Here is a 57671-nt window from a genome sequence, read left to right as displayed (position 1 = left end):
AGCCGGATTGTGAGGCTTGTCAGTAAGTTTTTTGATCTACAAAAAGCCGCGCTTTTGTGCGGCTTTTTTGTGGGCGAAGGGTTTGTCGTTTAAATCTACATTGCTGTTTTTGGGGTCAGGTGGCACCGAGGTCCATGGCGGAACGCCGCTCAAATGGCCATCCTTGGCCATTTGCCCTGCTTAATTTGGCTTCCGTTCACCGCTGCGCAAGGGGGTTGGGTGCTATGACTGAGCGATTGGTGGAAAGCAGGCTTAAAAATAATTTAAAAGGTCAGTGCTGATATATGCCTCGGGGGCGTGAAACTTTACGCCCACCGGAATAGCACTGCTGTAACTTATTGACTTTATTGGGAAACCTGCAAGTATAAGTTTTTCGCTTTCTGGGATATATGCCTCGTGGGCGCAATATATTACGCCTCCGAGGCATTGAATAAGGCTGTTATGAGGTAATTGAATCCTATGATCGGTGAAACTTTAGCGTTATTAGCTTTAGCTAGTTTCGTCATTATGGTGATTCTCCTTTTTGTTTGGGGCCGGAAGTTATCGAGCCTGTTTGAGTATTTAAAGGCTCACTGTCCAAGTGACTTTAAAGCTTTGGGAAACCCTCATTTGGTTGGAAATAACACACCAACTCATACTGTTAAATTTATAAAGTATATCCATCGTGGTCAGCATAGTGACTCCACTGTAGAGCAATATCGAGTCTTTTTATTGAAACTGTTTTGGTTATATTTTACTCTGTTCGTGTATTTAATCAGCTACACACTTGTGTCAGCTTTCCACTCATAACAAGGCGCTCAAATCCGACGCCGAAAGAGCCGGCGCGGTTTAGCGCGGCGTTAGGCAGGCTATGAGTTTCTGGAAACATTTCATAATTGGACATTCTTTATGGATATTTTTGCCTAGCATTTGGTTCATAGTAGTCTTATTTATATTTTACCAAATGCCTCTAAATATTCTGCAAGAGTACTCAGATCTTAAATTCTGGTCGATGGTGACTTTGCTTAACCCCCCGAGTTTAATAATTTTCTTGTCAAGTTTTTGGTTTGATAAAAAAGTCCCAATAAAGTGTGAAAAATGTAGAAGGATGACGTTTTTCTGTGTACTTAGAAGCACGGCTAGAACTAAGTATGAGTGCAGTTGGTGTCAGCATGAGCGGTCAGTTCCGCGATAATTAATTAGTTGCCTAACAATCGCTTGCAGCCGACAAGCGGCTGAAGCGGGCGTTACACGTACTAGGGAGAGCTAGGTGCTACTTTATAAGTATCGAGGGATTCAGGGTTTTAGATTTTTCACTGACATAATCCTGAAGAATAGACTTTATGCAGCTCCATATTTTGATCTCAATGATCCAATGGAAGGTCGATATTTGTATAGTCAAAGCGATGGAAAAATTGACGAAGATATGGCTCGTGTATTGAAAGGTGAGAAAGACAAAATACGAGTTTGTTCATTATCCAGAGATCCAAATAATGAATTAATGTGGTCGCATTATGCAGAGGGTCACAAAGGTGTAGCTATCGGAGTTGAAATCAACTCTCCAAAATATACGGTCCGCCCCATTATATATGATGGATTACATCGTATAGGCCGAAACAATTTTAATGCCGGTTCTGCCATTGATATTCTTAGTCACAAACTCGACGTTTGGGAGTATGAAGCGGAAGAACGGATTTTTACGCCAAATAAGCAGTATGTTGATGTTGAGATTAAACAAATTATCTGTGGTAGTAGAATGAGTACTCAAGATAAAGGGTTTATTACCGAGCTTGTAGAGAAAATTAACCCTTCTATAGAAATAATTAATGCACGTACAAACTCAGCGTACGTGTAACAAGGCCAGTCAGCAGGACGCAGCAAAGCTGCGCCTCTGCTGGCGGCGTTGAGGCTGTAGAAAAACTCCCAAAAAACGACGTTTTTTGATAAAATTCGGCATCGCTAAAGGGAATTCAGCCATGCCAAACTTCAAGAAGTATTCCTACGATCAAACCGCGATGGTTGTGGTCAACTTCAAAGATCAACTTCGGCCAAACACCTTCGAATTTACCCTGCATCATTTGATAGAAGATCATATCGATCTATCTGCGTTTTACGACAAATACAAAAATGAAGCTGGTGGGCGTACCGCCTATGATCCAGCCATTCTATTGAAAGTGATTCTTTTTGCTTACTACAAAGGTGTGCGATCGAGTCGCGATATTCAGTGGGAATGTGAAAACAACATCATCTTTAAGGCGCTGTCTTGTGACACGGTGCCGTACTTTACCAGTATCGCCGGTTTTGTCAGTAGCTACCCAGACGCGATCGAGTCGGTCTTTGAGCAAATCCTCTTGGTGTGCGATGAGCAGGGATTGCTGGGCCATGAACTGATTGCCATTGATGGTTGTAAGATGTCATCCAATGCCGCCAAAGAACATTCCGGAACCCTAGACGAGCTAGCGCTCAAGCTCGACAAAATTCAGCGTCAAATTAAGCAGTGTATGAAGGAACACAAACGCTTGGATAAGCGAAAACCGAAAGAGCGTGAGCGAAAGGAGCAGCTTGAACAAAGCATAGACACCTTGGCAAAACACGCTGAGCGGATACAAAACTTCCTAAAGACAGCAGCTCCAAGGATGGGGCAAGCTAAGCGGCCAAAAGAGATCAAGAGCAATATCACTGATAATGAATCGGGGAAAATGCTCACCAGCAAGGGCACTATCCAGGGCTACAACGGTGTGGCAGCAGTGGATAAAAAGCACCAGATTATCATTGAGGCTCAAGCTTTTGGCGAAGGGCAGGAACACCATACGCTAAAGCCTATTCTTGATGAAATTAAGCTGCGCTATAAAAGAACAGGCATCAGTGATGACATTCTCGCAGACCAGATTATTGTCACCGCCGATACGGGCTTTGCTAATGAGGCTAATTATGAGTACCTAAAAGCAGACGGCATCAATGCCTACATACCTGACAATCAGTTCCGCTCTCGTGAATAAAAAGGACAGCCACCATAGTAAAGCAGCCTGCGATTTTTCTAAGCTCGACTGCTCGATAGAAATCTAAGTGGGATAGGATCTTTCAATACGGTTTTAAATGCCAAATATCGATACAAAACAAAAAGGACAGCCACGATAGTAAAATAGCCTGCGATTTTTCTAAGCTCAACATTCTCGATAGAAATCTAAGTGGGACAATATCTTTCAATACAATTTTAAATGCCAAATATCGATACTAGAGGCACTAGCACGCCCTGCCGAGAGCAGCTAAGGAAATTAGCAGCAGATATGAGCGGTTTAATTTAAAAGTCGACAGCTACCCAGCCCGGGGGTGCGTTGATAGCCTAATTTTTTACAGGCTTGCTTGAGTTTATAAACGCCGCCCACCAAACCCTTGAACCGGCTTTCAAATTGCGTGGCGCTGTAGAGCCAGTGCTTTGGATCTATAGCTAGCCGCTCCAAAATGGGTGGCAATTCTGCTGAGATGGCACCGCGCTTATTGGCGCGTACTTGTTTACCGGTCCAGTCCAGCAGCTCTAGATAGTCCGTCAACCGAAACGGCAGCCCCGCGGGCATATCTTGCCTTGGGTTGCCGACAAAGGGTCTAAGTGACCGGGCTTGTTGCTGCGAATGATTGGGGTTGTGAGCGCGTTTAGCTTTGTGAATGCGGCGTTGTGCACTGGTGTAGTGGGATTGCTCCGGGGTTTTCGCCATTTTGGCGCGAATGGGATTGAGGTCAACATAGGCCATACAGGCGGTCAAGGCTTTTTCATCCAACAGGGCCTGGGATTTAAAGCGGCCTTCCCAGAAGCGTCCGGTACAGTTGTCCTCCGCATTGGCCTCGCGGGCGATAGGCTCGTTAATTTGCCGCATAAACCAGCTGATATCCGCCAGTCGACTGCGCCAAACAGAAACGCAATTGTCTAGCACACCTCGCTCAGCACATGATAGCGGCTCACCCCGCATAAATCGTTGGCTGAACAGGTTGCCTTTAAATAGCCGATGCCAGCGTTCAATCACTTCTTCTGTGGTCCAAACCTCGGATTGCGCCTTGTCTATCTCCAATACCAAATGGTAGTGGTTTGACATGACGGCATAGGCACACACGTGAATGGCGAAAATGTGAGGCAACGCCAGAATTTTTTCTTCAATCCATTGCCGCCGGTGTTCGAAGTTATTACCCTGCTTATCAATCCCGCACAGAAAACTTCGGCGAACGCAGCGCGATACGATATGGTAGTAAGGGGTTGTGGCAGCGTCGATGAGATGTTTGCGCGGTTTTGTCATCCTTGATCACCGGTTGGTCTTTAGTTTCTTTATACACGGAAGTCCGCGTGTCGCCCACGGTAATTAAGTATGGATTGTATGTTTTTTATTGGTTACATTTTATTAGTGTGGCTGTCCCCGCACTTTCTTGCAGCGTTGATGAGATGTTTGCGCGGTTTTGTCATCCTTGATCACCGGTTGGGCTTTAGTTTCTTTATACACGGAAGTCCGCATGTCGCCCACGGTAATTAAGTATGGATTGTATGTTTTTTATTGGTTACATTTTATTAGTGTGGCTGTCCCCGCACTTTCTTAGTGTGGCTGTCCCCGCACTTTCTTAGTGTGGCTGTCCCCGCACTTTCTTAGTGTGGCTGTCCCCGCACTTTTACTTATCATATGAAGAAAGTCTTATTGAGTATAACTATGCGTTCCAATCATTTTTTGCGAATATTATTAGGATATTTTTCTATAACCCTGCTTGCATTGGGGTGCCAAGGTCGAGAAACGAGCACAATAACTATTGACGGTTGCGCTATAGCGGTGCCATATGACTTAGAGAAGTCCGAGAAGCTTGAAAGTCTTTCCTACTATAGATTTTCCAACTCAGAAGAGATATTAGATTTGGCGGCGGGTAAAGTCGAGTCAATTTTAGAAAGCACTGGAGCCGATAAGTTGGTAGATATAACAGCTAAGGATATTGAGTTTAAAGATGGATTGGAGATTTCAATATTTCCAGCTAAGAAACTGTACGATGTTGATTTACTCTATTTGACATTCAAGTTGGGCGGCTATGATTTTCTAGTAAATGCTTCAAACAAAGCTTTGGGGATGTCCTTAATTGAAAATTTGCTCAAGTCATGGGAGAAAAATTGCGAAATTCGGTAGGTAATCCGGGGACACTTTATTTATAGGTTTGGGGGTCGAGGTTTGGTGGTCAGTATAATAATTATCAAAATAATTGGTGCCAGATAAGAATCTAGGCACGTAAAATTGTGTAAATTCCTATCTGATCCAAATTTCTAATGAATACAAGCTAAATATTCCCTTCAATCACTTGTCGTTTCTGCTTCAGAGCAGATACCAAAGCCTGAATCAGCCGCTTGATTCTGGGCAGACCGATGAAGTCTGGATGGGTTAACACCCACACGTCCTGAAACGGCGTGTCGGAGGCTTTGTGTAGGGGAACCAGGTCGGGAAAATGACTTGCAATGTAGTTTGCACCGCGAATCATACCGTGGCCACTGGCGGCCGCTTGGTGCCGGGCGGTTATGTCATCAATAGATAAATGGCATGGCGCTTCGGGATAAGGTGAGTCGGCAATCCAAGCATTATGTTCGGGCCCTACCTGAGCGGTGATCCATTGCAGGTCCCGACGCGCTGTGTTGTTGAGGTAATCTTGATTTGCATAGTAGTTCACACCAATAGGAAACAGCCGATGGCCCACCAAGTGCTCCGCCGGATGATTCGACACTCTGATAACGACATGGGCCTCAGATAAATTAAGATCAGCAAGCTTGAACGACGATTGCACCGTCAGCTTGATGCCGGGGTGTTCTCGACGGAAACCGTTAATGTCATCAAGCAGCAAAAATTGAAGGAACGGCGGCGGCAGAGATAATTTAATCTCGCCAGCCAGCTCAATCTGGCTGGCCGCATACAAACGCTCATCTTCAAGAATAAGGCTTTCTAATTTCTCTGCCGTTTCAGACAGGGCGAGTCCGAGCTCGGATAACCGATAGCTGGCACCGGTTTGCTCTATCAACTTGCTGGCGTATTTTTGATTGATGGTTGTGCATCGACGCTGAACCGTAGAATGGTTCACGCCGAGGCTTTTTGCTGCGGCGCGCAATGAAGTGCTGCGTTGTATTGCCAATAGAACCCGGTAATCATCCCAATTGATCATCTAGCAACCGTACTGTGAAAAAATCAGCGATAGTCTGGGTTGTGAACCGCAAAGGCCGTGATGCGCCATTGGTCTTTTATTTTGTTTAGAAAGTAGGTGGCACCCACCCGGCTGACGGTTTCACCGTTGTCGTTGTAACGCACTGCGACATTACTTGCCAGCGCTAGATTGCCATCCAACAAGGTAATGTCGATGCTTTCCCAGGTAACCGATTTTACCCCTTGAGACTTCAGTGAGTCTAAAAAAACGGTCACTTGTCGGTTCATTTCATCTGATGTAACACTCGTTGCGTCCCTCGCAGACGACATCACTATTAAATTGTCGGCGTAGAGGTCGGGCTTATTCGGTAGCGCGCCCCGGGTAATGTAATGATTGTATTTACTCATGTAGCCACGAAAAAGCTGCGTGATCTCGGTTTCCGCTTTTGCGGTGGGTTCATCGGTGCTGGCAGTGGCAGCCAGGGGAAGTAGCGCGATGATCCAAAGTAAATAGCCCAGCCGTTGTCCCGTGTTCATGGTTGATTCCTAATTATTTGTGTTTGAACGGTAATGGTTGCGCCAAGTCTACCAATATAGATTTGGTTGCGGTTGGATTGTTTTCTATGGTGTATGGTGCGTATATGCACCACCGCAGGCGGGATCGATGGATCAAATCGATGGATCATATCGATGGAAGGGATCAAAGAGACGGGTCAAAGGGTCAACCTGCCCCCCTGCTCCAACCCCATGAACCCTAGTTACTCATTTGGCCACACTTGCAAGGGCGCCCGCTGTAATTGAAATGCGGCTCCGCCCTTCGTTAATGAAACTCTGAATCTCAGCCAGTGGCAGGTGATCACTGGTATTGCTGCCATACCATGCGTGCTCTAACACACCGGCCTCATTAAATAGAAAATCTGCTGGCACCAGCGTCACGTGCGGATTGTTGCTGGGTTTCGCGCCCAACCAAAAGCCTTTCACAATGCGGGGTAGCTTTAACAGCAGCGCTTTTAAGAGCGCGGCGCCCGAGGTTTCTACACCGAAGTGGTTGTACAGTTGTAAATTGGGGTCTGCGAGAATGGTAAACGGCCGAGGATGCTGGGCCACAAAGCGGCGCACCTGGCTACTGGTATCACTGAATACCGCCACGACCTCCAGATTTTGCTCTTTCCAGCGTTGGTAGTTCTGGGTAATTTCATACACGCGCAAGTGGCAGAAGGGGCAGGCTGCGTCACGAAAAAACGCCAATAACACGCGCTTGCCCCTCAATCTCTTAAGGCTAAAGCTATTGCCGTAAATATCTTTAGCACTAAAGCCCATGTTTTGGCTTGGTGTGTTAATACGCATGAGCACCCCTAATGTGTTCTGTTGTTATGCATGTTTTAAGTGCTACGGGACACTGCCACTATTGGATGACTTAGACGCCAAATAATTTTGTAGCTATCAGAATTAGAAGGTTGAACACAGCCTAAGCAGCTCCGCTGGATAATCTGCATTGCGACGAATCCACGCCTTAGGCGCCCTTCCGGAGCGGCCATTCAGCGGGTTGGATTTGGATGGTCAATTGGGCAGAACGCCCTGTTTCCGGCCCTTTGGCTACTGCCAGTAGGGTATTCGCTGATCCCTATGCATAGGGCAAGCTCAGCCATAAATTTCGCCGATGTGCATGGGGCAGAATGGGTGGTCTTTCAGTAACGCTGTAAGCGCGTGCTCTAGGCTACGCGTCGTCTGGTTTATATGATCGCGCCTAACATCGCGCTGGTTAGCACACCCCGCCTCCCCTGCGCTCCCGCTCTTTGGCCTCACTTAAAAGAATATCCAAGCTACGCTGCGCAAATACCTCTGACTCATCGCCGCCTCTCAGCCCTTTAGCACTCAATAAACCGCACCGTTTTGTTACTCCTGGCAAATAGATGCTAATCTGACGTAATCTCGGGCACATCGGCCGGAGCCGAGATAGCAGACCCACTGGAATAATCGCAGCGTTATGCCCAACCGCCACCTAAAAAAAGAGCGTTAACATTGAGCTAGTCAGGTGATTACACGCCGCTATTCCCAATAACACCAATAACACCAATAACACCAATAACACCAATAACACCAATAACAATAGAAACAAGGAAACGTTACATGCGAGCCATTGTGTGGTTTATTTTAGGTTTAAACGCAACGCTATTCATTTCCTCTGCGCAGTCAGACACCCATCCAGCCGACCTTATTATTACCAACGGTAGCCTTTTTGTGTCCGGCGAAGTCCATCCAACACACGATAGCATTGCCATACACAACGGCATCATCGTTGGCGTGTTCGAGAACAAAGATATTCAGCAATATACATCCGCAATGACGCGCATCATTGACGTAGAGAGTAAGCTGGTTATCCCCGGAATTATCGATGCACACCATCACTCGATAATGAGCCCAGGGAATATAAAAAGGCTGTCCTTTGACACGCTCAACCCAACCAAACACCAAGTAGCAACGGCCATCAAAGATGCCGTGGCCAAAACTGCTAAGGGCACGTGGCTATACGTGAGCATTGGTGGGCGTGTAATCGATGACGCCAGCATCAACGCCGCCTTTCTAGACGCACTCGCCCCACAGCACCCCGTCTGGCTAGCAACTTACTATGGCCATGGCGATGTCATGAATTCGCTGGCAATGAACGGGTTAAACATAGGCGCGCTACCCGAAGCAAATGATGGTGGGTTTTATGAACAAGACACTAAGGGGGCGTTAACTGGGCGTCTGTATGAATATGCGCACTGGGTGCCGAAAGCCACCATGGTTAACCAACTGAGCGATGAAGTAATTATCGACCAGCTCAAAACACAGGCAGAGCGCGCCATAAAATTCGGCATCACCAGTTGGCACGATATGCCAATGCTGAAATTCGACCGATACCTTCAATTACTAGAACAAGCCAAGCTGCCGGTGCGAGTGACGGCAATCCCCATGCCTCACATCTCGGTAGCCAAGAATACATACTTACCCAGTGCGAAAACTATCAACCCCAAAATTATTGTACAAGGCGAAAAATGGATTCTTGATGGCACGCCCATCGAGCGCGGTGCCGCACTTAGCGTTGACTATCTCGATCAACCCAACTGGCGTGGGCGCATCAATTTTAGTGCCGACTATATCGGCAAACTATTGGATGGTGTCATCGAGCGAAATTCGCAACCCCTATTTCACATCTCCGGCGACAGAACCTTAGCTACCTTACTGACTGAAATGGAAAAGCGCGACGTCAATTGGCCTGATTACAGGGTAAGAATTGAACACGGCGATGGTTTCAACGCAGCGCTACTGCAGCGCGCTAAAAAGCAAGGCATTATTGTTGTGCAAAATCCCTCGCACTTTATGAATAAAGCCATTGGCACTCAGCGTTTGCCCAAAAACCACCCTTTCATGTACTTCAAGACCTTAATCGACCATAACATTGCGCTAGCTATTGGCTCTGATGGGCCAATGAACCCCTATTTAAATATGATGTTCGCGCGTATCCACGCAGCCCGCCCCGAAGAAGGCATAGACGTCGCCTCCGCCCTACAACTTTATACCTCCGGTTCCGCCTATGCCGGCAAACAAGAAGCTCAACTGGGGCAAATTAAAACCGGCATGCAAGCAGACTTGGCCGTACTCTCCCAAAATATACTTGAAGTACCACTAGAGGAATTGCCAAATACCACCAGTGTATTAACAATCGTCAACGGCGAAATCGCCTACGTAGATGACGACAAACTAAATTAGTGGCTGAAAATCCATGCACCAGCTGCCTTGAGCCTCACCTACTGGGTAGCGGCCATGGAGCCTCCTTGCAAGACAGTTATCCAAAGCATCGGACTTCAAGACCAGTGATTAATTGAAATATAAAGCTACTCAGACTTAACAACATGAATCTCATCGATGAACTACTGCGCTATTGGATTGCTGCACCTTGGCCAATTGCGTTCACCATTGCATTCGCTTCAAATACTACTGCCTACCTCATCAGTGCTTACATCATTGAGAGAGCCAGCCATCTATTAATTGATCGAAAAATGGCGGCATGGATCGACGACCGTGCGCCTAGAGCCAATCAGCGGCGAATCGAAATTTATTATGGCATTATCGCTTGCGGCATTTTTGCAGCACTCAGCTTGCTCACTCGATTGGTCTACAGCACGGTTTGGCCAGAGAATTTAATCGAATTATTGCTCCAGGTAGTTGTTTTTATTATTTTTTACGAAACCTATTCTTACTTTGTTCACAGATTACTGCATACTAAGTGGCTAATAAAAATTCACGCTGTACATCACCGATCAACTCGCACCACGCCGTGGAGCGCTTACAGCGTGCACCCTATTGAGGCAGCATTCATTGGCATTTCAGCGCCTATTTTTATGCTCTTTGTACCAATGAGCATCGGGGTAGCCTTTGTTCTACATTTCAGCGGCATGCTTTTTACCATTTTCATCCACAGTAATACCTCACTATTACATGTAAACCCAGCGACTAACCTGACAAATAATCTAGCCAATCAACATGTGACACATCATAGAGTTGGCAATAGGAATTTTGGATTTGTAAATTCTATCTGGGACTACCTCTGTAAAACAAAAGGGTAGGATGCTCGTAACAGTTTCTTATACGTTTGGGGGAAGGGTGCTCGGATGGGCGTAACAACTCCGTTGCCTACTCAGATATTTGGATGAATACCACTCTATTTCCTAACGGCTGGTCATAGTTGTTACACTGACCCCAAATAAGATTAAGCCTCTACTAAACGAGTTACTGTAGGCAGCTATGGAACCCACGGGCGCGCTAACGTTAATCCCTCAAGACAACGGACAGTCAATACTCTCTGCGCAAGACGCCAAGCATACTTTTACTGTGCCAGGCATTATTCTAGAAGATCAATATCGCCTCCACGATGACCAATATCTGCTAGTGACATCCGACGACTGCCCCTATGAAGAATGCCTGCATCTACTACTGATTGACTTCCCGAACGCCACATTCGAGCAGATTGATATTGGCCAAGTGAACACTCCCGGCATCTATAAAGATGCCAACTTAGTAGACGATAGAACGCTGGCGTTCAGTTTCATGGGCGATAACCGCTTCAGTGCAACGGTAGCAACCGCGCCCCGTCGCTCTCTCAGCACTCTTGGGATAGGATCAGCAATTAGCTATGCCTCTCCATGGGCAAAGAAACGCCTCTTTGTGATCGAGCAAAGATAAACAACTGCTTGGGTGCTGTATAAGATTGTCTCACATTTAACCACAGTGCCACGAAAGTACGCTTATCGCGCTATTTGCGGTGCGGCCATTCAAAGCGTTGGCCTTAGTGGTCAACTGGGCAGAACGCCCTATTGCCGGCGCTTTGGCCGCGCTTAGCCATGAATCTCGGCGATGTGCATGGGGCTAGGCGGATTACCTTTTACCGACGCAGTAACAGGGTGGTCAAGGCTATGGTTCGTATGCCCGCCACTCATGTCGCCCCCGCTAGTATCTGCAGTATCCCCTCCGCTCTGGCTCTTTGACCACACAAAAATAAGGAACAGCAACGACAGAAAATTACACCAAAATTACCGACTGAACTGCGTAAATGTTACCGAGACTACCCGCCTAGCCAGCTATATAGCCCCGCCAAATTTCAATACACTGCAAATAATGAGCCATTTCATTACTCCATGCTATCACTGGCCGAATTGAGGGAATTAACTACACTCCCTGTGTCTACTATCACCTTCAGCAGTTGGGCTGTGAATGCCCCGTTCAACAGCAGGCGATTTTCATACCTTGCCCCGCAAGCGTTTTGCGATGTAATTAACAAGGAGCTAACACATGAAGTACACCCTTATTACAGCCGGTTTTTTTGCTTTGGTGGTCAGCGGCTGTGCCGGTCCATCCGCTGGCGTGATTCCCACCGATGCCAATGGCAATAAGCGTCCACCGGATATTTCTGCAAAGTACGTGGAAGCCGGCGCCTGGATGAACAATAACCGCGTAGAAAAGTTGGATTACCCAGACTTCGCAGACGCTAAATGTAAAGAGCGCGGCTTTGAAAAGTATGAGGCCTACGACAGCGGCATGGCGTCTTCAACGTCTTGGGGTGGCATGCCTACAGGTGACACTGCGCGCACCGTCGACATTTGGTGCAAGTAGTAGCGAGCTAACGCTATAAGCTTGGCAAAACCAGACGCGGGTGTCATTGCAATAATGGCACCCGCATAATGCGCCCAAACCGTGCGCCCAAACCATGCACAAAGTACCCACTCACCCCACTCGAAATAATTTCACATTAAAGCCCCGCCACCACGCCACACTTTGCAAGTGGCGCGCCACTCATTTTATCCGTTCCTCCGCCGTTCAAATTTCTTTCATTTTCGCACTATGCCCCTCCAGCGATTCAGGTTCATTAACGTTAGGAATATGTTTGTATTTTAATAGAGCGCTTTTGAATCGGTCACACCAACTTGCCACTCAAGCATCCGCGTCCATTTCACCCCGCAGCGCAACAGATGCGCTGGCACGCCAGTCTGGTTATACTGCCAGACAAGCACCTAAAGGAAGCCCACATGCTAAAAGCCACTTTGACAATTGCCATCAGTTTTGGCCTTGGTTATACCGCCGCTGTATTGATGCATGACATAACGAAACCAGCAGCCACCAAAACCGTGATACTCGAACAAGAGGCAGAGCAAAGCCCACTCGACAAACTAGTAGTGCAAGAGCGTACACGCCACAGTGATCAAGATTTTGAACTGGATGAAGGCACACCTAACAAAAATACCGAAGTGATCATCAAGAAAATTGTCTCTCAGCACCCAGAACAGGGTGAACAGACGGTTGAGGTAGAAAAAATAATCGTCACTGAATCGGATAGTGGTAACACCGACTTAGCCAGCGGAATATCTGTCAATCCCGTAGTGAAAGCCATTGACGCAGCGAGCGAACAAGTTGCCAACCTACACATACTGGAACGCAAAATATTATGCGCAAATGAAGAATGCCAAATCACTATTGCGCTAACGGGTGACGAAGAACAATTCATTGACGCCTATACGGAACAATTGACAAGCGCCAATTGGCATTTACTCAAGGTCAATGTGGTGCAACAGGCGAAACGTAAATCTCTGGCCTTTCACGTACAGCGCACCGCGAGCTAGTTGAGTTCAACTACGCAGAAAAATGGTACCTAATTAAGCATTCATCAACGCTTAATTCTTTAAGCCAATTGCTGCTGCGGCCTTGCTAAAATTGAATGCCGATTACGCAATAAAAAAGCCTCCAGATGGAGGCTTTTTTATTTGGTTTGCTGCTACCTACTCAGCCAAGTCGGCACATAGTCGCGCAGCTTTGTTAAATCAGAACCACTGATTTTCGATAAACCACTTAAGTGATCCATGCTTGCGATGGGTCGATTATTGATGATGCGGTTCGTGTCGCTATTGCGCAGCCCAGCCCCTGAGGATAATTGATTAAAGGTGGCGTTGTTGGTCATATCCAACACGGCGTCTACCTCCTCACAGGTAAAACTGACGCCGTCCCAAGTGCCGGCAGCGTTCGTGCACCCGGCTGCCGCCGCAGTGGAAACGCTCGCGGTAGTGGTGTCGGTCAGGCCGTCGGTATCGGTCACTGTCAGCGCAACCGTGTAGCTTGCTACCGATCCATAGCTGTGGGTTGGGTGCTGCTGGGTATCAGTCGCGCCATCACCAAAATCCCACAACCAGGCCACCACACTGCCATCGGCGTCGGTGCTTGCGTCAGTGAAGCTGACGGTCAACGCATTCACTGCGGTGGTAAAACTGGCGTTCGGGGGTTGCTGCACGGCCACTGAAACATTACCGGTGCTAGAGGCAGTGGCCCCGGCATCGTCAGTTACTGTGAGCGTCACCGAATAACTTCCGGCCGCCGCGTAGGTGTGGCTCGGATGCTGGGCGCTGGAGACGTTGCCATCGCCAAAGTCCCACGTCCAGCTCACGACACTGCCGTCACTGTCGCTACTGCTATCGACGAAGCTCGCCGTCAGTGTGCTGGTGGTGTGACTGAAATTGGCAACGGGTGGCGTGTTACCCGTGGGCGCGCCCGTGGGGTTTAGCCAAATGGGTGCGGTCCACGCCTTCTGTCCGTCGGCTTGGGTGATACGCGCCAAGTAAAAGACTTGCGTGGGTGCAGTGGGTGTCACAGACCAGGTTAAGGTATCTGACGCCACGCTGGTTACCGTACTCACAGATGATCCATCAATAGCGCCACTGAGCAATTCAATTTGGCTAATGCTGTCACCGGCATCGGGGTCGCTCACGGTTACGGTAAAACCCACCGTGGTGCCCACGTCCATTTGCACCGTATCAGCTAACGCAAAAGTCTGGCCCGTGTAATTGGCGCTGAAGTCCACCAGAATATTGCGATCCTCTACAGCATAGGTGCGACCGGCCTTCAGCGCTTCCAGAATGGCAGCACGGGAGTTTTCAGTAGCCAATACCGCTGTGCGCTGCTCGTTGGCCAAGCCCCAATTGTGATAGTGCGTATCTTGATCCGCAGTGGGCCCCACGTGGTAACCCTTTAACAGCAAATCAAAATAGCGCGACTGGTAACTCGACGCACTGGGGTTTGAGTAGTCGGTCTCTTGGGCAAACGCAGGGCCAGACTTGACCGCACTTAGGCTAATGGCCTGATCCCACACGGCGTTGTAGGGAATGTTAAACAGGTTGCTGTAGTCGCCGCTGCCGGGGTGCGCCAACTCCACAAAACTGCCGACGCTGGCCACATAGTTGAACAATGCATCGTAATCACTGCGTGCGATAAACACGTCGTAATTGCCTGGCTCCCACCCGAGCAAACCGTCGGTGACGGTAATCACGTGACCATCGGGATTGCCGTTGGTGGTAATGGTGCCCCACTCGGTGCCTAAAAACGGCGTAAAACTGGCAGACTCGGCATCCACCGACGCGGCTTCTGCTTTGCCCGCATGAAAGTTGGCCAACTGCATGCCGGCCATGCTGTGATTGTGCTCCGACAAAATCAACCAATCCAAACCACCGGTATCGCGCGCATAGCGGAAGCCTGAAGCGGCATCCATAAACGCCGGATCATTGGCTTTATTGCCATCGGAATATTCTGAGTGCGCATGGGTGTTGCCAAAATAGACGTTGTAACTGCCCGCCGGCGGTGGTGGCGTGTACTCAACCACGTTCACCGTCACTGTGTCTGTGGTCACCAGCTGGCCGTCATCGGCGGATAGTTCAAAGGTGAATTGGCCGAGCGCGGTAAAGGTGACATCGGTGTTCGCTTGCGACGGAGTGTGCAGGGTGACGCTGGCTGCATTGCCCGCGGCCAAGACCCACTGCACTGTGAGCGGATCACCATCTGGATCTGAGGCCGAACCCGCCAAGGTCGCACTTACGCTGGGGCCCGTTAACGTCAGGGTTTTGTCGAAGCCGGCATTCACCGAGGGTGCGCGATTGCCCACAGGGCCGCCATCTGGGCCGGAGCCCGGTGTGCCCTTATCGCCGCTGGCCATCACATTCGTGGCGGTAGACCAGTTGCCGGCGACATTGTTGTCGAGCGACGCCGACATCAACTCCATGGACGCACCCGTTGGATTGGGCCAACCCGACAATCCGTAATACACGGAGTCTTCCACAGTGCCGTCCGGCTGAACCAAAATAATTTCATCGGCGGAGTTGGCCAGCGTGATACCTGAGTACTGGTAGTCCACACCAATGCCGCCGTTGGTGGTGGCATCGCCATTGCGCCCCAGAATCGCGTAGGTGCCCGCGGCAATAACCACGTCGCGATTGACCACATGGGAGTCTGAGCCGTTGTCGCGCAGGGTCCAACCGTTTAGATTAACGTCGGCACTGCCGGTATTAAACACTTCAAACCACTCGCCACTGGCGTCGCTCACGGCGTTGGGGTTTTGCATGATTTCCGTCACGACTACTGCACCCTGAACAACCGGACTGCACAGCAAGGTGGCAAAAATAAGGTGGCGGAATGAAGAAAAAACCTGATGCAGGCGCGTGCGCCCGTTAGACGTAGAGATATTCATAGCTAGGCCTTAATTAGAATTATATTTTGCCTAAAGCCGGACTTACATCTCCCTAATACCCCTTCCCTTGTTCTGGCTAGGTCAGTCCGAGTATAGGAATGCTGGCATCTCAGTCAACATTTTATTTACTTAATTTTACTTAACTTTTATTGGACTCTCACACTTAAGTGCAGCCTACAGATGGCCTAATGCATAGGAAAAAATAGTGACACTCATTGGAATTAACGCCCGTTAGGGTGCCGCTTGCCAGTCGCTCGCCCATAAAAAAAGCCGGTGACTTTCGCCACCGGCTTTTTATTTTTTGGTTGATTAACTACATCACAATGTTAATCAAACCAGACTTACTGCCAATCAATGAGGAGATCAACACCGGAGTAAGCTCTGTAGCCGTAGATGCTGATGTACCAAGTACCGGCAGCGGGGCTGCTGTGCGTACAGGCTTCAGTGTTACCACTCTGGTAAGGACGGCAATCGTACTTGCTAGAGGTTGGCTGCGCACCGTAGCGAACGTACATATCGGCATCACCAGTACCACCAGACATGTTGACATTCATGATGCTCATGCCCGCTGGAATTTCAACGGTGTAGTGAGACCAAGAGCGACGCGCGCCAGACAGATCAGTCGCAGAAGCGCTACCCGCGCCACCGCCACCGGTGCTTGGTTCGGTGAAGGAACCGGTCAAGTTCACACCTGAGAAGGTCGAGTAAGCCTTAACCATGACATGGTAAGTACCGGCCTGCGCAGTGGTGATTGGGCAAGACTCATTGTTACCTGTGGCATACGGACGACAGTCGTAAACACTTGACGTAGGCTCTGCACCAAAGCGCACATAGAGGTCCGCATCACCGGTACCGCCTGACATGTCGAAGCTCAGGTTAGTGGCTCCCGCAGGGACTTCCATGGTGAACTTCAGATCGCTACCAGCGCTGGCCGCCAAGCCAGTCTTCGCAACGCCATTTTCAAGCACATCGCCACCGGTAGGTGGAGGCGTACCCGTGTCACCGTCACAGCCAAATTGGGTCAGGTAATCGCTGGCAGCCTTGGCTTTAACGATACCGTTACCGAAGTAAACGTCGTGGCCCGCAGCGCCGGCATCGGCGGCAGTGGCTTTCAACGCGTTACGGATCTGAGTACCAGTACAAGTGGAGTGGTTAGACCAAACCAACGCAGCTACACCGGCTACACCAGGTGTCGCCATGGAAGTACCGCTCATGTAACCGTAGTCGCCGGCTTCGATAGAGATAGACGCGGTTGAAGCACCCATCAACGCAGAGCGATCTTCCAACGCTGCACCCACAGTAGGAATGCTGGTGGTGTTAGACGCTGCATCACCCAAAGTTCCAGACAATACGCCCGCAACATTGTTGACGATAATGGCACCGATACCGCCGCTGTTCTGGCAGTTTTTAACCTTGTCGTGGAAAGAAATGGCACCACGGTCAATCAAACATACCTTGCCGCTGGCACCTGAGTTAGTGGCCTCGGCAGTGCCCATGAAGAACAAAGAGCCGGATGCCGCGCCCACGTTTTCAAAGGCAGAAGATTGATAACCCACGCCACTCGCCGTCAAAGAAGGCAGAGTTGCGCCACCTGATGGGTAGGTAGACAAGGTGTTAACACCGCCCGCAGTCACTTCAACACAGTTAGTTTTGGTTGTGTTACATGCTGGGAACTGGGAGAAATCAGCGATGTTGTTGTCGGCATCGTTGGCGCCAACCATCATCACTGAATCATAACCGGCTGGGTATGAGCGCACGTTGTTGCCATCGTTACCCGCGGCGGCCAATACCAGGCCACCGTTTTGGGTGAAGTTTTTAAACGCGTTCTCTTCGGTGGTGTTTGCTGCACCGCCACCCAAGCTCATGGTGATGATGTTAGCACCGGCTGCAGCACACAAGTTGGCCGCTTGCGCGAGATCAGAGGAGTAACCCCAACCCGCATCATTGAACACCTTGATAATGTGCATGGGAACACCGGGCGCCATGCCGATAACACCAAATCCGTTGTCCGCTGCACCAACAGTACCGGCTACGTGGGTACCGTGTGGGCCGCCATCGGCAAACCAGTTGCCGGTGCCAGAGTCGTTGTCACCGGTGATGGTGCTCCAGTTGAAATCGTTGTTCAGACCGCCCGTTTCACCGGTAGAACCGGCAATACCCGAGTCAATCACACACACTTTCTGGCCAGACTGAAGAGTCAGCTGGTTCGCTTGTGATTGGTAGATGGCATAGGGGGTCAGCTGGGTTTGCGTTGGATTGCCGATGTCGTCGTTGTACAGGCTCATCAGCTTGCGTGGAACGTCTTCTTCAACGTACTCAACGGCTGGGTCCATGCGCAATTCAGCAACGGCCGCTTCGCTCAGTTCCGCTGCAATCGCGTGGTTGTGCTTGAGGTTAACGCGTACCTTGCCACCGCGCTCTGCCAATTTCTGGCGGGCTTTGGCCATGTCGCGCTCGCTGAAAACACTGTAGCCGGCACCGGCCATGGCTGTGTTAGCAGCAGTTTGCTTGTATTTAACGATGTAACGCTTGGGTAAATGAGAACCGTCTTGTGCTACTGCACTGGAACCGGCTTGTACAGCCAGTTGCTGAACGGCGTTATCTGCACCGGCCTGCGATGACAGGGCGATACCCAAGATGCTTGCAGTTACAGCAGACGCTATTTTTCTGACTGGATATTTCATACAGGGCTCAATCCTACTTAAGTGTGTCTATTTATTGTTATCTAACAACCAACGCAAAAAAGAGGACGCCAGACCAGTCCTTGGTGATAAAAGAGGAGGGAATAAAAGTTAGCCGGAACGGAGGTCAATCGTGGCGATCAATTACGCTCGATACAGACAACAGCTCAATGTCAGTGGCGCGACAGCTAGTGCTGGTATTTATTCTATTTTCCTTAAGCCCGATCATGCGTTAGCACCGGAGCTATGCAGCTCTTTTTGCCCCTCAAATATATGAAACTTTGCGCGACGGGAAAAGAAGCCCCAGACAATAGAACACCTTTAACACTTTTTTACATATAAATTGCTGTTTTATAGCGCGATTACCAATATATAACGCAACACTCAGGAAGTTGAATACCCAGTCAGACTTGGCAGTCACAAATTGCATATAGCGAATTGCTCGATTTTCTATAGAAAATGCCACAAATGATAATTAAAAAGAAATTTACAGGGCACCGATAACACAAAATTTTGATCCAATATCGCGTCGGCGTAAACGTTTTGGTAACGCGCAACGGATTATTTAGTTGCACAAAAAGACAATTTATTACTGCACCAACGTACCAAAAATACGGTGTTGCGCGCTTAATCCATAAGCGTAAAAAAGCAATCATTCACATCAAGTCCCAGCTAGTCCAATTCAACATTGAGAGACCAACAGGCCCCACTGGTTTAATTTTTTGAACGCCCCTACCCCGAGCAACTGAAAAATATTACCCTCCTCGACCTGCCAAAAGGATCACGTCTAGGCGCTATATCCACAACGACATCCACAACGACATCCACAACGACATCCACAACGACACCCACCTCGACATCCACCTAGTTACATTATTTAAAACAAGGAATTCCAATGCTAAATCGCATCGCAGTAGGCCTGCTTTTACTCCTCACTCTCGGGTGCTCTAGTAATGCCGTGATGAAACCCTCGAAATTTCAGGCAGAGCCATCCAAAGATAAGGCGCTCGTAAATTTTGTGCGCCCGAGTGTATTTATGGGCGACGGTGTACCCCACGAAATTTGGGATGGAGAAACCTATATAGGCACATTAAATCCGGGCAACCTGATTCAAATCGAATGCGAACCTGGCGAGCACTTATTTTTGCTAGACCCTAAAAATGCGCCCTGGACCAATCTGGAAATGACGCTAATGCCCAACCAGGTCTATTACATTAAATCCAACCAAGTGCCTTTTGTGGGCGTCCGAATGGGCGTCGCCAAACCCAATGATCAGCGAATTCCAACATGGAATTCGTACAAGGTACTAACCATCGACAACGAAAAAACCCAACTATCAGACAAGCAGATTGCAGAAGCGATGGACTATTACAAGGATGTGAAATCCAATTTTGTGCCTAGACACACAGGTAAATAGGACTCAATCGAGAGCGACAGGATAGGTGGGCGCCAACCCACCTATCCGCATCCCCCTCGCCAATTTAATCGACCGAGATTGAGCGCAATAAAAAATAGCCTTACTGCTCCAACTTGCCCGCCAATCGCTCCACCGCAACCTCAACCCGCTTTATTTCTCGCAGCAAGGACCCGCGACTCATTTCTTGCATCACCCACTGCTTGCCGGCAATTTGAACCATTCCCGCCAACACCACACACACGCCCCAATAGACGCGCTCTTCAAGTGCAGTGGCAGTAAAAAATTCATAGCCGGTCCAAAACATAACGCCGGTAACAATGAGAATAATGATATTTAGCAATACCACCCAGCGCCCTAAGCCTGCACTAAAGGCGCCCATCACCATATCCACCATACCCTCGCGCTGGTTGAGAATCGCATCTATGCGTTCGGACTCACCGGTTAACTCTGCTTTAATTCGCTCATCAATTTTCATTGTGTACGCCTCACTGTTCAAATTTTTGTTTAAGCATTGCTCTCGCTCTGTGTAATCTAGACTTCACAGTGCCGGCAGGTACTGAAAGCACAGAGCCAATTTCTGCCACACTCAGTTCGTCCATATAAAAAAGCTGTACGATTTGCCGCTCTACCTCGGGCAGCTTGGCCAGGGCAGCGGCAATGCCAGCGCTTGCCTCTATTGCGCCAGCCATATCCTCCCCCGCAGCTTCTGGCGAATCTTGTGCCGCCATGGCAACCTCTCGCTTGCGTTGTTTCAAAAGGTCCCAACATTGCCAGCGCACACTGCGGTAGAGCCAGCTACGGAACGCCCGAACATCATCGAGGCGACGCAAGTGCTTTGCCGTGCGCAGCCACGCATCCTGTACGGCGTCCTGTGCAAGCGCTCGGTCACCACACAATCGATAGGCGAAGCGCTGCAATGGCACTTGAAAGTGCGCATAAATTGCCCCAAAAGCCGCTTTACTGCCCTGCTGCGCGGCAATGACCAACAAATCGATTTCTGCTTGTTTCATTGACCCATCATGTCGTTGTTTACCTTTAAGACGAGGCAGCAGGCGGTGAGGTTCATTTAATGTGCCAGTTGGCTAGAAAGAATATGTTATCGAAAACCGGTTGTGGCTTACCGCGCTGCGCAAGCCCTTGGATCAGCCTCATCCACAAAGCGCCCGCCGGCGACACAGAGCATTGCAACATACCCGCAGGGCTCAGGCTTGTGCGCTATTTAGTCTTACAGACTGGCTATCTTAATGCTCGATCAGCAAACAGATACCAAGGTGGGGCTTACACCAGAGAGTAACTTGATCATTTCAACATCAAAAGTCATTAAGGTAGAAATTACGGCTCGCAACCCGAGTCGTCACAATGGGGGCCGTTATCCGCGCTGTTTTCCAGCAGGTTGTCTTCCCCTACCACCCTATTCAGGACCGCTAGCAACTGATCGGCCTCCTGTGCGCCTGACATACCGTATTTACCGATGACAAAAAATGGCACGCCTGAAATGCCGTAATGTTGGGCCAGCTGTTCATCGTCGCGCACGGCTTGGGCAAAGCGATTTTGACTTAAGGCGCTACGGGCGGCCCCAACGTCTAAACCCAATTGCCCCACAAGATTGAGCAGCGCCTCGTGGTCGCTGACATTCAGTCCGCTGCCGAGGTAAGCCCGCATTAACGCATCGTTCAGACGGTATTGTGCATTGACCTGTGCATCCTGAGATTCGATTGTGGCTGCCCAGTGCAGTAAGCGGTGCGCATCGAAAGTATTTGCCACCACTATGGAGCCAAAATCAGCCGTGCCGCCCTCGGCTGCAATTGTGTTGGCCATGGTGGCGATCATCTGCTCGGCTTCAGTCACACTTCGGCCATACTTTTGCGCCAAGCGCTCGGCGTAAGGCCGGTCGTCCACAGCCTGAGGTCTTGGATTGAGCTCAAATGAACGCCAGCGAATGGCCACGGGCACGTCACTCGTTTCAGAAAATAGCGTGAGCGCGCGATCTAGGCGTTGCTTACCCACAAAACACCAAGGGCAGGCGATGTCAGACCAAACGGAAATTTCTACAGTCATAGAGGTCCACACCAAGAATGTAATAAATGAGAAGATTTGCCCGGCAGGCTGGGTGACATGAAGTCGTTAGCTTTACAGTAGCCACACACGCCCATTGACCTTACACGTCTATTGACCTTACACGTCCATTGACCTTATACGTCTAGGGGGCACACATCTCTAGGGGCCATGGCCGTCGATCTTTTCGAGTGACGCGCGTTGTGAATCAGTGACATTATTTTAAACCTTGAACACATCGATTGTCACAAGGGATGACAAGGTGCGCATAGTTATCTGCCATGCGGCGCGCGTCCTGCCTATCAAATTTTATCGTATTTACGTCCGCCATATTGACGCCGTGCACTGCGTCGAACAATGCTTTAACATCCACTAGCAGGTCGACCTTGGCGCTGAACATTTGATACCAAGGTCTATTCAATGGCACGCGAATGGTCTTATAGTTTTCACTAAAACCCACGTGATACACCAAAGGGTGGGCCTGCCCCTGATGTTCAAAGCCGCCCTCAAGCAGCACAAATTTATAACCCACCTCCCAGCTCCACGCCATGCGGCCGTTGGGATCTAAATCTCCCCGGGATTTCAACGAACTGTTTGCCGCCGAATCAACGCCGATGCCAAATTCCAGCGTATGCACGCCCAAGAGAGAGCTCGCATCAAACACCAATGCCATGGGTGCGGCATCATCAAAACGCACCAGATGGTAACTATCCATCACAGTCTGCGTTGCGTCATTTGATACAAAGCGGATATTGCTCATAAAGAACTGAAAGTCTCGCACGCTAAATTCACCTACACCCACAGGGTTTTGGTAGACCTTTTCATTTAGCGTTAACGGTTGCGTGCCAACAAATGGATGCAATGTAATAACCACGGTGTTTGGCCAAAAGCTCCAAGCACCCAGCGCCATCATTAACATTGCGACAAGCGCACCCCACAACACCCTGCGCACGCGCTTTGATGTCAAAAAGTTATTCATCGTGCGTCCTTTGAAACTTGCGCTGTGGCGTCTTGGGCGCGGTTAAATGGATCAGAAAATGCTGGGTTGGTGAGAAAATCGGTGTCCGTCAAGGTATGCAAGAATGCAATTATCGCCTGCTGTTCAGACTCAGAAAGATTCAAACTAATAGCGCCCGCGGTGTCGCTGACTTGGTTATTCGCTTCAACAATTAATGGGCTCAAGGTTGTACTGGGCTCGATCCCACTATTGTAGTGCGCCAATACTTGCGCCAATGTCGCAAAGCGACCATCGTGCATATAGGGCGCGGTGACTGCGATATTCCGTAAGCTTGGAACCTTAAATAGCCCCCGGTGTTCCGGCTTTCCCGTCACTGCCGCCAAACCCGGCTTTAGATCAGCCTCTACATCCAATCCATTGTTGCTAAAGCCATCCAGTCGCGTCGAGAAACCCGCCGTTACAAATTGACTGTGACAATCGATACAGTTGCCACCCCGCTGACTTGCCTTAGCATCTGGGTGCGCCATGAACAGTTTTCGGCCCAGTTCTTCCTGGTCGGTAAGCGTAATTTCGCCACGCAAATATTGATCGTACCGGGAGTTTGCAGAAATCAGGGTGCGCTGAAAGGAAGCCAAGGCCGCCGCGATGTGTTGTGGCGAAATATCGCCATAGGCTGCAGCAAACAGCGATGGGTACTCGGCATGTGTGGACAGCTCTTTAACCAGAATATCTAGATCCTGCCCCATTTCATCTGGATGCTGAATCGGTACTAGTGCCTGCGCCTCTAGTGACTTCGCACGGCCATCCCAGAAAAAATGCTGCGGCCCCCAGAGTAAATTGACCAAACTCATGCTGTTAAATGCCAATGGTTTACCAGAGACACCGACACTGGTGTGCTTGCCGTCCGCAAAAGCCCGCGCTTGTTGGTGACAGCTTGCACAAGATACTTGGTTATTCTTGGACAGTATTGGATCGTAAAAAAGCAACCGCCCTAACGCCACACGCTCAACGGTCAACGCGTTATCCGCTGGCACTTGAAAATGGCCGAAGACAAAGGGCGCTTCGAAATCCTTCAGCGGTGTGGCAGTGAGGGGCTCTTGTTTACACCCGAAGAGCCCAATACAAATACCGGCGACCGAAGTCGTCGTCACCAGTGTGCGAAACATACTAATCACTAATGATGATGAACAAACCCGGACCCAAACAGGGCTTCAACATTCTCTACGCCCTTTTTATAGCGCTGCTTGAAGTTAACGGCGGCCAGTCGCTCACCGGTCATTAAATCACTGACCGTTATCGAGTGATCATTAACTTTGGCAATAAAATCCACATCGGTGGGGTCGCCATCAGCGGCATTACCCAGATTCAATAGATTATTTTGCACCGCGATTACCTTCCGACCAGACTGAGTGGGATAGAAAATCATATGGTGGGCACCAGCTTCAGCTTGAATATCAGGGCCTGAGGAGACCAATTCAGGCAAGCTGTCGAGCTTGTAGCGTTTAACGACGCCGGGCAACGCGTGGCTAATAAACAGCTCCGTTTCGGTACCGTAAAACTCTAGGGGCACCCCGGTCCCCGATGACACGCCGTCGTAGACCTTCACCGGATTACCAAAGCTTTTATCTGCTTCATTGTAAGGGACTTGCCAAGTCTCAAATCCAAACATGGTGTTCACTAAAACGCTGGGCTTCGCGAGCTTAGAAATTTCTGGCCGGACAAATAAAACTTCTACGGGAGAGGATGGAAACCCAACGGGCTTAGCATCTTCTATGGTGATATTTTGTATCGGCGTAAAATTATTTAAATCGATGATAGTTAACGCGTTACCCACACCGGTGGCTAGATCCGGGTGAATGGTGGAGCTCACCACCATGCGGTCGCCGTAGGCTGAAATACCGTGCGGGTACATAATATAGGGTGCACCCTCTGGAATTTCGCTTCTGCGCGCCTCAATGACCTTGACCACCGCATTGGTTTGCGGCTCAAACACGCCAATGGAACCACCATCCGCCTGTGATACGCCGGTGCCCCCCATAAACGTCACAAACATATACTGCTTGCCGTTAACGGTGTGCCACATTATGTCCTCACCCACCTGTTGCCCTTGGGTGTCTAAACACTGCATGCCCTTGATCGCAGGGCTGCCACTTGCATCGCGGTGCAGTCCAATTTCCGCCAGGCTGCAGGCGGGGTCGAGACCCGTCGCGTAGAGCCTGCCGTTCGGGCTGTAATACAAATGGTGCAGCGGATGCTCAAAGTCTTCGTAAACGAATTCATGCAAGATATCGCCAAATTTCTGTGATTCGGGATCGAGCTCTACAATGGCGATACTGTGTTGTGTGCCCAGCGTAGGCAGACCGCGCAACAGCACAATGCCTTGACTTTCTTCTTGATTGCGGGAGGCAGGTTCAGCCGTTTGCTTTTCAGCGGTTTTCTGAACCTCGGTTTTTTTGTCGTTAGAGCAGCCGGTCGACAGCATTACTGACAAGCCCAATACCCAAATTCCAATTACAGTTATATTTTTCATTGTACCGTTCCATTGGTTAGTATGCGGGATTAGCGGGTCAAGACTAGGCTTGCTGGCGCTGGAATTCAAGCAATCAAAAAAATGAAGCAGTGCGCCCAACCTATTGTCCGTGATAAAACCGTCTCACAGCATCAAAAGGGCCGCTCACGGGGCCAAGTAACTGCACACGCAACAATATCACCTGAGTATAAATTTTCTCGTTGAACATCTATCGCATGGGGCTCTGGCGCTGGCGCCGACAAATAGCGAGCGCGGGTGTAAAAAGGCGAAGAAAATTAAATCGCCTTGAGAATTTCGCGCGCGGCGTTGTAGCCCGGTAACCCCGTGACACCGCCACCTGGGTGCGTACCCGAGCCACAGATAAACAATTGTTTAATGGGCGTTTTGTAGTCCGCGTAGCCCATAAACGGCCGATTGCACCAAAGTTGATCGAGCGTTAAGGCGCCATGGAATATGTCGCCACCCATCAACCCAAATTTGCGCTCAAGATCCAATGGCGAATGAATTTGGCGAGCGATTATCGATTGCTTAAAATTGGGGGCATACTGATTGACCGTTTCAACAATTAGATCAGCAACCTGCTCGCGATGTGCATCCCACGATTCACCGTTTGGCAATGAGGGCGCAAACTGCTGACAAAATAAACTCGCCACGTGTTGCCCACTGGGTGCCAAGGAATCATCCACGGTGGATGGAATGAGCATTTCAACAATCGGCTGATTTGACCAGCCCTGCCCCCGCGCATCCAAATAGGCTTGCTCCAAATACGCCATAGACGGGCCGATGATAATTCCCGATTGATGGTGCAATTGGCAGTTGGTGCCCGGACGGGCAATGAAATCTGGTAATTCCGACAAAGCAACATTCATGCGAAAGGTTCCGGAGCCCACTTTAAAGCCCCGCACGCGCCGGGTAAATTCCTGCGATAAATGGCGGGGCGCCACCAACTTTTCAAACAACAGCTTTGGCCCCACATTCGAAACTACTTGATTGGCTTTTATTGTTCGACCATCCAGCAGCCGCACACCCGTGGCGCAGCCCTCTTGGATTTCGACTTCGGCAACCTCTGCATCGGTTTCGATTTGCACGCCGCGCGCCAAGGCCTCTTTGTGCATGGCCTGTGTAATGGCGCCCATGCCACCCACGGCATGTCCCTAGGCCCCTGGCACACCATTCGCTTCGCCGAATACATGATGCAGCAATACATAAGCGGAACCGGGCGTACTGGGCGCGCCATAGGCCCCCACCACACTGTCGAATGCGAAAGCCGCTTTCACCACATCACTTTCAAACCACGCATCCAAAATATCCTTGGCGCTTTTGGTGAACATATCCAATGCGTCGCGTCGTTCTGGCATAGACAGCGCACGCATGCCCAGCGCAAATTTTCCCACGTGTAACAAATCCGACAAGCCACCGCCAACATTGGGCGGCGTGCGCAGCAATTCGGAGCGCAACAAGTCGGCTTGTGTTTCGAGCATTTCGTAAAAGTCACCCAGCACCGCAGCGTCGCGCTGGGAAAAGCGCGCAACCTCTTCGCGCGTCGCTTCAAAATTTGACATAAAAGACAAGCTGTTGCCGTCGGGCAACGGGAAAAAATTTGACTGAGGGCGCAGTCGAACTTCTAAGCCATGGGCTTTGAGGTTGAGGTCTTCAATGATTTTGGGATTGAGCAGACTCACGGTATAGCTGGCGGTGGAATTTCGAAAGCCTGGATGAAACTCCTCTGTTACTGCCGCACCGCCAGTAATACTGCGCCGTTCCAGCACAGTGACCTTCTGCCCGGCCTCCGCCAAATAACACGCACACACCAGACCATTATGGCCGCCACCAATAATGACGATATCTTGGCTACCCATAGCATTCTCTTGTTTCAATTATTGTTATTACAGCGAGAATCTAACGAGCTAATGCGGCATTGTCCAGCGTTTGAATTTTTTGGGTCGCTATTGCGTTGCAATCCATTGTTCAAACTCTGCAACGGGCAGCGGCCTTGCGATGTGGTAGCCCTGGGCGTAATTACACCCCAAGGATGCCAAACACTTGAGCGTTTCTGCATCCTCAACACCTTCGGCCACAACCGTGAGACCAAAGAGTTGCGCGATATCCACAACAATTTTAACGATGTGTCTATCCTGCTCATTATTGAGCATATCTTTAACAAAACAGCGGTCTATTTTCAGCTCACTGGCCGGGATGTTTTTAAAATACGACAGCGATGAATAGCCGGTACCAAAATCGTCGATGGACAACGCAATACCGGCGTCTTTTAATTGCTGCAAATTTTCTAGCCCCGAGTGAATGTCTTCGATGATGGCTGACTCGGTAATCTCCAATGTCAGGTGCTTGCTTTCCAAACCCCAAATGGCCAAGGCGTCATGAACGAGATGCCTAAGATCGGGCTCACCCACCAAACCCGCTTGGATGTTTACCGCAACGCCCAAGTCCCACTCGGGCCGCCAGTTTTTAATTTGTCGAACAGCGGTATTCACTACCCACTTGGTGAGGTTATAACTCTCACCCAATTGCTCGGCTAATAAAACTGTTTGATCCGGTGCTATAAATCCTCTACCCGCGAGATTCCAGCGCAACAACGCTTCGACTTGATCGACCCTGCCCGTCGCTAGATTGAGCTTGGGCTGATAGTAAAGCTCAAATTCATTGGAAAATAGGGCTTGCCGAAAGGCATTCGCCAGCAAATGTTGCTCGTCGGCGTCACTTTGATCGTCCAGCGCGTCAAAACGGTAGGGCTTGCCCCGTCGCGACTCCATGAGCGACAACTCAGCCCGCCTAAACAACGAATAGGCATTGGTTGAATCACTGGAACCAAACGCTAAGCCCACGTGGATTTCTGGCGTAATACTTTCCCTACCAACAACCACCGTTTCAGCCAGTTGCCGCTTTATTTTATTGATGGCTAAGGACATGAGGGGCGGATTGGAAAGCCCCGGCAAAATGAACGCGAAATGATGGCTGCCCGTGCGAAACAAGGTGCCCGGCATTTTGCATATTGCTTTTAACCGCTCCATGCAGGTGTCGATGGCTGCATCGCCGGCAACATAGCCAGACTGTTGATTGATTTCCCCTAGGTTGCAGAGATCAATGAGCAAAATTCCGGTTTGCAAAGCCTCTTGAGCCTGAAATGATTCAAGTGCCGCGAAAAATGCCTGACGGTCAATGGCGGGCCGATGGGAAGGCACACTCATAACTCAATTGATGCCAAATCAATGCCGTAGGCGCCGGCCTCTAAGCTACCCAATATTTCGAGGGGCTTGCCTTTCGCGGTGTGAGTGACTTCCATGAGGTCCACTTCCTTTAGCTCAATGAGCGCCTCTTTGTTTTCATCGAGCACCACGATCACTTGAGGCCGCAACCGGCGCGTGCGATATTCCGCAACCACGATGGCCACCTCACCGGAGGATAGTTCCACAAGGGATCCAGCAGGATAGATCCCCACCGCTTGAATAAACTCTTCCACCAACTCAGCCTGAAATGCCTTACCCTTTTCGTCATAAAGGGTTTTTATCGCCTCGGCGGGTGTTTTTGCCGCCGCGTATGGGCGCTGACTAATCATGGCGTCGTAACTGTCGGCAATGGCGGCAATCCGTGCAAATATCGGGATATTGTGGCCCGCCAATTTAAAGGGGTAACCCGTGCCATCGATGCGCTCGTGATGATAGGCCCCCATCTCTAAGACATCTTTGTTGATAACCCCACTTTTGCGCAGCACTTTTACACTTTCTTGAACGTGTTTTTGTACCACTTCCCGTTCGGACTCCGAAAGCGGACGCTCGGCCAACAACAACTCTCGATCCACCTTGAGCTTGCCGACATCAAACAACAAACCACCGATGGCAAGGCTGCGCAGGTCACTTTTAGGCAGGCCCAACTGCCGCCCCAAGGCCACGCACCAGATGGCGCACCCCAGTGAATGTTGGTAGGTGTAATTGTCGAGTTTGCGCATGCGGCCAAGCCATAAGCAGGCATCGGGGTTGCGCGTGATGCTGTCGATCATGGGCTCCACCGCCTTCTTAATGCGCGGTAAATCCAGTACGACGCGATCGCGGAATTCGAGCAGCGACTTTACCGTATCCGCCAAGGTATCTAATGCCGCCTTGGCTTTGGGTAACTCCACATTCCAGCGGTTTGAATCCTTATAGTTTGACAGCTTTGTATCGGGGAAAAGCGCCTCTACAGCCTGACTCTCGGCGGCTAGCATGAGCTTGCGCGCAGGACCTTCAGGGTGTGCTTTAACGCTGCGCTCAACGTACACATGCTCGCAAAAACGCGACAATGTCAGGATGTCTTCCTCTGAATCAACAAAGAAGCCTTGTATGAGGAAGGGCGTTTCCAGCCAAGGGCGATCCAGTTCGGCAACAAACATGCCTACTTCCAGATCCTGAACGTTAATTTTTTCTGTCTTGAGCATGCGGGTCCTCGTATACTGCCGGCCGCGGGCAACCGCCAACCTCGTTAAGTGTAGTGCCCCAGCGTCGAGCCGCCAGTTCACATGGTCATTCAACCGAATTGGCCTTAACAGTCACGCACTCGGCACTATGAATCGCTCCAGGTAGTCATCATGAACATCCAGTCTCGCCCTTTTGCGACGTTATTATTAGTTTTAGTCTGCGCCATTTGGGGCATTGGCTTTGTGGTCACCGAACATGCGCTCGGCAAGCTCACCACCCAATCCTTGAACGCCCTGCGCTTTGCGCTGGCGGCGCTGAGTTTGATCCCTCTGTGGCTGTCCACTCGCAACCGCACCCAGTCAGCAGACGCCCAAGACTTGACCAGAGCGCAGCTATGGCGGGCGGGCCTAAGCCTTGGATTGGTGCTATTTATTGCATTCTTTACCCAAACTGAGGGGTTGCGTCACACCAGCGTGTCCAACGCGGGCTTTATTACTGGCCTGCTAGTGCCTCTAGTACCGCTGCTGGCATGGCTACTGTTTCGCCAGCGCATTGGTCCCGCGGTCTGGTTGGCCGTGGGCTTATCCACCTTGGGTCTGTTTCTGCTCACCGGCGGCACCACCTCAACACTCAATAAGGGCGACTTCCTCGTCTTAATTGGCGCCCTGGGCTTCGCCCTGCACATCGTCCTGACCGGCCACTACGCGCGGCGCATGCCCGCCGTAACCCTAAGCTTGGTGCAGATGCTGGCCGTATCCGTCTATAGCCTGCTGGCCTCCTACCTATTTGATGCAGACCTCAGCAAAACGGTATTCAGCTTGTCGGCCGAGCACTGGCGCGGACTGATGAGCGCAGACATCATATTTGCGTTTTTCTGGATGGCCGTGCTGTCCACCGCCTTTGGATTTTGGGTGCAAACCAGCTGCCAGCGGACCCTGCCCGCTCACCAGGTGGCGTTGGTGTTCGCCCTTGAACCCATCTTTGCGCACATTGCGGGCGCCGTTTGGTTGGACGAGCGATTGGGATTGCTGGGCATGCTGGGCGCGGGTGCCATTGTGGCGGGCATGTTGGTGGCCGAGTTAGGCGACCGTAAATCAGCCGCTATCCATCCAGTAGATCAGGTGGCCGCCCCCGACCCCGAGGCCGATGTGCCCCCCCGCTGACATCACGAAGCTTGTGATATAGTCCAATTTTTCTAGCGAATCACAAGGAAGTCCGATGCTCATTGGCCACTACAGCGCAGCCTTAGCTGCCAAGGCTGCAAAGCCTGAACTGCCACTTTGGCAACTGTTTCTCGCCGCCCAACTGGTGGATATCGGTTGGGTTATCTTGTGCTGGCAAGGTTTCGAAATCTTTAACCTCGACTTTAATTTACTTTCCAACCCACTCGTTTTAATTCATCAACCCTACACGCACAGCCTATTGGCTGCCGGCATTTGGGCTATGGGTCTCGCGGCCGTTGCAGTGTGGCTGTTCCGCTACAGCAAAGCGGCGGCGTTCATACTGGCTGCGGTGGTGGCCTCCCATTGGCCACTGGATTTCCTCGTACATAGGCCCGACCTCGCCATCTGGCCAGGCGTGAAAGTGGGCCTAGCACTGTGGGACGTTAACACGCTACCCATGCTATTGGAGATGGCACTCGTTGCGAGTGCGGGTCTGCTGCTTTGGCGTGCGTCGCCCTTTGCTAAGCCATGGTACGTGGGGCTGACGCTGGTGCTCGTTGCGCTGGTTGCCAGCAACTACCTAATACCCCCACCCCAACACAAGAGCGCTATCCTACTGACGGCCATGGCGGTCTACCTGTGCGCGCCCCTTGCCGTGTGGTGGCTGGAGCGACGTATCCATACGACAGCCAGCGTGCAGGCCAGTTAAGGTGGCAATTAAAAGTACCAAATTTAACGCCTTAGCCACATTTTTAATGCTGGCGAGCGCCGCCAGCGACACCACTGCGGCGAGCATTACTGATTGCCTGGCCATGGCCCGCGGCTATTACCAGCAACTTTATTGTGAAGTAAAGGCCAAGGGTGAGGGGCAACAACTACCCGCCTTCTATCAATTCAAGCGCAATAACGAGCAAACCCAGTGGCTACTGTTGAAGCGCCCGGCAGAGCGGGCGGGCATCGCCCTGCGAAAACCGGCAAACAAAGTTCGCCAGCGGGCCCTCGCCATCAACCGTCCTGAGCCACTACCCGCAGGCCCCCACCCAACGCCGGCGCACGGCTCGACATCAACCGGCGCCAGCAATTGCCTATTAACAGGTGAGCAAATTCGCTGCGGTGACCGTGTTTACGCACTGCAGCGCAACAAACACAATCGCAATTTGCATCCGCAGGCCCTGTCGGCAGACAACACATTGGAACTGCCACCGTTTAAGGGTGCCATCGACAATGAGCGCGACGTAAGAGACTACTTGTACCGCGCCTACGCGCTCTACTTAGATAAGATGCGCAGCATTGGCTTGGGCGGCATCACCACCAGTTTTGGCAACTTCAGCTATCTGTTTTACGATTACCACGCCAAGGGGCTCAATTTTAATCAGCGCTTTGCCAACCTATTTCGCTATTTGAAAAAGGACAAAGCGACTCTGCCGATCTCAGACAAGGCGGCGGATACCCGTCAGCTCACGCTGGCAGACTGCGCCCCTCTGGCCGATCAATATTTCGTGTGCGAGCATCAGGGTAAAAACCTGCTGTTTTCACGCTAACACTGTAAAGAGCAAACACCATGAGCGGTTTTACCAAGCAAGATCTAGAGCGCGAGAGCCAATCCGAGTTGGGCCAAGGCCATATGTGCACGAACAACATTCACCCGCACCATTTGAAAATTTATCGCGTCAAAAAAATCGCCGGAAAACCGCAAAAGCACTGGGAGTTGTTTAGCCTTTGGCTCGCCACTGAAGAAGACGTCGCCAATGGCGAGGCCAGCAAAGAAGACGAAGTGCTGAACCTGAGCTCCATCGAAATTGAATTTTGTCCGTTCTGCGGTACCCAGCTCGCGCAATAATCACCAGTTTCCCCCTCCCCAGCCTTCGGCGCTGGGGGATTGCCCCGCTAATTCGTCATTTTAGCTAATCACCGCATTCGTCCGTGCACGACATCATAACAACCACGTGAGCTTGACTATGAAATCTATTCTCGCCATCGCCCTTTTTACCAGCTTGCTGATCGCCAATCCGCTCAGCGCTAAAACGCCCAAGGCGGACCCCGAGCGCATTCGAGCGCACTTGACCTTTCTCGCCGACGACTACTTGCTGGGGCGCGAGACCGGTAGCGCCAGTTACGAAATTGCCGCCCGCTATGTGGCCAGCGAAATGCAACAAATAGGCCTTAAACCCATGGGCGATGGCGGCAGCTATTTGCAAAGTGTGCCGTTTAAACAAGCGACTCTCGATCAAACCTCACCGGTATTCGAAATTATCGGCCCCAAGGGCAAAGAAGCCCTGACTTTTTTAGATGACTTCGCCATAGGCGCGAGTGTGCTCGAAGCGGAGAGTAAGGTTACCGCGCCGCTGGTATTTATAGGCTACGGCATTGAGGCCGAGCCACTGGGCCACAACGATTACGCGAACGTAGATGTACAGGGAAAAATTGTGGTTGTGCTGTCCGGTAAGCCCGCGAGCTTCCCCACCGAAGAAGGCGCTCACTTCAACAGTGAAAAACGTGCGGCAGCCAGCCGCCACGGCGCGGTGGGCATGATCAGCCTCAGCAGCCCAGAGAGTGAAAAACGCTTTCCCTTCGCGCGCAACCGTGAATATGTACATATCCCCACCATGCGCTGGGTCACTAAGGCAGGCACACCGGCAAAAACCTACCCCAACCTGCAAAATCGCGCCGGTGTCAGTATCGAAGCCGGCAAAAAACTGTTTGCCAATAGCGGCGAGAATTTAGACAGTATTTTCGAAAAAATGGCCAAGGGTGAACCCATTAATGCCATCGATTTAAAACTGTCTGCACATTTAGCAAAGAAAAGTATCATAAGTGACATCACCAGCCCCAATGTTGTGGGTTATCTCCCGGGCAGTGATAAAAAGCTGGCAGCTGAATATGTGGTTTTCTCCGGCCACCTCGATCACATCGGCGTTGCAAACGGCCATCACGATCACGGCGACATTGATGAATCCGGCGAAACCGGCGAGAAAATGGACACGATTTTTAACGGCGCCATGGACAACGCCTCGGGCATTGCCATTATGTTGGAGACTGCGCGTTTATTTGTACAACAACGCAAGGCACCCAAGCGCTCAATCATATTTTTAGCGGTAACCGGCGAAGAAAAAGGTCTGCTGGGCTCAGATTACTTTGCCCACAACCCCACCGCGCCCATTGAAAACATCGTTGCCAATATCAACTTGGATATGCCACTGCTGACATTTGATTTTAAAAACGTTGTGGCATTTGGCGCTCAGCACTCGAGCTTAAAGCAAACCACAGAGCGCGCCCTAAAACCGTTGAAGTTGTCGTTAATTGACGACCCATGGCCGTCGCAAGGTATCTTTACTCGATCAGACCACTATATGTTTGTTAAGCAGGGTGTGCCCTCAATTTTTCTTGCCACGGGCCAGGATTCCTTTAACAAAGAGGAAGATGGCGCAGCTGCATGGGCCGATTTTTTAAAGCACCAATACCATCAGGCCGGCGACGACCTTGATTTGCCCATCAACTACACAGCTGCGGCGCGCTTTGCGCAAGTGAACTATCAAATCGGGCTAACAGTAGCCAACGATCGACGTCGACCCAGCTGGAACAAGGGCAATTTCTTTGGGCAGTTATTTGGCAAGACTGAGTAACCACACGCTCAAATTCACGTAATTGAGGAGCTCACTATGATGCGCACATCACTCGTTTTCGCCGCGGCGCTATTCAGCCAAATCTGCCGAGCGGATTGGCAGGCCCCGCCGGCGGAAAAGGTGGAACTCTACACCATCGGTAGTGCGGCCAGCGCCGCACGCATTGAGGCCGACATTACCAAATTGGTCAGCTTTGGCACCCGCCACACCCTGTCAGAGACCACCTCTGAAACCCGAGGCATTGGCGCCAGCCGGCGCTGGATAGAAGCAGAATTTAAGCGAATCAGCCGCGCCTGTGGCAATTGTCTTGAGGTTATCACCGTATCGGATAGGGTCTCTGGCAAACGCATTCCCACTGCCACTGAGGTGGTTAACGTTATTGCTGTTCAGCGCGGTAAGGCCGACCCCAAGCGCGTCGTTATGATGGCGGGTGACATTGACTCGCGTGTTAGCGATGTCATGAACGCGGTGGACGACTCGCCCGGCGCCAACGATAACGGCTCGGGTGTTGCCGGTGTATTGGAAGCCGCACGCGTACTATCAAAATACACATTCAACGGCACGGTGGTCTACGCCGCGCTGTCCGGTGAAGAACAAGGTTTGTATGGCGGCGAAATTTTGGCCAACTACGCGAAGGCACAGAACTGGCGCATTCACGCGGTCCTGAACAACGACATGATCGGCAACATTGAAGGCATCAATGGCGTTATCGACAACCGCACAGCGCGAGTATTTTCGGAGGGAACGCGCTTTGTTGAATCCGAAGAAGAGGCCCGTTTGCGCCGCTACACCGGCGGAGAAGTGGACTCACCGTCACGCAATTTGGCGCGCTACATTAAAAAAGTGGGCGAGCAGTATGTACCCAACCTCAACGTAATGATGATCTATCGGCTCGACCGCTTTGGTCGAGGTGGCCACCACCGCCCCTTTAATGAAGCGGGCTTTCCCGGCGTGCGCATCATGGAAGCCTGGGAAAACTACAACCGCCAGCACCAAGATTTACGGACCGAAGATGGCATTGTTTACGGCGACACCTTGGCCGGAGTTAATTTTCCCTTCGCCGCCAAGTTGACCAGCCTCAATGCGGTCACACTGGCCGCGTTGGCCTGGGCGCCGGCACCGCCGGCTGGGGTTGAAATCAGTGGCCAAGTAAGTGCCGATACACACTTGAGCTGGCAGCCTGCCAGTCAACAAGATGCCAAGCAACTTGCCGGCTATAAAGTTTACTGGCGCCTCACCACCGACGCGGAGTGGACCCACAGCCGCTTCGTCGGCAAGGTCGAGCACTTTACCTTGAACAACATCGTGATCGACAACTATTACTTTGGCGTCGCCAGCGTTGCCAAAGATGGCACGGAAAGTCCCGTGGTTTTTCCCGGCCCTGCGGGTCGATTTTGATAAAGACACGCCGCCAGCGTCTGGCGTAGCTCAACGAAAAGAACCGCCGCTTTGGCGGTTTTTTTTGGCCCTTCGCTATCTAACTGAAAAGCCAACTTGGCACAAAATATAGTTGGCAAACCCATAGACAAACCTCAAACAAAGGCCTAGTGTCAGTGGGTGATTGACGCGATAGCGCTTTGGGCAAGCTGCCCTGCTGTCCGGGACAATCGCGCCCACGTCTTCCGTTTATGGGCAGAGCCCCTAGGAGTCGAATATGAGTAAAGAGTTAAAGAGCAGTAAAAACACCAAGAAAAAAGCCCTACTTTCCCCCAAGGAAAAAAAGGCTGCCAAAATTGCCAAAAAGCAAACCAAGAACCTCTTTGACATTTAACATCTAGCTACCCGCAGCCCGACATTCGTTGGGCTGCCAATTTAGCGCCTCTGCATTAAGCGCACTTCAACTCCGCCACTGTATTCCAAGCCTGACAATTCGCTCAATAAGACGCTATTGTTCGCGAGCTTTGGCGTTCCGAACATCTGTGTTCGCCTGTCACTCATCTCGATAGATGGTCTCGATTAAATGGAAGCCAAATTGCGTTTTGATCGGCCCATGTACCACCAGCACAGGCTTTTTAAACACCACTTGATCAAATGCCTTAACCATTTGGCCGGGGCCAAATTCACCCAAATCACCCCCTTTTCTCCCGGATGGGCAGGTTGAGTGCTTTTTAGCCAACTGACCAAAATCCGCACCATTGGATAATAACTGCTTCAGCCGTTCGGCTTCAGCTTTGGTTTTCACGAGAATATGACGAGCCGAGGCTTTGGGCATAACAACTCCAAAATTGACTGAAATTTAACCAGCAGGGTGCAGATTAAACGTTAAATCTTGCGCCACAATGGCCTATAATGCGCGCCATTTTAGCTTAAGCCAAAACAACATTATGCGCATAATCTTGAAATTGCTCCGCGAAGGCCTTGGCCGCATCATCATTCTCGTGGACTACCTGACTCGCCCCGCGCCCATGAAACGATCCAAGCCGGAACAAGCTAAAGTCAATGCCCAACTGGCTCACATGGCGTTGTACCAGTTTTATGCCTGCCCTTTCTGCATAAAAACCCGCCGTGCGCTGCGACGACTAAATTTACCGATGCAAACACGCAATATTCACGACGGCTCCGAATTCCGTCTTGAACTCAAATCAGCTACCGGCAAGGTGAAAGCGCCCTGCCTTCGCATTCAAGAGGGCGAACAGGTGCAATGGCTGTTTGAGTCCAACGACATCATCGCCTACTTAGAAAAGCGCTTCCATCAGCCACCTCCGGCCACCTGCGCCAAAACCGCCGCCTAACCCCCGCGCATCTCCAATAGCCCCCGGCTGCTATACTCAGTGGGTCTTCCTTAAGGTGCCTCATTTGGGCACCAACGACCTGCTGGGGACCTGCACTATGCGTTTAGCGTTCATGTTGTTTGCCGCCTTGCTCGTGCAATTTGCAGAGGCCAAACCGACATCGACCAATAAACAGCCATTGGTAATCGCCTATGGTGGCTACGCAGAAGAGCCCTATGTTTTCATGCACAACAATCAGGTCTCGGGCGGCGTCTATTGGGATCTTGCAGAGCTCATCAGCGAACGCCTTGCACGCCCCGTGATTTTCCGGCGCGTGCCTCGCAAGCGCATTGAACAGTATCTGGCCAGTGGCAAGGTCCATGTCATGCTGCTGGGGCATCCCACTTGGGTACAGAAACCCGAGGCGCTGGAGTGGACCAGCACCCTCATTCGCGAATATAACCAGTTGGTCCAAGCAAAAGGGAGAACCTTTACAGTCAATTCCCTAGATGACCTAGTGGGCAAACGCGTCGGGATGATTTTGGGCTACCACTACCGCGGCCTGTCCGATGAACCCTACCGAAGCACGGTGGTGCGCGACGATGCCAAGGATGTGGAGGCGAACTTCAAGCGGTTAGCGCAAGGGCGACTGGATGCCTTACTCGACTCCAATATTTTAATTGCCTACTTTTTGCAACAACACCAAGCGCACGATCGGTTTGAAGTGGTGACCAGCTGGAATATCCCCTATGACACCGTCAGTGGCATTTCACCCAAGTCACCGGTGAGTGCGGCACAACTTTCAGAGGTGTACCAACAATTGCATCGCGAGGGCAAAATCGATGCGATGCTAGAGCGCTACCTTAACGCACCCACACCCCGATTAGTGGACAAAAAAACGGCGCCCTAACGGCGCCGAAGCGAGGGAACAGGTGCAAAAACACCTGCAGAAGAACTGTTAACGACTGGCAATTAGCTGATCCAAGCGCTCCAAATCATTGACGACCTGCCAGTGACCGCCACCGGTCACTACGCGCTCCTGCCAACGGGCCAAACGCTTTAGATAATCCCGCGGATCAATGTTATCGCTGCGCAATTTAGTGACATTGAGCGCCACCACATTGATACCCGCCAAGGTGATGGGAAAGTCTCGAATGTGCCCCTTCGCGAGATCCTCTTCCAAATCTGAAAAGATCAATACGTACTGCTCACCTGCACCGGTTTCCGCCAAGTACTCACTGGCCTGAATCAAACCACCGGTGATATCGGTATTGCGGCTGCCACGAGTGACGCTCTTAACGTAGTCATCCATTCGCTGCTTAAACGCGCGTTTTTGTTGGTTGGCCTGACTGGGACGCTCATCGAGCGTCACCTTGGCGATAATATCTTTCTCGCTAAAGCTGCCGCTATCGATACGCGCCACTGCCACTGAATCGCCGCTATCTAACGTGGCCAACAAATAATTCAGAATGTTTTGCGCTTTAGTGAGTTCCTCTGTGTAGGTGCCGGAGGTGTCCAGCAATAGATACACTGCTCGCTGCTGCGGCACCTTTTGCGTGCAGGCCGTCAACGCCAGCACCAATCCTAGGGTGATCAACTTGTTCATGACTGGCTCTCCTCTTTCTGCCAAAGGACTTCGGTATTCGCGCCGCTGCTGCTGGTTTGCACCTTACTGCGCGCGCTGCGCGTTACGAGGCGCTCAATACTGAGCGGCACCATAATGACCAGATCGTAAGCATGTACCAGAATCCGAAACGCGTGCTGCACCAATGCACCCAGCAAACGCGCCAGTAGTGCCAACAGCGTTAACACGCCCTGCGCAAACAAACCGACAACAGTGCGTACAGAGTGAATAAATGATTCGAGCGGTATCGCCACAAACGCCAAAGCAAAAGGCAAGATGAAGCCCATAATCATCTGCCCCAATGAGGGAATCCACCGAAAATTAGCCTCCACCACGCTGGCCCCGGCCAGCGTTTGTGTGAGTGCTTCACGATCCAGCGCCAACAGATCACGCATATACGCCAGTGACGCCTCAACGGTAGCCAGAATCGTCAAAATGGTTAGCGTTACCCAAATCATGCGGCGACGCACGCGATCGTCCATCGAGCCAATAATCGGGAACAAGTGGGTGATACGCAGCGACTCCAGTAAAAACAACCCCATGGCTATTTCCACCAAAATAATCACCAGCGCAGCGATGTCCGAGGTTTTCATGGCTCCGATATAGCTGGTCCCACCCACCATTTCTGACATGGGCATGGCAATCAACTGAAAGTTAATTAGGCCGCCCATGACCGCAATCACCAGCACTAACCCAGAGATAAAAAATTGCGTCAGCGATGATGAAGTCAGTTTTGACATGGCCGCTTCGCTGGAATTGCGAATGGCTTGATACTCAGTCATATGTTCGTCGATAACCGCGGCGCGCTCTTCAAGACTTTCGACGTCGTGCTTTACTTTTTGCAAGTCTGCACCCACCTGCCGCCACAGGGGCTGCATGGAACCCAACAGCTTGTGCGATTGACGACTCGCTTTGATATAGGCATCCATTGTCTCGCGGTGAGCGCCCTCGAGAGTCTGTTGAATCCTATCCAGAATTTTCACCGCCGCGGGGTCGCCATTGCGAGGAATTGATGCCACAGTATTGACCACTTCCAACCACGCCGGCGGAGACGGTGGTGTATCTATGGCGCGGTTGTAATCGTCTTCTAGCCGGCTCACTGTGTCGCTCACCTGACGGTGCAAGGTTGGGTAGTGGCCCAAGTCACGAGCAATGGTGTCGTTGACGCGCACAAACTCGCGCTCTATGACGCGTCGAACCTGTGCCTCACCCGCACTCTGCAAAATCGCCTGGTTGCGCGTTCGCAGGGTTTGCTGCCAGGCCCGCAGGCTAAAGGCGGCAATACGCATAGTGCGATAAATACTGCGCCCCGTTTGATTTAACAATTGGTGAGAGGCATCGCGTCCGAGATACATCATCACCACTATAATTACCAGCCAGAGGGCCAGATTAACAGCCGGCTCACCGGGCCAGATCACAAACAGATCACTAGACATTTGCTGTCTCCCACAATGTGTTATACAAAACCTATGGCCTACTCATTTGCAGGCGTCCTTGGTGTTGTTATAAGCAGGGGCTGTGAAAAATCCGTGAGAAAAGCAGCGACGCGCGGCGCAGGCCCATAAAAACGAGACGCAGGTCACATAATGGCACACATATTTTGGGTTGAAGATCAAAGCCACTGGGTAGAGAAGTTCTCTGCAGCCCTGAGTTCGGGCGACTTTGACGGGCAAGATAATCAGCTAGAGGTGTTCCATCTTACCGATTCGGCCAAGCAATACATTGCCCAAGCCAGTCGGGCTCCCGATATCGCGATATTGGACGCCAACATGAATGGCAACGACAGCGCGGGCTTCGCCGTTGCACAAGCGCTGCAGAAAAAGTGGCCCGATCTGCCCATTATTTACCTGTCAGAACACAGCGGTACGGACATCGAAGCGAGCGCTTTCGAGCGAACCCAGCCCCACGATTTTATTGCCAAGCATCAACGCAATGTCGAACAGGTTTTATGCTGGCGCATCAAAGCCATTTTACGTCAACGCCAACTTACACACGCGGCTGCGGCGCAAACCTTGTCTCGTGGCGAGCTAACCATCGATTTACAAACTTGGGATGTCTACTGGCGCGGTGTCAAACTGATGAATCCGAACAACCCTAAACGTGCGCTGGCACCAACACCGAGGAAGATTCTTAAACATCTCGTTGAGGTGAGTCCTCGCGCGGTCGGCACACTGGCCATGGCCGAAGCATTGGACGCGGACCCCGAAAAATTTTCATCTGCCAACTACCGCCAACATATACGCACACTGCGCAGCGCTTTCGACTACGCGGAGGGTGGTGCGAGCAGCTTTACGGCTCGATGTAAAACCGGATCGGGCATCATAACTGCGGGCGACCAAGGTGCCTACGCCTGGTCCACGCCCAAATAAGGAATACCTATGGCAACTGATAAAACATTAACGCGCAGCTTTTTACGCACCCCTTGGCTGGGCGCCATTGCACTGCTGGGCGCGGCCCTTTTCACAATGATTGCTGCACGACCGGAATGGCAGCAGGCGCTCAAACTTGAATCAGACCTGTTTACGCCCCCATATCCTGAGATCGCACTGTGCGCCGGTCTCATATGTTGGCTAGTAGACTTGTTATGGTTTCAGTACCAGCGCCGTCGCGCCAATAACGCACAGGCAAATCTAGCGACTCAGCTCGATCACATCAAACAGAGCAAGCGCCAACTGCAACAAAAAGCGCAGCGCCACTCGAATCAAACAGAAAAGCTGAAAGCCTTTATTGGCGACAAACTCTTAGAATACATTGAGTACGATGAAAAATATCTGCACTTCAAAGGTATAGCCGCCGAAGTTAGGCACAACGGCGTCATTAGTTACGATAAAATTCAACAAGCGTTGCGTGCCGGCCAGCGAATGAACCCGCAACACAGCGGTTTTGAGCAAGCGTTGATTAGCCTTAGCTACCTGTGGGATCTATTGGACTTATCCACGGCTGACAATATGGCGCTGCACATCAACAATCACATCTGCGACTGTGAAGAATATTTTTACCAGCAGCAATTAGAGCCGGACCACAAGCTGCCATTCGTTCCCACCTTCTTTGCCCATCAAGCGATCTATCGTGCACTTGAACCCAGCCTGCAGGGGGCGGCCAGTGAATTGTCCGACACTCCAGACATCATCCGACTTGGCAACAGTCAGTTCCAATGCTACCTAGACCACCAATGCCAACTGCTGGGTAACGAAAATCATATTGTGCTCGCCGCAGAAAACCTGATTAAAAATGCGCTCTACTTTCACGGCCAGCAAAGTACCGCAGCGCACGCTCAACATCAAAGAGTGGTTATCTCACTCACTAAAAATACTCAGGCCATTCAATTGTCGGTTTACAACCACGGGCCCCACATCCCAGACTCAAAAGCCCAGCAAATCTACCAACTGGGATTTACCACGCGTACTGAGGATCAAATCCACGGAAAAGGCTTGGGACTCTATTTTGTAAAACAAATAGTGGCCGGCTACGAGGGCCAAATAAGCCACCGCAATGTCGTCAACCAACCCGAGAGCTACTCGCTGCGCTTGGAGTTACAGGGCCAGGGGTTCGAGGGCAACGAAATTCAAACTGAAGTGGTCGACGTGCAGGTGCGCGATGGCAAACCCAGTTGCATCAATAAAACACTGGTCGCCAATGACTGCGACGCTGAGCAACCGCTAGATTGCCTTCAATGGGCGTTTCGCCGACCGTTGCGGAGCATTGAGATCACCGCGCACAGCAATGGCAAAACGCACACCATTAACCTGAGCGGCGCTGAATCCACCTTTGTGAAACTCGAGCCTAGCCTTCGGCACCCACCGCGCTGGGCGCTCAGCATTGCGTCTGATCAACAGAACGCCACGCTGAGCTTTATCCCACTGGACGTCACGGGCGTGGAATTTTTAGTACAACTGCCGCTAGCTAACGCGCAACAAGACACCTCGCCAGAAGAGCAGCAAGATGATGCCTACATCGAGACGATTGCCGATCGATTTAAACCATTTGACCAATTGCCCAGGGACTCAAAGGCATGAATGAGGTTGCGCAAGCACATAAAAATGCTGTTCCAGCAACACCATTTACGCAGTAAACACCGGCAATATGCTTCAGTGTGCCCTATGGCACGTGAATTTAGATCAAAAGAATAATTTTTGGAAAAGGAGCGGGAAACGCCCAAAAAATTTTAGGTTTTAGGGAAAACTTGATCGCCACCTGCCTGCTGGCAAACGGCTAGATGACTTTTGGCCTCCGTCAAAAGCTGATTGGCCAACCACCGAGTACGCTCCATCTCTGGATAGCTATTAATCGATACCAAGCGGTTAACTAACGAGACCAAATCAAAGCACCCAATACTCACCGTAACATGCTCTTTCACCGTTGAAGCCGGATTTGATAACTGCAAATCATTGATAGCCTCGCGAAGCCGACCGGCCGTTGCCTGCGCAAGCGATAATGAAGCGCCATTCAATACCACCACAAAGTAACCGCTCTGTTCTGTTGCCACACAAACCGCGTCATTACTCAATGTACGCTGAAGTGCTTCAGATATTTTTAGGTGGCAGAGTTCAGCACTCAACTGTCCACTGAGTTTAATGTAGTCATGAAAACTATCCACTTCTACGGCAAGCACGCCCACATTGCCATCGCCAGACATGGCTAACTCTACCCAATCTGCCAATTGCTGTTCCAGCCCTCGACTATTCAACAACCCAGTCAGTCGATCTTGATAAATGTGCTGGGTCGAGCGATCCACCAGATCATTGATAGATGCCTGCGCACTCGATAACTCTGCGCCCTTTAATTGCAATGCACGCTCGAAATTCAACAATTGTTGGCGGCGTCGCCAAATCCAGCGCGGGTGCATCAACGAACTGATCAAGTTCGCCCCCAGATTCACTATTGAATGGCGCCACTTCGCTAAACGGGTCGGCCCAAGCACTTCAATCACTAACAATGTTGTGGGCGCAACAGGTTGTAGTAGGTCGCAAGTTACTTTGACTTCCAGCGTGTAACGTCCAACGGGAAGTGAGCACAAATAAATTGTAGGCGCACCGAGCGGCAGCCATTGTTCATGTAATCCAACAACGCGGTATTGATAGCCAATACTTGATTCCGACCAATACCAACTGCTCGAAAGCTGCATGGTCATCAGCCACCGAGGGGCGAGCACCGTGACCATTCCCTGCATTTCAGATACGTCTACGTCGGATTCCACACTCACCACGCGCGGTTCTGGCGCCGTTACTGCGGCTAATAGTGCAGCCAAGTTAATGTGTTGCAACGCCTCATTGGTACCACACCAATATCGCCCGCTCGCCGACTGACACAAGCTACGCGCAGTGGTAAATTCCCAATGGATGCGTGTGGGAAACTGCTTAAGTTGAAACATCAAACGTCCAGATGCGATGTCAAGCAGCACCAAACCCTGTGAAGTACCTAGAATCGCCAAATTGTCATCAAACCAAGCACAGGCCCAAGCCGCGACGGCAGACTCGCTGCGATACACAATTTTGCTGTCATCGCCGTCAATCAACACTAAGTAATTATCGGCGGCCACCAGTGCGCGCCGACCATTGGTTGCAATACTGTAAATGTTTGCCACTGGCTCTACCAACGGCACTGGCAACAGATGAAAATTCTGCGTATTCATGAGCCACAAGCCGCGGCCTAAGGTGCCCACATACACATAGTGCTCTGAATATTCTGCTATAGCATACACGTAACTCAATGTTTTATTGTGTTCATCATGCACTGGCTCGAAACGGTGGTGTTGTTTATAAAACGCAAACAACCCGGATACGGTGCCAAATAACATCACCGAGCCAAGATCATATAAACACCGACCTGCGCCAACAGACTTCTCTTTGTAGCAGTCAGCAGATGTGCTGTTAATATTAGTTAACCAAATCAGGCCAGCCTCAGCAGCGGCCCACACCTCGCCGGCCGCGGTATTGATTACATCCCAACACTTGTGCCCGCGCAGCGCGACTATTTCCTGCGCGGAAAATTCGGACGAAAACGGACAATAAAAACTGGCTGTCGTTCCACCCACCACGACCGCACGATGATCAGATGTATTGCGAACCGACAAATAGGAATTGCGCAACTTGCTGACATAACAATCGATGAAATTGCCCAAAGCGGGTAGCTTTAAGACGCCGGTAAAATCCGTGGCCACCCACACGTTCCCAAACGGATCAAACGTGACATCGTTGACGGCCAGCCCCTCGACCAATGGCTGAGGAATATCTGGTCCCGATGCTGTTTCCGCAAGTTCATAGAGATTGCCGGCGTCGCTGCCGACCATGTAATTGGCGGTAACCTGGAACGCCGCCGTCCAGCGGCGCGTACCTTGCCCCACTTTGCCAATCAAATGTAAATCGGCGGTGAATTGGTATATGGCGTCTAGGGTCGTCACCAGAAAACCAAAGGGCGAGGCTGAAATATGCTGAATGTCTTCAATGCCCGAACGCCCGCCGGGAAACAACGGCTGAACCTCGCCCTGTCGATACACCCAAAGACCGGAGAGACGCGCAAAGATTAATACTAGGCTACCGTTAACCGTCGCCATGTCTTCAATGGGTTCGCCGGCAAGATTTGGCGAAACCGGCGTCGGCGCAGCTTGCGATGCGCGCCAACGATGGAGCCCTCGGGCAGACCCAATAAGGTAGCTTGCATCTGGTTGCGCTACCGCACACTGGCACCAACCAATGCCAAAGTCCGCAGTGTTGAGCGAGTTCAGTACCCGTTTGCTACCGCAGTCTACGACGTCTAAGCCAAGGTCAGAACAGACCAATAACTGATCTTTAGCCGCACTAATTGTGCGTAGACCATGCGTAAGTAAGCCCGACGCTTGGTCCAACTTCACCACGTGTTCGCCATCGAACACACACAACCCATTCGGCGTGGCCATCCACAGCTGATTTTGGGCAAACACGAGGCTATGTATTTGTTGTGATGGCAGGCCGTCTGCCAATGACAGCCACTCCTGCGGTATTTGACGCGTGAGCTGACTGGCGCGCACTGCCGACGGCACTTGCTGTGTGTGCGACACTGAGGGTTCCCGTAGTGAAAGACCTAACTCATCCAAGTCTAGTCGCTACAATCAACCGCTGCTTGCTCAAATTACGCCAGCCTGTACCACACCACTAGCGATGCTGTGCAATAAAAAAGGCCGCTAGTGCGGCCTTTAATACAAACTGGAATGGGCGTTTAGTTGCCGTAGCTCATCAAGCGCTTATAGCGTGTGTCGAGCAGCTCATCTGTGCTCAAGGCGCACAAGCGATCCACTTGATCCACCAGCTTGCCCTGCAACGTCATACACATTTCATCTATATTGCGATGGGCACCGCCCAAGGGCTCTGGAATAGTCTCATCCACAATACCCAGCTCTTCCAGCACAGTAGACGTTACGCCCATGGCTTTGGCCGCGTCGGGCGCCTTTTCCACAGTTTTCCAAATAATATTGGCACAGCCTTCTGGGCTGATAACAAAGTAAGTGGAGTATTGCAGCATGTTGAGCTGATCGCCCACACCGATGGCCAAGGCGCCACCGGACGAACCCTCACCGATCACCGTGCAGATTATAGGCGTGCGCAAGCGCGACATGACCGCCAAGTTTTGGGCGATGGCCTCACTGATCCCACGCTCTTCACTGTCGATACCAGGATAGGCCCCGGGCGTATCGATAAGTGTCAGCACGGGCATTTTGAAACGCTCGGCCATTTCCATTAACCGCAGCGCCTTGCGATAACCCTCGGGCTTGGGCATGCCAAAATTGCGCATGACCTTTTCGGGCACAGAGCGGCCTTTTTCCTCACCGATAACCATCACTGGCTTGCCATCCAAGCGCGCCACACCGCCAATGATGGCGTGATCGTCGCCGAAGTGACGATCGCCGTGCAGCTCGTCCCAGTCGGTAAAAATACGCTTGATATAGTCGGAGCTATAGGGGCGCTGAGGATGACGGGCCACTTGCACGACCTGCCAAGGACTCAAATCCGAGTAGATACTGGCCGTAAGCTTTCGGCTTTTGTCCTGTAGCTTACTGATTTCTTCGGTGATGTTGAGATCGTTGTCTGAGCCCACTAGGCGCAGCTCTTCGATTTTTGCCTCTAACACCGCAATGGGCTGTTCAAAATCCAAATAATTCAGGTTCATCTTCGCCAATTCTTGGTTTGGGGGCTTTCGCCCACGCTTATCCCCCATTTGAGGGGCCTAAAAATGCCGCTAAAGATACGCGAAAGGCGGTGCCGAGTCACCCTTAGCGGCCACAATTTCGGCCTAAATCCACAGGCTTTTTGTCAGAAATACCTATGATTCAAGTCCAATAATTTCAAACATTCGTATGAACGCCCTACAATACACGACCACTTAGTCACCGCGGGCTGCGCCGCCTTAGTAAACCATTCGCACGCGTTCGGCGCCAAATAACTCACGCAACGCAGCCAGCAAGTCCTCAGAGGCGTTGACCTGCCACTCTTGGCCCAGGTGCACGCGCCCCCGCCCCTGCTCGGTGCGGAAATCCACGGTGATAGGACAAGTGCCCCCGCGGTGTGCGTTGAGGAGGCGCTGTAGCTGTTCTAATTGCCCATCCTGTACCTCGCCTGGATGCCACTCCATGTGCACGCCCTTGGCCATGTTGGCGCGCGCCTCACCCAAGTCGTGAACGGTATCGGCACGCATTTTTAACTGGCCCGAATAATCGTCATGGCTCACCTGCCCCTCAATCACCAACAGTGCATCTTTAACCACTTTATCGCGGTAATTCGTGTAGGTGTCGGCAAACAAGGCCACTTCGATACGCCCTGAGCGGTCGTCGAGGGAGACAAAGGCCATGGTGTCGCCGCGCTTGGTTTTCATTGCCCGCATGGCCACCACCAAGCCCGCAATGCGCTGGTTCGACTTCTCCGGCTTGAGGTCAGCAATGCGATTGGACACCAAATACTTCAGTTCTCGGTGGTATTCATCAATGGGGTGGCCGGTGAGGTACAAGCCCAAGGTATCGCGCTCACCATCGAGCCGCTCACGCATGGTGAGGCTTTTGACTTGGCTGAACTCACTGTAGACGTCGCCATTGGCCTCTGTCGCCGTGGGCACCACTTCCCCGAATAAATCCATCATGCCGGCACTGGCATTGGCGTGGCTCTGCTCTGCCGCCTTTACCGCCTCGCCTATGGCTGCCATCAACACGGCGCGGTCGTAATCGAGATTCTGTTGGGGGCCAATGCGATCAAAGGCTCCCGAGCGCACCAGAGCCTCCAACGCGCGCTTGTTGACCTTGCGCGGGTCGATACGTGCACAGAAGTCGAACAGGCTAGTGAAGGGGCCGCCCTCGTTGCGCGCTGCGATGATGTTATCCACGGGGCCTTCACCTAAGCCCTTAATGGCGCCTAGGCCGTAAACAATGTGGCCCTCTGGATTGACGTTAAACATGAACTCGCCGCTGTTTACGTCGGGTGGCAACAAGGTCAGGCCCATCTCCCGACACTCTTCAATAAATGTGACCACCTTATCTGTCTTATCCATGTCAGAGGACATGGTGGCCGCCATAAAGTGCGCGGGGTAATGAGCTTTGAGCCACGCAGTTTGGTAGGAAACAAGGGCGTAGGCGGCCGAGTGCGACTTGTTAAATCCGTAACCGGCAAATTTTTCCACCAAGTCAAAAATCTTCATGGCCAGATTCGGATCTATGCCCTGGCTCGCCGCGCCCTCCTCAAAGGTAGAGCGCTGCTTCGCCATTTCCTCGGGCTTTTTCTTACCCATGGCACGGCGCAACATGTCGGCGCCGCCCAGCGTATAGCCGGCCAACACCTGCGCAATTTGCATTACCTGCTCTTGGTATACGATAACCCCGTAGGTGGGCTCCAAAATCGGTTTTAGGGTTTCATGCTGATAAGTGGCGTCTGGATAGGCCACCTTGGCGCGACCGTGTTTACGGTTGATAAAGTCATCCACCATGCCCGACTGCAAAGGGCCGGGGCGAAACAACGCCACCAGTGCGATCATGTCTTCCAAGTTATCGGGCTGCAGGCGCTTAATAAGATCTTTCATGCCGCGCGATTCCAGCTGGAACACCGCTGTGGTTTCAGCGCGCTTTAGCAACTTAAATGTTTGCTCATCGTCGAGCGGTAACGCCGAGATATCGAGCGGCGCTTCGCCCGTGAGCTTGCGATCGCGGTCGATCATTTTCACCGCCCAGTCGATGATCGTGAGCGTGCGCAAACCCAAAAAGTCAAACTTGACTAAGCCCGCTGATTCCACATCGTTTTTGTCGAACTGGGTAACCAGACCACCGCCCTCTTCATCGCAATACAGCGGCGCAAAGTCGGTTAATTTAGTGGGCGCGATTACCACCCCGCCGGCATGCTTGCCGACGTTGCGGGTAAGACCTTCAAGCCGTACGGCCATTTCCCAAATTTCTTGCGCCTCGGAATCGCTCGCCAAAAATTCTGTGAGTATGGGCTCCTCCTCCAACGCCTGCTTGAGTGTCATACCCGGCGTGGGTGGAATCATTTTCGACAATTTATCCGCTAGGCCGTAACTCTTGCCGAGCACCCGCGCCACGTCGCGCACCACCGCCTTAGCCGCCATGGTGCCGAAGGTAATAATTTGGCTAACCGCGTCGCGCCCGTATTTGTCCGCCACATAGCTGATCACCTTGTCGCGGTTTTCCATGCAGAAATCCACGTCAAAATCGGGCATTGATACCCGCTCTGGATTCAGGAAACGTTCAAACAGCAAATCGTATTCCAGAGGGTCGAGGTCGGTAATTTTTTGTGCGTAAGCCACCAACGAGCCGGCACCGGAGCCCCGCCCTGGCCCTACTGGAATTCCGTTGTCTTTGGCCCACTGGATGAAATCCATCACAATCAAAAAATAGCCCGGAAAGCCCATTTGCATGATGATATCCAGCTCAAACTTGAGCCGGTCTACAAATAGTTGTCGCTTGTGGGCGTAGTCCGGATCGCGCTTATCTAAGATCCGAGCCAATCGCCACTCAAGACCTTCGTAAGTAATTTTCTGAAAGAAAAAATTGACCCGCAAAGCCTCTGCATATTCTGGGGTGTCTTCCTTGCCGGCCCATTTTTCCACCATGGCGTTAACGGCTTCACTGCGCATAAACTCGCGCGAGTAAATTTCAAAAATTTCGCCCTGGTCAAAGTCATCGGGTATCGGATAATCAGGCAAAAAGTAGGTGCCCAATTGAATATCCACCGTGCAGCGCTTGGCAATTTCCACGGTGTTTGCCACCGCCTCGGGAATGTCGGCAAACAGCTCCGCCATTTCGTCAGCCGTGCGCAAGTATTGCTGATCGCTATAGCGGCGCTCGCGACGTGGATCGTCCAAGGCGCGCCCCTCACCGATGCACACCCTCGCCTCATGCACTTCAAACTCTTCGCTGTGTAAAAAGCACACGTCGTTTGTGGCCACCACAGGGCATTGAAATTGCGCCGCCAGTGCCACCGCCGCGTGTAAATAATTTTCTTCGTTTTCACGGCCTGTGCGTGTGAGTTCCAAGTAAAAGCGATTGGGGAAATCCCGCTGCCACGCCTGCAACAACTCCGCCGCCTGCGCAGCGCGACCGCCCAGCAGGGCTTTACCCACATCGCCAAGCCGACCGCCCGACAGCGCAATGACGCCCTCGGCGTGCTCACTCACCCAGGCCCGCTGGATTTTAGCGACGCCGTGGTGCTGGCCGTGTTGCCACGCTTTTGATATCAATTCGGTGATGTTTTTATAGCCTCGGCTATTCATCGCCAGCAGGGTTAACAGCGTGGGATTACCTTCCTCGTCCGCCAAATGAAAATCGGCGCCGACAATGGGCTTAATACCAGCGCCTTCGCACTTGCTATAGAACTTAATGAGGCCGTAAAAGTTGGTTTGATCGGTAATGGCACAAGCCGGCATATCCAACTCTTTCAAGCGATTGATTAAACCGCCGATACGCACCACGCTATCAGACAAAGAAAATTCCGTGTGCAGGCGCAAATGTACAAAGGACGCACTCATACTTAAAACAAATCCAATTGTTCGAGCCGCTTTTTAACCGGCCCAAAGGATTGACGGTGATGCGGCGTAATGCCGTGCTTTTCTATGGCAGCCAAATGAACTGCTGTGGGGTAGCCCTTGTGATCGGCAAACCCATAATCTGGAAATTGTTGGTGCAGCAGGACCAGCTCGCGGTCGCGGGTGACCTTGGCCAAAATGGACGCGGCACTGATGGCAGCTACGCGACTGTCGCCCTTGACCACTGCCTCAGCGGGATAGCGCCAGGTAGGAATTTTATTGCCATCCACCCACACGTGCTCTGGTTGGATCGCTAGGCCCTCGACGGCCCGGGTCATGGCCAATAGGCTGGCCTGTAGTATGTTAATGCGGTCTATCTCCGCCACCGAAGCGCGCGCAATACAAAACGCGAGTGCTTTGGCCTGAATCTCTACAAATAGCAGCTCGCGCTTTCTCTCAGTCAACTTCTTGGAGTCAGCCAACCCTGCAATGGGCGCAGCTGGATCAAGAATGACAGCCGCCGCTACCACATCACCCGCCAAAGGGCCCCGGCCCACTTCGTCTACACCGGCACCCAAGGCGCCTCCATAGCAACTGATAAAGGGCTCTGGCTTGAACTTGCTCATTATTTAACCAAGGGATATCGCAACTGGAAGCGCGATGATACCACCGGCGCCAAGCATTTGCCCAAACCTTGGGCTACAATAGCGCCCCTGTTCCGCTAGCATCGCACAGAGGCCCCCGCGCGCATGAACAAGCTCAATACCGCCGTTATAGGCGTTGGCTATCTCGGCAAATTCCACGCTCAAAAATACGCCAGTTTGCCCAACAGTCACCTCGTGGCGGTGGTTGACGCCAACGCCGACAATTGCAACGACATTGCCGCACAACACGGCTGCGAAGCATTGACCGACTATCGCGATTTATTCGGGCGCGTGGACGCCGTCAGCATTGCCGCGCCAACGGTATATCACCACCAAATCGCCAAAGATTGCCTAGAGCATGGCATTCATGTGCTTATCGAAAAACCCATTACGGTAACCGTGGCCGAGGCCGATGAACTCATCGAGCTGGCCAAGGCCCGTGGCCTCTTGATTCAAGTGGGTCACCTTGAGCGCTTTAACGCCGCACTGCTGGCCTTGGGCGATCGCTTGGGACACCCCAAATTTATCGAGTCGCACCGGTTGGCACCGTTCAACCCGCGCGCCAATGACGTCAACGTGGTCTTGGATTTGATGATTCACGACATCGACATCATCCAAAATATCGTGGGCGTGCCAGTGAAACAGATTGCCGCCTCTGGCACCAAAGTGCTGACCGAGTCCACCGACATCGCCAACGCCCGCATAGAATTCGAAAACGGCTGTGTCGCCAACGTTACCGCCAGCCGCGTCAGCCTGAAAACCGAACGAAAAATGCGTATTTTTCAGGAGGACTCCTGCATCACCATTGACTTCCAAAACCGTGCACTCAAGCTCTACAGCAAGGGTGACAAGGAAATGTTTCCCGGCATCCCTGAGATTGAAAGCGAAGAGAGCTTGTTCGACAACAATGACGCCCTTAAAGTTGAAATCATTGCATTTTTGGACAGCATTCAGCAGGGCAAGCCCACGCAGGTTAGCGGAGAAGACGGCCGCCGCGCGCTGGCCACAGCACAACAAATTTCACGTTTAATGAAAGATAATTAATTATTTATTTGAGATTGCCCCATGAAAATCCCAATGGTTGATTTGACCGAACAGTACCACCGCCTAAAAGACCAGATAGACGCAGGTATGCGTGAGGCCATGGAAACCGCGGCGTTTATTTTAGGCCCAAATGTTCAGGCATTTGAAAAAGAGGCAGCCGATTACCTTGGCGTTAAACACGCCATCGGCGTAGGCTCCGGTACGGATGCGCTGCACTTGGCATTGCTGTCTCTGGGCATCAAACCCGGCGACGAAGTCATTACCACACCGTTTACCTTTATCGCCACCGCAGAAGCCATTAAATACGTAGGGGCAACGCCAGTATTTGTGGACATCAACCCCGCTACGTTTAACATTGACCTCGCCGAAGTTGAAAAAGCCATCACCGATAAAACCCGCGCGGTCATACCGGTGCATTTGTTTGGCCAACCGGTTGATATGCCTGCACTGAAATCATTGTGTGATACACACAAGTTACACATTGTGGAAGACTGCGCCCAGTCCTTCGGCGCGCACATCAACGGTCGTCAAACCGGCAGTTTTGGCGACTTAGGCGCGTTCAGCTTCTTTCCGTCAAAAAATTTGGGCTGCTATGGCGACGGCGGATTAGTCTCCACCAACTCCGACGAACTTGCGGCGCTGGTAAAGCAATACCGCAATCATGGCAGCAAAATTCAGTATCACCACAGCCTAGTTGGTTACACATCGCGTTTAGATGAACTACAAGCCGTAGTATTGCGGGCGAAGCTGCCATTGATCGATGAATTTAACGATAACCGCCGCCGCGTTGACAGCCTCTACCGGAAACATCTTGCGGGCACAAATGTGCAAACTCCGGCGCAAGACGGCACCGGCAAACACGTATTTCACCAATACTGCTGCCTACATCCCGAGCGCGACAAAATTTTGGAAGCCCTGCGTGCACAGGACATTGCCTGCGCCATTTACTATCCTGTGCCCCTGCACAAACAGGAAGTGTTTGCCGATGACTGCAAAAACGTTTCGCTGCCGGTGACCGAATCTGTTATGCAACATTGTTTCGCACTACCGGTTTATCCAGAACTCACGGAAGACAAAATCGAATTAATTGCCAGCGTGATTAAATCAGCCCTATGAGCCAAACATATTCTGTAATGATCAGTGCCGGAGAGGCATCAGGTGATCTGCATGCAGCCAATTTGGTCAAAGCATTGCACCAATTGGCGCCCAACACGCGCGTAAAAGGCATGGGCTCAGACCTGTTGCGCGAAGCCGGCTGTGACCTGTTAGTAGATTGCGCCGACATTGCCGTGGTGGGCTTGTGGGAAGTGGTGAGGCACTACGGAAAAATTAAAAAGGCACTCAATCTTTTGGTCGATGAGCTAAAGCAATCGCCTCCGGATCTATTGATTTTAGTGGACTACCAAGAGTTCAATTTTCGCCTAGCTGAAAAAGCCAAGGCCATGGGAATCAAGGTGCTGTTTTACATCAGCCCGCAGGTTTGGGCATGGCGCTCTCACCGCGTACACACTATGGCTAAAAAAATTGATCACATGGCCGTGCTATTCCCTTTCGAAGAAAAGTTTTACGAGAATGCAGGCGTGCCGTGCACCTTTGTGGGCCACCCCTTAGTGGATGAAGTACACCCCAATCGCAGTGCCGCTGAATGCTATGAGCGCTATCAACTAGAAAAGGGGCTGCCGACAGTCGGACTGTTTCCCGGCTCCAGAAAAAGTGAAGTGGCGCGAGTGCTGCCCATTTTGCTTGCGTCAGCCAGCGAGCTGCGTAAGACTAAAAACGATGCGCAGTTCATTTTACCCTTGGCCAGCACCATCCAACTCACCGATATTCAACCGCTACTCGCACAATTCCCCGAGCTCCAGGTGCGGGCAATTCGCGATCGCTCCTACAATGTCATGCAGGTGTGCGACGCCATAATGACGGCCTCGGGTACCGCCACCCTTGAAATTGCACTTATGGGTGTGCCCAACACCATTGTCTATAAAATCGCGCCTCTGTCTTACTGGATACTGAAGCGAATGGTTAAGATCGACAACATCGGGCTAGAGAACATTGTCGCGGAAAAACAAATCGTCAAAGAATTCATTCAAGGTGATGCCATACCCAAACACATTGCCGACGAAACACTGCGCTTGTTAGATGATACTGCCTATCGCAACACGATGATTGGCGAGCTCAACAAAGTGCGTGGCAAACTCGGCAAAGAAGGTGGCTCGGTCAATGTCGCGAAACTGGCACTGTCGATGATTGAAGGGCGGAGCTAGCGCCCGCCCAATACTTTATACACGCAACAATCCCCTGCATTGACACCTATACCAATGGCGCCCAAATATTCGGGCCAACGGGCCGATCGGTTGACAAATCTTGCCCACTCATTGTCGCCACGGCGGCCACCGCATCGGCGATGGTGTCGACGTCCTGTAGCGTCATAGCGGGGTGAAAACTGATGCGAACCCAACCGGGCTTATCGGCACCTGCATCTTCATCAAGCTGATTGGTGATGGCCCGCGAGGCACAGCGATCGATACCCAGAAGAATGTGGCCATAGGTCCCCGCACAAGCGCAGCCGCCGCGCGCCTGAACACCAAATCGATCACTTAAAAGTCGCACCGCTGTTTGATAGTGCACCTTATCAAACACAATGGAAAAAATACTCAACCGCTGACGGTGTTGCGACGCTAAGATTTGCACGTCAGACATAGCATCCAAGCGCTCAAAAAATCGGGCGTTCAGCGCAGCCTCACTCCGATGAATCCGCTCGACGCCCATGGATTCTTTGAGCTGGATGGCCAACGCGGTTTTCAAGGTTTGTAATATTCCTGGCGTACCCCCATTCTCGCGCTGCGCTATATCATTGATAAAGCGGTGCTCTCCCCACGGATTGGTCCACACCACCGTACCGCCACCCGGCTGTTCGGGCACCTGATTGCGATAGAGTTTACTGGAAAATATCAGCACGCCTTGACTACCTGGGCCGCCTAAAAACTTATGGGGCGAAAAGAATATAGCGTCCAGTGACTCACGCTCATTCGGGTGCATATCGATGGCATCATAGGGCGCTGAGGCAGCGAAATCCACAAAGCAAAGCCCGCCGTGATCATGCATCAGCCCGGCAATTTCTCGATAGGGCGTGCGCACGCCGGTAACATTACTAGCCGCTGTCACAGAGGCCATTTTTACCCGCTGCGACGATTCACCGGCGAGATCGGCAGCCAACCATGCAAGATCGATTTCATCGAACCCCACCGTGGGAATCATGCGCACCTCCGCTAGGCTTTCCAACCACATGGTGTGGTTGCTGTGGTGCTCACGGTGGGTGATATACACCAAGGGGCGCGCCCCTCCCTTGCGGCCCAAGGCCGCCAAGACTGAAGGCTTGTGTTGCTCATGTGCCCACCAACCCATCATCCGGATCAATTTGCCCAAGGCGCCGGTCATGCCACTGCCGGTGGATAGCAGAACGTCTGTGGGGGCCGCATTGACGTGGTCCTTTATTCGCGCCTCCGCCTGCTGCAGCCAATGGGTCATCATGCGCCCGCTTAAACTGTCTTCGGTGTGGGTATTGGCCATAAAAGCGCCAATGTGTTCCGACAAACGCATCTCAATGGGGCGGTATAGTCGGCCACTGGCCGTCCAATCCGCATAGAGAAAACTACCGGACGCTGGATTGACAATCCCGGCGCGCACGCGGGTCCAAAGATCCTCATCAGTTTGGTGCGCAACCTCAGGGGCGTTAGATAGCATTGTCAGATTCTCGCTGGGGCAACCCATCCGGTCGCCGTGAATTTCTAGCTATTTTATGCTTGGATAGCCCGAAATATTTGCCTAAAAATACCTCAATCACCTATAACTAGGGTATTATTTACCCTAATGTAAGGATATTTAGGAATTTTATGCTGGATAGTGTAGACCGCCAAATCCTATCCCTGCTTCAACGAGATGCGACCTTGTCGGTGCAGGCCATTGCTGAACGAATCAATCTGACCACCAGCCCTTGCTGGCGACGCATTCAGCAGCTTGAGGCGCAGGGGTTCATCCAACAGCGGGTGGCACTGCTTTCACGCGAAAAGCTCGATCTGGGAGTAGACGTCTTTGTATTCATTCGCACCGATCAACACAACGACGAATGGCTGAATGAATTTTCTCGGGCATTGCAGAATATGCCCGAAGTGATGGAGGCCTATCGCATGAGTGGCGATGTTGATTATTTATTGAGGGTGGTGGTATCGGACATCAAAGCTTATGACGCCTTTTATAAGCGGCTTGTCAGCCAAGTGAAACTTGCCGATGTGAGTTCAAGTTTTGCCATGGAAAGCATGAAGTACACCACTGCTCTGCCACTTTAAGATCGCCATTTGTCGGTCGGCCTCATTAATTTGAGGCATACACCTTTACGGCGCTCACTCACCTTTTACGTTTAGGTGGGTAGTATTTAGGCTCGCCTTCTGGGCGCGTTTTAAACCGTCGATGAACCCATAGATATTGCTCCGGCACACGGCGAATTTGCGCTTCCAGCAAGTCATTTACCCGCTGCACATCGGCCTGCTCATCGTCACTAGGAAATTGCTCTAGGGGGGCACCTAAGGTCAATTTGTAACCCTGCAGCCCCGGCAATCGAACAAAATCCATCATAATGACGCGCGCCTTGCCCAGC

The 57671-nt window shown here is 51.5% G+C and carries 48 protein-coding genes and 1 pseudogene (2 of these 49 only partly in view); 24 read left to right on the top strand and 25 right to left on the bottom strand.

The annotated features are described in order from the left end of the window. The 3 genes and pseudogenes from FHS30_RS05310 to FHS30_RS05300 all read left to right on the top strand — a co-directional run. Nucleotides 1–26, top strand: partial view of a ribonucleoside-diphosphate reductase subunit alpha gene (locus tag FHS30_RS05310; protein WP_183909020.1) — the 3' end only. Its footprint begins 2863 nt before the window's first position; 26 of the gene's 2889 nt are visible here — the last part of the coding sequence; its start codon lies beyond the left edge, outside the window; it ends in the stop codon at nt 24–26. 1223 nt (nt 27–1249) lie between these two features. After that, nucleotides 1250–1834 carry a DUF2971 domain-containing protein gene (locus FHS30_RS05305; RefSeq protein ID WP_183909018.1) on the top strand — a complete coding sequence of 195 codons (585 nt, stop codon included), beginning with the start codon at nt 1250–1252 and terminating at the stop codon, nt 1832–1834. A 121-nt stretch (nt 1835–1955) separates the two neighbouring features. Beyond that, nucleotides 1956–2975, top strand: a pseudogene (locus FHS30_RS05300) (transposase); the annotation flags it as partial. Between the two features lie 300 nt (nt 2976–3275). Here the strand turns inward: FHS30_RS05300 and FHS30_RS05295 are convergent. Beyond that, nucleotides 3276–4265 carry a transposase gene (locus FHS30_RS05295; protein WP_183909016.1) on the bottom strand — a complete coding sequence of 330 codons (990 nt, stop codon included), beginning with the start codon at nt 4263–4265 and terminating at the stop codon, nt 3276–3278. Nucleotides 4266–4667: 402 nt separating this feature from the next. Here FHS30_RS05295 and FHS30_RS05290 point away from each other — a divergent pair, with 402 nt between their 5' ends. Beyond that, the gene (locus FHS30_RS05290) at nt 4668–5129 is read left to right on the top strand and encodes a hypothetical protein (protein WP_183909014.1); all 462 of its coding nucleotides are present in this window, start codon (nt 4668–4670) and stop codon (nt 5127–5129) included. Between the two features lie 148 nt (nt 5130–5277). On the opposite strand, the gene FHS30_RS05285 is transcribed toward FHS30_RS05290, so the two are convergent. From FHS30_RS05285 to FHS30_RS05275, 3 genes are all read right to left on the bottom strand, one after another. Next, nucleotides 5278–6147, bottom strand: a complete 870-nt coding sequence (locus tag FHS30_RS05285; protein ID WP_183909012.1) for a LysR family transcriptional regulator — start codon at nt 6145–6147, stop codon at nt 5278–5280. A 23-nt stretch (nt 6148–6170) separates the two neighbouring features. After that, entirely contained in the window at nt 6171–6662 is a 492-nt protein-coding gene (locus FHS30_RS05280) for a DUF6841 family protein (RefSeq protein WP_183909010.1), read from the bottom strand. A gap of 225 nt (nt 6663–6887) precedes the next feature. Next, nucleotides 6888–7472: a peroxiredoxin family protein gene (locus FHS30_RS05275; RefSeq protein WP_183909008.1), complete on the bottom strand. Its 585-nt coding sequence runs from the start codon at nt 7470–7472 to the stop codon at nt 6888–6890. Between the two features lie 783 nt (nt 7473–8255). Between FHS30_RS05275 and FHS30_RS05270 the strand changes: the two genes are divergently transcribed. The 5 genes from FHS30_RS05270 to FHS30_RS05250 all read left to right on the top strand — a co-directional run bounded on the left by FHS30_RS05270 (nt 8256) and on the right by FHS30_RS05250 (nt 13282). Further along, a complete protein-coding gene (locus FHS30_RS05270) occupies nt 8256–9878 on the top strand; it encodes an amidohydrolase (RefSeq protein WP_183909006.1) in 1623 nt (540 codons plus the stop codon). 143 nt (nt 9879–10021) lie between these two features. Next, nucleotides 10022–10735, top strand: a complete 714-nt coding sequence (locus tag FHS30_RS05265; RefSeq protein WP_183909004.1) for a sterol desaturase family protein — start codon at nt 10022–10024, stop codon at nt 10733–10735. 178 nt (nt 10736–10913) lie between these two features. Beyond that, nucleotides 10914–11351 (top strand): hypothetical protein, encoded by a 438-nt coding sequence (locus tag FHS30_RS05260; protein ID WP_183909002.1) that lies wholly within the window; start codon nt 10914–10916, stop codon nt 11349–11351. A gap of 606 nt (nt 11352–11957) precedes the next feature. After that, nucleotides 11958–12278 carry a hypothetical protein gene (locus FHS30_RS05255; RefSeq protein ID WP_183909000.1) on the top strand — a complete coding sequence of 107 codons (321 nt, stop codon included), beginning with the start codon at nt 11958–11960 and terminating at the stop codon, nt 12276–12278. Between the two features lie 413 nt (nt 12279–12691). Further along, entirely contained in the window at nt 12692–13282 is a 591-nt protein-coding gene (locus tag FHS30_RS05250) for a hypothetical protein (RefSeq protein ID WP_183908998.1), read from the top strand. A gap of 152 nt (nt 13283–13434) precedes the next feature. Here FHS30_RS05250 and FHS30_RS17280 read toward each other — a convergent pair whose 3' ends face one another. Together FHS30_RS17280 and FHS30_RS05240 are read right to left on the bottom strand one after the other, a co-directional pair. Then, nucleotides 13435–16167, bottom strand: coding sequence for a PKD domain-containing protein (locus FHS30_RS17280; RefSeq protein ID WP_183908996.1), 2733 nt, complete (start codon nt 16165–16167; stop codon nt 13435–13437). 341 nt (nt 16168–16508) lie between these two features. After that, nucleotides 16509–18851 carry a S8 family serine peptidase gene (locus FHS30_RS05240; protein ID WP_183908994.1) on the bottom strand — a complete coding sequence of 781 codons (2343 nt, stop codon included), beginning with the start codon at nt 18849–18851 and terminating at the stop codon, nt 16509–16511. An 892-nt stretch (nt 18852–19743) separates the two neighbouring features. Between FHS30_RS05240 and FHS30_RS05235 the strand changes: the two genes are divergently transcribed. Next, nucleotides 19744–20265 carry a hypothetical protein gene (locus FHS30_RS05235; protein WP_183908992.1) on the top strand — a complete coding sequence of 174 codons (522 nt, stop codon included), beginning with the start codon at nt 19744–19746 and terminating at the stop codon, nt 20263–20265. Between the two features lie 100 nt (nt 20266–20365). Here the strand turns inward: FHS30_RS05235 and FHS30_RS05230 are convergent, their stop codons facing one another. The 10 genes from FHS30_RS05230 to FHS30_RS05190 form a co-directional block, all read right to left on the bottom strand. After that, nucleotides 20366–20740 carry a DUF6768 family protein gene (locus FHS30_RS05230; protein WP_183908990.1) on the bottom strand — a complete coding sequence of 125 codons (375 nt, stop codon included), beginning with the start codon at nt 20738–20740 and terminating at the stop codon, nt 20366–20368. Nucleotides 20741–20750: 10 nt separating this feature from the next. Next, nucleotides 20751–21275, bottom strand: a complete 525-nt coding sequence (locus tag FHS30_RS05225) for an RNA polymerase sigma factor (RefSeq protein WP_183908987.1) — start codon at nt 21273–21275, stop codon at nt 20751–20753. A 322-nt stretch (nt 21276–21597) separates the two neighbouring features. Beyond that, the gene (locus FHS30_RS05220; protein WP_183908985.1) at nt 21598–22323 is read right to left on the bottom strand and encodes a DsbA family oxidoreductase; all 726 of its coding nucleotides are present in this window, start codon (nt 22321–22323) and stop codon (nt 21598–21600) included. Between the two features lie 214 nt (nt 22324–22537). After that, complete coding sequence (locus tag FHS30_RS05215; RefSeq protein WP_183908983.1) at nt 22538–23299, bottom strand: MbnP family protein; 762 nt, start codon at nt 23297–23299, stop codon at nt 22538–22540. Beyond that, entirely contained in the window at nt 23296–24444 is a 1149-nt protein-coding gene (locus FHS30_RS05210; protein ID WP_183908981.1) for a cytochrome-c peroxidase, read from the bottom strand. Before FHS30_RS05210 ends, FHS30_RS05215 begins: the two co-directional genes overlap by 4 nt. Before the next feature lie 8 nt (nt 24445–24452). After that, entirely contained in the window at nt 24453–25808 is a 1356-nt protein-coding gene (locus tag FHS30_RS05205; RefSeq protein ID WP_183908979.1) for a hypothetical protein, read from the bottom strand. A gap of 275 nt (nt 25809–26083) precedes the next feature. Beyond that, nucleotides 26084–26944 (bottom strand): phytoene desaturase family protein, encoded by an 861-nt coding sequence (locus tag FHS30_RS17095; protein ID WP_246341195.1) that lies wholly within the window; start codon nt 26942–26944, stop codon nt 26084–26086. Nucleotides 26945–26962: 18 nt separating this feature from the next. Further along, nucleotides 26963–27667, bottom strand: coding sequence for a phytoene desaturase family protein (locus FHS30_RS17090; RefSeq protein WP_246341132.1), 705 nt, complete (start codon nt 27665–27667; stop codon nt 26963–26965). A gap of 87 nt (nt 27668–27754) precedes the next feature. After that, a complete protein-coding gene (locus FHS30_RS05195) occupies nt 27755–29014 on the bottom strand; it encodes a putative bifunctional diguanylate cyclase/phosphodiesterase (protein ID WP_183908977.1) in 1260 nt (419 codons plus the stop codon). Next, a complete protein-coding gene (locus FHS30_RS05190; RefSeq protein WP_183908975.1) occupies nt 29011–30237 on the bottom strand; it encodes an HD-GYP domain-containing protein in 1227 nt (408 codons plus the stop codon). Before FHS30_RS05190 ends, FHS30_RS05195 begins: the two co-directional genes overlap by 4 nt. A 150-nt stretch (nt 30238–30387) precedes the next feature. Here FHS30_RS05190 and FHS30_RS05185 point away from each other — a divergent pair, with 150 nt between their 5' ends. From FHS30_RS05185 to FHS30_RS05160, 6 genes are all read left to right on the top strand, one after another. Further along, nucleotides 30388–31380: a DMT family transporter gene (locus FHS30_RS05185; protein WP_183908973.1), complete on the top strand. Its 993-nt coding sequence runs from the start codon at nt 30388–30390 to the stop codon at nt 31378–31380. 55 nt (nt 31381–31435) lie between these two features. Next, nucleotides 31436–32089 carry a hypothetical protein gene (locus tag FHS30_RS05180; RefSeq protein WP_183908971.1) on the top strand — a complete coding sequence of 218 codons (654 nt, stop codon included), beginning with the start codon at nt 31436–31438 and terminating at the stop codon, nt 32087–32089. 1 nt (nt 32090) lies between these two features. Then, nucleotides 32091–32921 carry a hypothetical protein gene (locus FHS30_RS05175; RefSeq protein WP_183908969.1) on the top strand — a complete coding sequence of 277 codons (831 nt, stop codon included), beginning with the start codon at nt 32091–32093 and terminating at the stop codon, nt 32919–32921. Nucleotides 32922–32941: 20 nt separating this feature from the next. Beyond that, nucleotides 32942–33220, top strand: coding sequence for a hypothetical protein (locus FHS30_RS05170; RefSeq protein WP_183908967.1), 279 nt, complete (start codon nt 32942–32944; stop codon nt 33218–33220). 118 nt (nt 33221–33338) lie between these two features. Continuing rightward, a complete protein-coding gene (locus FHS30_RS05165; protein ID WP_183908965.1) occupies nt 33339–35003 on the top strand; it encodes a M28 family metallopeptidase in 1665 nt (554 codons plus the stop codon). Nucleotides 35004–35039: 36 nt separating this feature from the next. Continuing rightward, nucleotides 35040–36401, top strand: a complete 1362-nt coding sequence (locus tag FHS30_RS05160) for a M28 family peptidase (protein WP_246341131.1) — start codon at nt 35040–35042, stop codon at nt 36399–36401. 532 nt (nt 36402–36933) lie between these two features. On the opposite strand, the gene FHS30_RS05155 is transcribed toward FHS30_RS05160, so the two are convergent. Next, nucleotides 36934–37215: a peptidylprolyl isomerase gene (locus FHS30_RS05155; RefSeq protein WP_183908962.1), complete on the bottom strand. Its 282-nt coding sequence runs from the start codon at nt 37213–37215 to the stop codon at nt 36934–36936. 124 nt (nt 37216–37339) lie between these two features. On the opposite strand from FHS30_RS05155, the gene FHS30_RS05150 reads away from it, so the two are divergent. Further along, a complete protein-coding gene (locus FHS30_RS05150; protein ID WP_246341130.1) occupies nt 37340–37735 on the top strand; it encodes a glutaredoxin family protein in 396 nt (131 codons plus the stop codon). A gap of 97 nt (nt 37736–37832) precedes the next feature. After that, complete coding sequence (locus FHS30_RS05145; RefSeq protein WP_183908958.1) at nt 37833–38624, top strand: substrate-binding periplasmic protein; 792 nt, start codon at nt 37833–37835, stop codon at nt 38622–38624. Between the two features lie 48 nt (nt 38625–38672). Here FHS30_RS05145 and FHS30_RS05140 read toward each other — a convergent pair whose 3' ends face one another. Beyond that, nucleotides 38673–39320 carry a vWA domain-containing protein gene (locus FHS30_RS05140; protein ID WP_246341129.1) on the bottom strand — a complete coding sequence of 216 codons (648 nt, stop codon included), beginning with the start codon at nt 39318–39320 and terminating at the stop codon, nt 38673–38675. Continuing rightward, complete coding sequence (locus FHS30_RS05135) at nt 39317–40774, bottom strand: hypothetical protein (RefSeq protein ID WP_183908955.1); 1458 nt, start codon at nt 40772–40774, stop codon at nt 39317–39319. The genes FHS30_RS05140 and FHS30_RS05135 overlap by 4 nt, the downstream gene beginning before the upstream one ends. Nucleotides 40775–40924: 150 nt before the next feature. Here FHS30_RS05135 and FHS30_RS05130 point away from each other — a divergent pair, with 150 nt between their 5' ends. Both FHS30_RS05130 and FHS30_RS05125 read left to right on the top strand, forming a co-directional pair. Further along, nucleotides 40925–41707, top strand: coding sequence for a response regulator transcription factor (locus tag FHS30_RS05130; protein WP_183908953.1), 783 nt, complete (start codon nt 40925–40927; stop codon nt 41705–41707). 9 nt (nt 41708–41716) lie between these two features. Beyond that, complete coding sequence (locus FHS30_RS05125) at nt 41717–43354, top strand: ATP-binding protein (RefSeq protein WP_183908951.1); 1638 nt, start codon at nt 41717–41719, stop codon at nt 43352–43354. Nucleotides 43355–43503: 149 nt separating this feature from the next. Here FHS30_RS05125 and FHS30_RS17355 read toward each other — a convergent pair whose 3' ends face one another. The 4 genes from FHS30_RS17355 to rnhB form a co-directional block, all read right to left on the bottom strand. Continuing rightward, nucleotides 43504–46374: a diguanylate cyclase domain-containing protein gene (locus FHS30_RS17355; RefSeq protein WP_183908949.1), complete on the bottom strand. Its 2871-nt coding sequence runs from the start codon at nt 46372–46374 to the stop codon at nt 43504–43506. Nucleotides 46375–46532: 158 nt separating this feature from the next. Beyond that, complete coding sequence (locus FHS30_RS05115; RefSeq protein ID WP_183908942.1) at nt 46533–47480, bottom strand: acetyl-CoA carboxylase carboxyltransferase subunit alpha; 948 nt, start codon at nt 47478–47480, stop codon at nt 46533–46535. Between the two features lie 237 nt (nt 47481–47717). Beyond that, a complete protein-coding gene (dnaE, locus tag FHS30_RS05110; RefSeq protein ID WP_183908940.1) occupies nt 47718–51332 on the bottom strand; it encodes a DNA polymerase III subunit alpha in 3615 nt (1204 codons plus the stop codon). A 2-nt stretch (nt 51333–51334) separates the two neighbouring features. Then, complete coding sequence (gene rnhB, locus FHS30_RS05105) at nt 51335–51955, bottom strand: ribonuclease HII (protein WP_183908938.1); 621 nt, start codon at nt 51953–51955, stop codon at nt 51335–51337. Nucleotides 51956–52078: 123 nt separating this feature from the next. Between rnhB and FHS30_RS05100 the strand changes: the two genes are divergently transcribed. The 3 genes from FHS30_RS05100 to lpxB are packed head-to-tail and all read left to right on the top strand — an operon-like array spanning nt 52079 to nt 55281. Further along, a complete protein-coding gene (locus tag FHS30_RS05100; protein ID WP_183908936.1) occupies nt 52079–53017 on the top strand; it encodes a Gfo/Idh/MocA family protein in 939 nt (312 codons plus the stop codon). Between the two features lie 21 nt (nt 53018–53038). Continuing rightward, nucleotides 53039–54133 carry a DegT/DnrJ/EryC1/StrS family aminotransferase gene (locus FHS30_RS05095; RefSeq protein ID WP_183908934.1) on the top strand — a complete coding sequence of 365 codons (1095 nt, stop codon included), beginning with the start codon at nt 53039–53041 and terminating at the stop codon, nt 54131–54133. Then, on the top strand, nt 54130–55281 hold the full coding sequence (gene lpxB, locus FHS30_RS05090; protein WP_183908932.1) for a lipid-A-disaccharide synthase: 1152 nt from the start codon (nt 54130–54132) through the stop codon (nt 55279–55281). Before FHS30_RS05095 ends, lpxB begins: the two co-directional genes overlap by 4 nt. A gap of 46 nt (nt 55282–55327) precedes the next feature. Here the strand turns inward: lpxB and FHS30_RS05085 are convergent, their stop codons facing one another. After that, complete coding sequence (locus FHS30_RS05085; protein ID WP_183908930.1) at nt 55328–56761, bottom strand: aminotransferase class V-fold PLP-dependent enzyme; 1434 nt, start codon at nt 56759–56761, stop codon at nt 55328–55330. Nucleotides 56762–56910: 149 nt separating this feature from the next. Here FHS30_RS05085 and FHS30_RS05080 point away from each other — a divergent pair, with 149 nt between their 5' ends. Next, nucleotides 56911–57363 (top strand): Lrp/AsnC family transcriptional regulator, encoded by a 453-nt coding sequence (locus FHS30_RS05080; protein WP_183908928.1) that lies wholly within the window; start codon nt 56911–56913, stop codon nt 57361–57363. A gap of 58 nt (nt 57364–57421) precedes the next feature. Here FHS30_RS05080 and lpxL read toward each other — a convergent pair whose 3' ends face one another. After that, nucleotides 57422–57671, bottom strand: partial view of an LpxL/LpxP family Kdo(2)-lipid IV(A) lauroyl/palmitoleoyl acyltransferase gene (gene lpxL, locus FHS30_RS05075; protein ID WP_183908926.1) — the 3' end only. Its footprint extends 689 nt past the window's final position; only the last 250 of its 939 coding nucleotides appear in the window; its start codon lies beyond the right edge, outside the window; the stop codon is at nt 57422–57424.

Origin of the sequence: Simiduia aestuariiviva (genome assembly GCF_014192475.1) — a bacterium.
GTDB classification, from domain to species: domain Bacteria; phylum Pseudomonadota; class Gammaproteobacteria; order Pseudomonadales; family Cellvibrionaceae; genus Simiduia; species Simiduia aestuariiviva.
The sequence above is the reverse complement of the archived record's forward strand: the minus strand, read 5'-3'. Positions and strand labels throughout refer to the sequence as shown.

Excerpts from the sequence above, each read along its gene's own strand:
- FHS30_RS05115 (WP_183908942.1), bottom strand. The coding sequence starts at position 47,480 with ATGAACCTGAATTATTTGGATTTTGAACAGCCCATTGCGGTGTTAGAG.
- FHS30_RS05190 (WP_183908975.1), bottom strand. The coding sequence starts at position 30,237 with ATGCTCAAGACAGAAAAAATTAACGTTCAGGATCTGGAAGTAGGCATG.
- FHS30_RS05195 (WP_183908977.1), bottom strand. The coding sequence starts at position 29,014 with ATGAGTGTGCCTTCCCATCGGCCCGCCATTGACCGTCAGGCATTTTTC.
- FHS30_RS05270 (WP_183909006.1), top strand. The coding sequence starts at position 8,256 with ATGCGAGCCATTGTGTGGTTTATTTTAGGTTTAAACGCAACGCTATTC.
- FHS30_RS05265 (WP_183909004.1), top strand. The coding sequence starts at position 10,022 with ATGAATCTCATCGATGAACTACTGCGCTATTGGATTGCTGCACCTTGG.
- FHS30_RS05095 (WP_183908934.1), top strand. The coding sequence starts at position 53,039 with ATGAAAATCCCAATGGTTGATTTGACCGAACAGTACCACCGCCTAAAA.
- FHS30_RS05210 (WP_183908981.1), bottom strand. The coding sequence starts at position 24,444 with ATGTTTCGCACACTGGTGACGACGACTTCGGTCGCCGGTATTTGTATT.
- FHS30_RS05225 (WP_183908987.1), bottom strand. The coding sequence starts at position 21,275 with ATGAAACAAGCAGAAATCGATTTGTTGGTCATTGCCGCGCAGCAGGGC.
- FHS30_RS05205 (WP_183908979.1), bottom strand. The coding sequence starts at position 25,808 with ATGAAAAATATAACTGTAATTGGAATTTGGGTATTGGGCTTGTCAGTA.
- FHS30_RS05295 (WP_183909016.1), bottom strand. The coding sequence starts at position 4,265 with ATGACAAAACCGCGCAAACATCTCATCGACGCTGCCACAACCCCTTAC.
- FHS30_RS05220 (WP_183908985.1), bottom strand. The coding sequence starts at position 22,323 with ATGACTGTAGAAATTTCCGTTTGGTCTGACATCGCCTGCCCTTGGTGT.
- FHS30_RS05100 (WP_183908936.1), top strand. The coding sequence starts at position 52,079 with ATGAACAAGCTCAATACCGCCGTTATAGGCGTTGGCTATCTCGGCAAA.
- FHS30_RS05285 (WP_183909012.1), bottom strand. The coding sequence starts at position 6,147 with ATGATCAATTGGGATGATTACCGGGTTCTATTGGCAATACAACGCAGC.
- FHS30_RS05125 (WP_183908951.1), top strand. The coding sequence starts at position 41,717 with ATGGCAACTGATAAAACATTAACGCGCAGCTTTTTACGCACCCCTTGG.
- FHS30_RS05275 (WP_183909008.1), bottom strand. The coding sequence starts at position 7,472 with ATGCGTATTAACACACCAAGCCAAAACATGGGCTTTAGTGCTAAAGAT.
- FHS30_RS05170 (WP_183908967.1), top strand. The coding sequence starts at position 32,942 with ATGAGCGGTTTTACCAAGCAAGATCTAGAGCGCGAGAGCCAATCCGAG.
- FHS30_RS05185 (WP_183908973.1), top strand. The coding sequence starts at position 30,388 with ATGAACATCCAGTCTCGCCCTTTTGCGACGTTATTATTAGTTTTAGTC.
- FHS30_RS05135 (WP_183908955.1), bottom strand. The coding sequence starts at position 40,774 with ATGTCTAGTGATCTGTTTGTGATCTGGCCCGGTGAGCCGGCTGTTAAT.
- rnhB (WP_183908938.1), bottom strand. The coding sequence starts at position 51,955 with ATGAGCAAGTTCAAGCCAGAGCCCTTTATCAGTTGCTATGGAGGCGCC.
- FHS30_RS05230 (WP_183908990.1), bottom strand. The coding sequence starts at position 20,740 with ATGAAAATTGATGAGCGAATTAAAGCAGAGTTAACCGGTGAGTCCGAA.
- FHS30_RS17095 (WP_246341195.1), bottom strand. The coding sequence starts at position 26,944 with ATGGGCGCCATTACACAGGCCATGCACAAAGAGGCCTTGGCGCGCGGC.
- FHS30_RS05215 (WP_183908983.1), bottom strand. The coding sequence starts at position 23,299 with ATGAATAACTTTTTGACATCAAAGCGCGTGCGCAGGGTGTTGTGGGGT.
- FHS30_RS05080 (WP_183908928.1), top strand. The coding sequence starts at position 56,911 with ATGCTGGATAGTGTAGACCGCCAAATCCTATCCCTGCTTCAACGAGAT.
- FHS30_RS05235 (WP_183908992.1), top strand. The coding sequence starts at position 19,744 with ATGCTAAATCGCATCGCAGTAGGCCTGCTTTTACTCCTCACTCTCGGG.
- lpxB (WP_183908932.1), top strand. The coding sequence starts at position 54,130 with ATGAGCCAAACATATTCTGTAATGATCAGTGCCGGAGAGGCATCAGGT.
- FHS30_RS05165 (WP_183908965.1), top strand. The coding sequence starts at position 33,339 with ATGAAATCTATTCTCGCCATCGCCCTTTTTACCAGCTTGCTGATCGCC.
- FHS30_RS05140 (WP_246341129.1), bottom strand. The coding sequence starts at position 39,320 with ATGAACAAGTTGATCACCCTAGGATTGGTGCTGGCGTTGACGGCCTGC.
- dnaE (WP_183908940.1), bottom strand. The coding sequence starts at position 51,332 with ATGAGTGCGTCCTTTGTACATTTGCGCCTGCACACGGAATTTTCTTTG.
- FHS30_RS05280 (WP_183909010.1), bottom strand. The coding sequence starts at position 6,662 with ATGAACACGGGACAACGGCTGGGCTATTTACTTTGGATCATCGCGCTA.
- FHS30_RS05130 (WP_183908953.1), top strand. The coding sequence starts at position 40,925 with ATGGCACACATATTTTGGGTTGAAGATCAAAGCCACTGGGTAGAGAAG.
- FHS30_RS05160 (WP_246341131.1), top strand. The coding sequence starts at position 35,040 with ATGATGCGCACATCACTCGTTTTCGCCGCGGCGCTATTCAGCCAAATC.
- FHS30_RS17280 (WP_183908996.1), bottom strand. The coding sequence starts at position 16,167 with ATGAATATCTCTACGTCTAACGGGCGCACGCGCCTGCATCAGGTTTTT.
- FHS30_RS17090 (WP_246341132.1), bottom strand. The coding sequence starts at position 27,667 with ATGGGTAGCCAAGATATCGTCATTATTGGTGGCGGCCATAATGGTCTG.
- FHS30_RS05255 (WP_183909000.1), top strand. The coding sequence starts at position 11,958 with ATGAAGTACACCCTTATTACAGCCGGTTTTTTTGCTTTGGTGGTCAGC.
- FHS30_RS05240 (WP_183908994.1), bottom strand. The coding sequence starts at position 18,851 with ATGAAATATCCAGTCAGAAAAATAGCGTCTGCTGTAACTGCAAGCATC.
- FHS30_RS05085 (WP_183908930.1), bottom strand. The coding sequence starts at position 56,761 with ATGCTATCTAACGCCCCTGAGGTTGCGCACCAAACTGATGAGGATCTT.
- FHS30_RS05250 (WP_183908998.1), top strand. The coding sequence starts at position 12,692 with ATGCTAAAAGCCACTTTGACAATTGCCATCAGTTTTGGCCTTGGTTAT.
- FHS30_RS05260 (WP_183909002.1), top strand. The coding sequence starts at position 10,914 with ATGGAACCCACGGGCGCGCTAACGTTAATCCCTCAAGACAACGGACAG.
- FHS30_RS05145 (WP_183908958.1), top strand. The coding sequence starts at position 37,833 with ATGCGTTTAGCGTTCATGTTGTTTGCCGCCTTGCTCGTGCAATTTGCA.
- FHS30_RS05290 (WP_183909014.1), top strand. The coding sequence starts at position 4,668 with ATGCGTTCCAATCATTTTTTGCGAATATTATTAGGATATTTTTCTATA.
- FHS30_RS05180 (WP_183908971.1), top strand. The coding sequence starts at position 31,436 with ATGCTCATTGGCCACTACAGCGCAGCCTTAGCTGCCAAGGCTGCAAAG.
- FHS30_RS05155 (WP_183908962.1), bottom strand. The coding sequence starts at position 37,215 with ATGCCCAAAGCCTCGGCTCGTCATATTCTCGTGAAAACCAAAGCTGAA.